At 58.6% G+C, this 57,671-nt stretch carries 46 protein-coding genes and 1 tRNA gene (1 of these 47 only partly in view); 25 read left to right on the plus strand and 22 right to left on the minus strand.

The annotated features are described in order from the left end of the window. Together HHJ06_RS01165 and HHJ06_RS01170 are read left to right on the plus strand one after the other, a co-directional pair. On the plus strand, positions 1–1,279 hold the 3' portion of the coding sequence (locus HHJ06_RS01165; RefSeq protein WP_215426975.1) for a hypothetical protein. The gene continues 311 nt to the left of window position 1, outside the view; the window shows 1,279 of its 1,590 coding nt (coding positions 312–1,590); its start codon lies off the left edge, out of view; the stop codon is at positions 1,277–1,279. Positions 1,280–2,264: 985 nt separating this feature from the next. Next, positions 2,265–2,600: a DMT family transporter gene (locus tag HHJ06_RS01170; RefSeq protein WP_215426976.1), complete on the plus strand. Its 336-nt coding sequence runs from the start codon at positions 2,265–2,267 to the stop codon at positions 2,598–2,600. Between the two features lie 77 nt (positions 2,601–2,677). Here HHJ06_RS01170 and HHJ06_RS01175 read toward each other — a convergent pair whose 3' ends face one another. Beyond that, positions 2,678–4,612, minus strand: coding sequence for an NAD(+) synthase (locus HHJ06_RS01175; RefSeq protein ID WP_215426977.1), 1,935 nt, complete (start codon positions 4,610–4,612; stop codon positions 2,678–2,680). Positions 4,613–4,924: 312 nt separating this feature from the next. Between HHJ06_RS01175 and HHJ06_RS01180 the strand changes: the two genes are divergently transcribed. From HHJ06_RS01180 to HHJ06_RS01200, 5 genes are all read left to right on the plus strand, one after another. Further along, the gene (locus HHJ06_RS01180) at positions 4,925–5,668 is read left to right on the plus strand and encodes a class I SAM-dependent methyltransferase (RefSeq protein WP_251841363.1); all 744 of its coding nucleotides are present in this window, start codon (positions 4,925–4,927) and stop codon (positions 5,666–5,668) included. A gap of 171 nt (positions 5,669–5,839) precedes the next feature. After that, the gene (locus HHJ06_RS01185) at positions 5,840–6,586 is read left to right on the plus strand and encodes a PP2C family protein-serine/threonine phosphatase (RefSeq protein ID WP_215426979.1); all 747 of its coding nucleotides are present in this window, start codon (positions 5,840–5,842) and stop codon (positions 6,584–6,586) included. A gap of 442 nt (positions 6,587–7,028) precedes the next feature. Then, positions 7,029–7,820: a LamG domain-containing protein gene (locus tag HHJ06_RS01190; protein WP_215426980.1), complete on the plus strand. Its 792-nt coding sequence runs from the start codon at positions 7,029–7,031 to the stop codon at positions 7,818–7,820. Between the two features lie 67 nt (positions 7,821–7,887). Next, the gene (locus tag HHJ06_RS01195) at positions 7,888–9,297 is read left to right on the plus strand and encodes a LamG domain-containing protein (protein WP_215426981.1); all 1,410 of its coding nucleotides are present in this window, start codon (positions 7,888–7,890) and stop codon (positions 9,295–9,297) included. Further along, a complete protein-coding gene (locus HHJ06_RS01200; RefSeq protein ID WP_215426982.1) occupies positions 9,272–11,572 on the plus strand; it encodes a BACON domain-containing protein in 2,301 nt (766 codons plus the stop codon). Before HHJ06_RS01195 ends, HHJ06_RS01200 begins: the two co-directional genes overlap by 26 nt. Before the next feature lie 78 nt (positions 11,573–11,650). Here the strand turns inward: HHJ06_RS01200 and carB are convergent, their stop codons facing one another. Then, positions 11,651–14,845, minus strand: a complete 3,195-nt coding sequence (carB, locus tag HHJ06_RS01205; protein WP_215426983.1) for a carbamoyl-phosphate synthase large subunit — start codon at positions 14,843–14,845, stop codon at positions 11,651–11,653. A 256-nt stretch (positions 14,846–15,101) separates the two neighbouring features. On the opposite strand from carB, the gene HHJ06_RS01210 reads away from it, so the two are divergent. Further along, positions 15,102–15,911, plus strand: a complete 810-nt coding sequence (locus tag HHJ06_RS01210) for a hypothetical protein (protein ID WP_215426984.1) — start codon at positions 15,102–15,104, stop codon at positions 15,909–15,911. Between the two features lie 12 nt (positions 15,912–15,923). Further along, the gene (locus HHJ06_RS01215) at positions 15,924–16,442 is read left to right on the plus strand and encodes a DNA-deoxyinosine glycosylase (RefSeq protein WP_215426985.1); all 519 of its coding nucleotides are present in this window, start codon (positions 15,924–15,926) and stop codon (positions 16,440–16,442) included. An 11-nt stretch (positions 16,443–16,453) separates the two neighbouring features. Here the strand turns inward: HHJ06_RS01215 and HHJ06_RS01220 are convergent, their stop codons facing one another. Together HHJ06_RS01220 and HHJ06_RS01225 are read right to left on the minus strand one after the other, a co-directional pair. Next, positions 16,454–17,545, minus strand: coding sequence for an ankyrin repeat domain-containing protein (locus HHJ06_RS01220; protein ID WP_215426986.1), 1,092 nt, complete (start codon positions 17,543–17,545; stop codon positions 16,454–16,456). A 29-nt stretch (positions 17,546–17,574) separates the two neighbouring features. Next, entirely contained in the window at positions 17,575–18,543 is a 969-nt protein-coding gene (locus HHJ06_RS01225) for a hypothetical protein (protein WP_215426987.1), read from the minus strand. A gap of 87 nt (positions 18,544–18,630) precedes the next feature. Between HHJ06_RS01225 and hisI the strand changes: the two genes are divergently transcribed. From hisI to rsmI, 4 genes are all read left to right on the plus strand, one after another. Further along, the gene (gene hisI, locus HHJ06_RS01230; protein WP_215426988.1) at positions 18,631–19,122 is read left to right on the plus strand and encodes a phosphoribosyl-AMP cyclohydrolase; all 492 of its coding nucleotides are present in this window, start codon (positions 18,631–18,633) and stop codon (positions 19,120–19,122) included. Between the two features lie 69 nt (positions 19,123–19,191). Then, the gene (locus tag HHJ06_RS01235) at positions 19,192–20,136 is read left to right on the plus strand and encodes an outer membrane protein assembly factor BamD (RefSeq protein WP_215426989.1); all 945 of its coding nucleotides are present in this window, start codon (positions 19,192–19,194) and stop codon (positions 20,134–20,136) included. 18 nt (positions 20,137–20,154) lie between these two features. After that, complete coding sequence (lptE, locus tag HHJ06_RS01240) at positions 20,155–20,670, plus strand: LPS assembly lipoprotein LptE (RefSeq protein WP_215426990.1); 516 nt, start codon at positions 20,155–20,157, stop codon at positions 20,668–20,670. A gap of 29 nt (positions 20,671–20,699) precedes the next feature. Continuing rightward, entirely contained in the window at positions 20,700–21,401 is a 702-nt protein-coding gene (rsmI, locus tag HHJ06_RS01245) for a 16S rRNA (cytidine(1402)-2'-O)-methyltransferase (RefSeq protein WP_215426991.1), read from the plus strand. A 13-nt stretch (positions 21,402–21,414) separates the two neighbouring features. Here rsmI and HHJ06_RS01250 read toward each other — a convergent pair whose 3' ends face one another. Then, positions 21,415–22,167: an endonuclease/exonuclease/phosphatase family protein gene (locus tag HHJ06_RS01250; RefSeq protein WP_215426992.1), complete on the minus strand. Its 753-nt coding sequence runs from the start codon at positions 22,165–22,167 to the stop codon at positions 21,415–21,417. A gap of 320 nt (positions 22,168–22,487) precedes the next feature. On the opposite strand from HHJ06_RS01250, the gene HHJ06_RS01255 reads away from it, so the two are divergent. Further along, positions 22,488–22,751, plus strand: coding sequence for a hypothetical protein (locus HHJ06_RS01255; RefSeq protein ID WP_215426993.1), 264 nt, complete (start codon positions 22,488–22,490; stop codon positions 22,749–22,751). A 70-nt stretch (positions 22,752–22,821) separates the two neighbouring features. Here HHJ06_RS01255 and HHJ06_RS01260 read toward each other — a convergent pair whose 3' ends face one another. Continuing rightward, a complete protein-coding gene (locus tag HHJ06_RS01260; protein ID WP_215426994.1) occupies positions 22,822–23,859 on the minus strand; it encodes a UvrB/UvrC motif-containing protein in 1,038 nt (345 codons plus the stop codon). A 438-nt stretch (positions 23,860–24,297) separates the two neighbouring features. Beyond that, positions 24,298–26,064, minus strand: coding sequence for a hypothetical protein (locus HHJ06_RS01265; protein WP_215426995.1), 1,767 nt, complete (start codon positions 26,062–26,064; stop codon positions 24,298–24,300). A gap of 581 nt (positions 26,065–26,645) precedes the next feature. On the opposite strand from HHJ06_RS01265, the gene HHJ06_RS01270 reads away from it, so the two are divergent. Further along, positions 26,646–27,692, plus strand: coding sequence for a tyrosine-type recombinase/integrase (locus HHJ06_RS01270; RefSeq protein WP_215426996.1), 1,047 nt, complete (start codon positions 26,646–26,648; stop codon positions 27,690–27,692). Between the two features lie 43 nt (positions 27,693–27,735). Here HHJ06_RS01270 and HHJ06_RS01275 read toward each other — a convergent pair whose 3' ends face one another. Together HHJ06_RS01275 and rnc are read right to left on the minus strand one after the other, a co-directional pair. Continuing rightward, complete coding sequence (locus HHJ06_RS01275) at positions 27,736–29,076, minus strand: porin (RefSeq protein WP_215426997.1); 1,341 nt, start codon at positions 29,074–29,076, stop codon at positions 27,736–27,738. A gap of 143 nt (positions 29,077–29,219) precedes the next feature. Next, positions 29,220–29,915, minus strand: coding sequence for a ribonuclease III (gene rnc, locus HHJ06_RS01280; RefSeq protein ID WP_215426998.1), 696 nt, complete (start codon positions 29,913–29,915; stop codon positions 29,220–29,222). A 162-nt stretch (positions 29,916–30,077) separates the two neighbouring features. Between rnc and HHJ06_RS01285 the strand changes: the two genes are divergently transcribed. Further along, positions 30,078–30,581 (plus strand): flavin reductase family protein, encoded by a 504-nt coding sequence (locus tag HHJ06_RS01285; RefSeq protein ID WP_215426999.1) that lies wholly within the window; start codon positions 30,078–30,080, stop codon positions 30,579–30,581. A gap of 36 nt (positions 30,582–30,617) precedes the next feature. Here the strand turns inward: HHJ06_RS01285 and recF are convergent, their stop codons facing one another. From recF to cmk, 3 genes are read right to left on the minus strand one after another with little or no spacing between them, the layout of a single operon-like run. Further along, positions 30,618–31,673, minus strand: coding sequence for a DNA replication/repair protein RecF (recF, locus tag HHJ06_RS01290; protein ID WP_215427000.1), 1,056 nt, complete (start codon positions 31,671–31,673; stop codon positions 30,618–30,620). A gap of 17 nt (positions 31,674–31,690) precedes the next feature. Further along, positions 31,691–32,302, minus strand: coding sequence for a lysophospholipid acyltransferase family protein (locus HHJ06_RS01295; protein WP_215427001.1), 612 nt, complete (start codon positions 32,300–32,302; stop codon positions 31,691–31,693). Beyond that, positions 32,299–32,940, minus strand: coding sequence for a (d)CMP kinase (cmk, locus tag HHJ06_RS01300; RefSeq protein WP_215427002.1), 642 nt, complete (start codon positions 32,938–32,940; stop codon positions 32,299–32,301). The genes HHJ06_RS01295 and cmk overlap by 4 nt, the downstream gene beginning before the upstream one ends. A gap of 138 nt (positions 32,941–33,078) precedes the next feature. On the opposite strand from cmk, the gene HHJ06_RS01305 reads away from it, so the two are divergent. Then, positions 33,079–34,920 (plus strand): lysophospholipid acyltransferase family protein, encoded by a 1,842-nt coding sequence (locus tag HHJ06_RS01305; protein ID WP_215427003.1) that lies wholly within the window; start codon positions 33,079–33,081, stop codon positions 34,918–34,920. Between the two features lie 49 nt (positions 34,921–34,969). Here the strand turns inward: HHJ06_RS01305 and thiL are convergent, their stop codons facing one another. Both thiL and HHJ06_RS01315 read right to left on the minus strand, forming a co-directional pair. Continuing rightward, entirely contained in the window at positions 34,970–35,866 is an 897-nt protein-coding gene (thiL, locus tag HHJ06_RS01310) for a thiamine-phosphate kinase (protein ID WP_215427004.1), read from the minus strand. Next, a complete protein-coding gene (locus HHJ06_RS01315) occupies positions 35,856–36,719 on the minus strand; it encodes a CPBP family intramembrane glutamic endopeptidase (RefSeq protein WP_215427005.1) in 864 nt (287 codons plus the stop codon). Before HHJ06_RS01315 ends, thiL begins: the two co-directional genes overlap by 11 nt. A gap of 201 nt (positions 36,720–36,920) precedes the next feature. Here HHJ06_RS01315 and HHJ06_RS01320 point away from each other — a divergent pair, with 201 nt between their 5' ends. From HHJ06_RS01320 to hflX, 5 genes are all read left to right on the plus strand, one after another. Further along, complete coding sequence (locus tag HHJ06_RS01320; RefSeq protein WP_215427006.1) at positions 36,921–38,303, plus strand: ROK family protein; 1,383 nt, start codon at positions 36,921–36,923, stop codon at positions 38,301–38,303. Between the two features lie 135 nt (positions 38,304–38,438). After that, positions 38,439–41,015, plus strand: coding sequence for a serine/threonine-protein kinase (locus tag HHJ06_RS01325; protein WP_215427007.1), 2,577 nt, complete (start codon positions 38,439–38,441; stop codon positions 41,013–41,015). A 223-nt stretch (positions 41,016–41,238) separates the two neighbouring features. Further along, positions 41,239–41,727 (plus strand): hypothetical protein, encoded by a 489-nt coding sequence (locus HHJ06_RS01330; protein ID WP_215427008.1) that lies wholly within the window; start codon positions 41,239–41,241, stop codon positions 41,725–41,727. A 42-nt stretch (positions 41,728–41,769) separates the two neighbouring features. Next, positions 41,770–41,901 (plus strand): hypothetical protein, encoded by a 132-nt coding sequence (locus tag HHJ06_RS11820; protein ID WP_286010576.1) that lies wholly within the window; start codon positions 41,770–41,772, stop codon positions 41,899–41,901. A 9-nt stretch (positions 41,902–41,910) separates the two neighbouring features. Then, positions 41,911–43,224, plus strand: a complete 1,314-nt coding sequence (gene hflX, locus HHJ06_RS01335) for a GTPase HflX (protein ID WP_215427009.1) — start codon at positions 41,911–41,913, stop codon at positions 43,222–43,224. Between the two features lie 68 nt (positions 43,225–43,292). On the opposite strand, the gene HHJ06_RS01340 is transcribed toward hflX, so the two are convergent. The 4 genes from HHJ06_RS01340 to HHJ06_RS01355 form a co-directional block, all read right to left on the minus strand. Then, a complete protein-coding gene (locus HHJ06_RS01340; RefSeq protein WP_215427010.1) occupies positions 43,293–43,856 on the minus strand; it encodes a Maf family protein in 564 nt (187 codons plus the stop codon). Positions 43,857–43,915: 59 nt separating this feature from the next. Then, the gene (locus tag HHJ06_RS01345) at positions 43,916–45,457 is read right to left on the minus strand and encodes a pyridoxal-phosphate dependent enzyme (protein WP_251841352.1); all 1,542 of its coding nucleotides are present in this window, start codon (positions 45,455–45,457) and stop codon (positions 43,916–43,918) included. Between the two features lie 141 nt (positions 45,458–45,598). Further along, positions 45,599–45,676: transfer RNA gene (locus HHJ06_RS01350), tRNA-Asp, on the minus strand. A 566-nt stretch (positions 45,677–46,242) separates the two neighbouring features. Continuing rightward, positions 46,243–46,599, minus strand: a complete 357-nt coding sequence (locus HHJ06_RS01355; RefSeq protein ID WP_215427012.1) for a hypothetical protein — start codon at positions 46,597–46,599, stop codon at positions 46,243–46,245. A gap of 549 nt (positions 46,600–47,148) precedes the next feature. On the opposite strand from HHJ06_RS01355, the gene HHJ06_RS01360 reads away from it, so the two are divergent. Further along, a complete protein-coding gene (locus HHJ06_RS01360) occupies positions 47,149–52,983 on the plus strand; it encodes an autotransporter domain-containing protein (protein WP_215427013.1) in 5,835 nt (1,944 codons plus the stop codon). 119 nt (positions 52,984–53,102) lie between these two features. Here HHJ06_RS01360 and HHJ06_RS01365 read toward each other — a convergent pair whose 3' ends face one another. After that, positions 53,103–53,672, minus strand: a complete 570-nt coding sequence (locus HHJ06_RS01365) for a YdeI/OmpD-associated family protein (RefSeq protein ID WP_215427014.1) — start codon at positions 53,670–53,672, stop codon at positions 53,103–53,105. A gap of 188 nt (positions 53,673–53,860) precedes the next feature. On the opposite strand from HHJ06_RS01365, the gene HHJ06_RS01370 reads away from it, so the two are divergent. After that, the gene (locus tag HHJ06_RS01370) at positions 53,861–54,595 is read left to right on the plus strand and encodes a L,D-transpeptidase family protein (protein ID WP_251841353.1); all 735 of its coding nucleotides are present in this window, start codon (positions 53,861–53,863) and stop codon (positions 54,593–54,595) included. Positions 54,596–54,692: 97 nt separating this feature from the next. Here the strand turns inward: HHJ06_RS01370 and HHJ06_RS01375 are convergent, their stop codons facing one another. Further along, positions 54,693–55,574, minus strand: a complete 882-nt coding sequence (locus HHJ06_RS01375; RefSeq protein WP_215427015.1) for a diaminopimelate dehydrogenase — start codon at positions 55,572–55,574, stop codon at positions 54,693–54,695. 204 nt (positions 55,575–55,778) lie between these two features. On the opposite strand from HHJ06_RS01375, the gene HHJ06_RS01380 reads away from it, so the two are divergent. Then, positions 55,779–55,922 (plus strand): entericidin, encoded by a 144-nt coding sequence (locus HHJ06_RS01380; RefSeq protein WP_102712425.1) that lies wholly within the window; start codon positions 55,779–55,781, stop codon positions 55,920–55,922. Between the two features lie 232 nt (positions 55,923–56,154). Here HHJ06_RS01380 and HHJ06_RS01385 read toward each other — a convergent pair whose 3' ends face one another. Together HHJ06_RS01385 and HHJ06_RS01390 are read right to left on the minus strand one after the other, a co-directional pair. Continuing rightward, the gene (locus tag HHJ06_RS01385) at positions 56,155–56,973 is read right to left on the minus strand and encodes a PEP-CTERM sorting domain-containing protein (RefSeq protein WP_215427016.1); all 819 of its coding nucleotides are present in this window, start codon (positions 56,971–56,973) and stop codon (positions 56,155–56,157) included. Between the two features lie 371 nt (positions 56,974–57,344). Beyond that, a complete protein-coding gene (locus HHJ06_RS01390) occupies positions 57,345–57,488 on the minus strand; it encodes an entericidin (protein ID WP_215427017.1) in 144 nt (47 codons plus the stop codon). Positions 57,489–57,671: the final 183 nt, after the last annotated feature.

A 57,671-nucleotide genomic window follows, 5' to 3' on the forward strand; every position in this document is an offset into this window, starting at 1 on the left:
GACTCTTACGGAAGCGGGCCGTTATATGATGAATTATCTTCCCAAGGGATATTCGGTGGTCCGGGAGAGAACTTCCAACGTCAGCCAGCCAGTCGCGTTTGAATCGGAGAATCCTTTGAATTTGACCTCTACCGGCGGATGGACAAGCAAGCCCGGCTGGTATTGCCTGGATTTTTCTAATGAACCTCCCAAAACAAAAACCGCTTCCCTGGAGTCCTTGTGGGCTCTGCGTGAAGAGGCTTCAGGAAACGCCGTGAAAAGGACGGAGGAGCAGATGGCCTCCTTACGCGAGAGGCCGCGTCTGGGAATGACGTTGGAGGAGTTGAAGGCCCTCTGGGGGGAAGGGAAGTTCCGTGATTTGAAGAGGTACCCCGGCACCCTGGATGGGAAGAACAGCAAAAATGACTGCGACTACGCTGTTTTCTCTTCCATTGTTTCCCGGTGCACCGCATGGCAATGGCTGTTTCCGGCCCCGCAGAATTTATCCATTACGGCGACGATGTGGAATGGGAGGTGCGTGGGGCTGGATCTTTGCCGCAAGGGAGGTTTTACGGTGGCGGAGGCCATTGAACTGGCGGAAGAAATTGTTCCCGGGATTTCCTTCGCCCTGCCGTCCGTCAAAGGAGTTGTTGACTGCACGCTGTATTCCCGGAATTTTGAGCAGGGATACAAGCTGCAGAACTGGAGAGACAAAGGCTACTTTGAGCTGAAATCTTCGCTTCTGGTAAAAAGGCTTCAGGCCCAGCGCATTCAGGACCAGCAGACGGCTGCCCGGACGCTTGCCGCGGCCATGAAGGATTTTTCCGTCAGGGCACGAAAGCCCCTGATGGGACAGACGCTGGAAGAGGTAAGAAAAGTGCTGGGAGGGCCGGGGCGGGAAATTCAGGAACGGTGGTGGGGAGAACGGACGTGGTTCTGGAGTTACCCGAACCACGATCTGGGCTTTCTGGGTTCTTTCAAAAATGATGGGGAAAAGCAGTTCTTGCATCACCTGGTGATCGTGGAGCGCATGAAGGAATTGAACTTGAGCGCCGCCTTGGCGCTGGGTTACGGCGCCACGTTCCCTTACGGCTGGTCCAAGCTTTCCCCCCAGCAGTTCAAGTCATGGTTTAACGTCAAAAGCCGCGACGGGCAGCAACGGTTTCTCCTGAAATGGTACAAGGACGCCCGTACGGGCCCGAGCCTGCACGTCATTGACGATCTGGCCGATCGAGTAGCCCGGCAGCGGAAACAGGAAAAAGAGGACCGGAAGCTGGATACGATTAAGAACCTACTATAGAAGTTGTTTAAGGATATAAATACTTGCAATGAGCCAGCAAGGAGTTGAAATACTGAAATAACGGGTAGTTGTTTGAAATACAATGATGATATTGAGTAGGTCTTTCATAAGAAGCCGAGGACTAAAATCTCAACATTCCATCGCATTGACATCAGTAGGAAACCTGTTAGCATATGGGTACGGACGCTAGGCTCTGGTGTCACTGCTTGGAATCAGAGATTAGGGTTAAAGGAGACATCAAGGAGGCTGCAACTTCCTTGATGTTTCTTTGTGTTTCGATAATTACCATGAATCTCTCAAAGAACCAAGAGCTTTTTAAGGCATATTAATAACCTTTACATGAAGGTTGACAAAAGGGAGGTCAGGGATTATTCTCACTTCCATCGAACCCTTCATGGATTCGTGGATTGAAATATGTATAGGTTTTTAATAATCAAAGATCTAAATTTATGGCACAAACTTTTGAGTTTGTGCCATTTTTCAATGTAAAAGTATTCTTCGAGTTATTTTCCGCAAAGGCTTGTTAGATACTTTTCGCAATGTCAAAGTTGTTTTCAGAATTTGTATGTTGTTAATTTTTTGATTTTAAGCCTCTTGCATTGCCTGCTTTGAATCTGAAAACAATGAAATTTTCTGATATGTTATTACAGAGCTTGAGAGTGTGTTCTTATCACAATTTTGTGATTTCTTTAGTGGCCGATTCTGATTCGTATTTTTTAGATTGTTCATTATCAAGCGATCAAGTTGATGATTTATGAGTGTAAAGAGTATCTCTTCACACATGTTTGAAGTTTGTAAATTTTATCGTTTTTTCGGTAGCGTGTGTAGCCCTTTTGATCTGGGATTCTCTGTATGACAGGGTGCGGATGGTTTGCCTGCTTGCTTCCGGGGCGGCCGCAGGTACCCTTCAGGGCATCCGTTGCCCTTGGAGCTTCTCCCAATTCGGGAAGGCCGGCGAACGGAAGAGGATACCCTATTTCAATATATGTCCTGGATTTATCTGGTGTTGGCCGGTCTCTGCGAGATCGGATGGCCTTTGGGTTTCAAGCTTTCCCAGGCCCCCGGTACGGGGAGCGGCAGGTTTGCCGCCTGCATTGCGTTCTCCGTGTTCAGCATGGCTCTAAGCGGTTTCCTGCTGTGGCTGGCGCAGCGGAGCATCCCCATAGGCACGGCTTATGCCGTGTGGACGGGCATCGGCGCTCTGGGCACGTTCATGGTGGGCATCCTGTGGTTTGGGGATTCCTCCAATGTCTGGCGCATGCTGGCGGCCACGTTTCTGCTGATAGGCATCATCGGCCTGAAGCTGGCTCCGGGCCATTAAAGGAATCCCGTGCCGTTGAACGGCACAGCCGGGAAAATGCCGCCGCTCCTTTAGCGTTCCTCCATGCCGCAGGCGCTTCAGCTATGGGAAAGTCCGTCTGACCAGACGGTTCCCCATGCGTCGGAGGGCATGCGCCAGTCTCCGCGCGGGGAGAGGGAGATGGTGCCCACCTTGGGGCCGTCCGGAATGCAGCTTCGCTTGAATTGCTGGCGGAAGAAGCGGCGGATGAAGATTCCCAGGCACCGGCGGATGAAGTCCGGCTGGAATTCATCCCGGAAGGCAGTTTCCGCCAGATACAGGATTTTGTCCGGCTGTGCGCCGTATTTGATGAAGTGGAAGAGGAAGAAGTCGTGCAGGTCGTAGGGCCCCAGGACGTCTTCCGTCCGCTGTTCAATAGTGCCGTCGTCCGACGGCGGCAGCAGTTCCGGGCTGACGGGGGTATTGTTGATGTCCAGGAGGGTGGCCGCCAGTTCCGGGGAGGATTGGGCGGCAATGTGTTCAATCAGGCAGCGGATCAGCGTTTTCGGGATGGAGCAGTTGACCGCATACATGGACATGTGGTCCCCGTTGTAGGTGCTCCACCCCAGGGCTATTTCAGACAGGTCTCCCGTGCCCACCACCAGGCCCCCCATCTTGTTGGCCAGGTCCATCAGGATTTGCGTGCGTTCGCGGGCCTGCACGTTTTCGTAAGTGGTGGTGCGCTCCGCCGGATCGTGCCCAATGTCGCGGAAGTGCTGGAGAGCGGCTTCAGAAATGGGTATTTCCCGGAGTTCCGCCCCCAGCAGGCGGCACATGTTCACCGCGTTCGTGTGTGTCCGGTCCGTGGTGCCGAAGCCCGGCATGGTCACGGCCAGAATGGCGGAAGCGGGCTTGTCCAGCGCCTGGCATGCTCGCGCGCAGATGAGCAGGGCCAGCGTGGAGTCCAGGCCGCCGGAGATGCCTATCACCAGCCTTTGGGCATGCGTGTGTTCCATCCTCTTGGCAAGCCCCGCCGTCTGGATGGCGATGATTTCTTCACAGCGTTCCCGGCGGTGCCGGGGCGGGGGCAGGAAGGGCCGCGCAGGATTGCAGGCGTGTTCCAGGCCGGGGGAGGGGGGAACTTCCTCCGGCAGGGTAAGATGAAGGGTGTTCCCGGAGGGGCATAACGCCTTGCTGTCGTTAAAGGAGCTTTCCGAGAGGCGCGCCGCCGCCAGCCGTTCAAAGTCCACGTCTGCCAGAATGAGGGAGCTTTCCCTGCGGAACCGTTCGCCTTCCGCCGCCAGCCTGCCGTTGTCCGCAATGAGGGAATGCCCGCCAAACACCACGTCCGTGGTGGATTCATGCACCCCGGCGGAGGCCAGGACATAGGCGCAGAGGCATCTGCCGCTTTGCTGTTTGACCAGTTCGCGACGGTAGGCGGCTTTGCCGGTGAGTTCCGTTCCGGCGGACGGGTTGAAGACGGCCCTGGCGCCTTGAAGAGCCAGCATGGAGCTGGGGGGGATGACGCTCCAAAGGTCTTCACAGATTTCTATGCCAAAGCTGAAGGAGGAGGCTGCATCATGAAAGATGATGTCCGTGCCGAACGGAACCAGCGCCCCATTGACCGTGGCCTCCCGGACGCCCGCGCCCAGCTCCCTGCCGGAAGTGAATTGCCGTTTTTCATAGAATTCCCGGTAGTTGGGGAGCATCGTTTTGGGAACCAGCGCCAGAACCCGGCCGCCCTGCACTACGGCGGCGGCATTATACAGGGCGTCCCCGTACAGGAACGGCAGCCCGGCCACGGCAATGGTCCTGGTCCCTTTCGTGGCTTCCGCAAAGCGGCACAGCCCATTCAGGGCCGTCTCCCTCAGGCGCGGCTGGAAGAAGAGGTCCCCGCAGGAATAGCCCGTGATGCACAGTTCCGGGAAGACGACTGCCGCCGCCTGCTGCGCCGCAGCCTGCCGGAATCCTGCAATGAGCTGGTCAGTGTTGTAGTCCACGTCAGCTACGCGGAGCTGGGGGACGGCGGAGGCAAGTCTGTAATATCCGAACATGGGCGGCACGGTCTGAAGATAAAGCCCGCCAACGCTTTGTTTCCCCGGAGCAGGGGGCAAGCCGGAAGGTGCGGGGGCCTGGTCCCGATACTAAAAGCTCCTGAAAGACTTGTAAAGCCGGGAGTGGGACCCGCCGCTACTCCTGCCAGGCTTATAATGCGGGCACGGGAAGCTGTGGAAAGGGGAGGCGGAAGATTCTGTTCAGGATGCCGGCGGAAAGATTTTTCTGCGGCGTAGAACGGGATTGGCGCTGGCAAGGCGGTACGGCGGCGTTTTACCTTTGACCCGGAAAAGACATTTTCCGCCAGAGTGATGGACAATACAGGCAAATTCACCGGAAAAGCCGCTTCCTACACCCAGGGCCGCCGCGGTTATCCGGAGGGGCTCCTTGACCTGCTGGCGCAGGAAGGAGGGCGCGAGCCCCTCCGCGCAGCGGATGCGGGTTCCGGCACGGGCATTCTGTCCCGCGCCATGCTGGAGCGCGGCTGGACCGTGTACGGCGTGGAACCCAATAATGACATGAGGGAAGAAGCGGAGAAGCTGTTGAGGGAGTTCCCGCTTTTCCATTCCGTGCCCGGCACGGCGGAACATACCCTGCTTCCGGATGCTTCCGTGGACCTGGTGACGGCGGCGCAGGCGTTCCACTGGTTTGACGCCGCCGCGTTCAAACGGGAATGCCGCCGCATCCTGGCTCCGGGAGGAAAGATTGCCCTGATCTGGAATTCCAGGGCAGAAGACTCTCCGGCGGTTCTGGAAGAAGGGCGCATCCATCGCCTGTATTGCCCGCGGTTTTACGGCTTCAGCGGGGGACTGGCGGATATCCAGGGGAGGATAGCCGATTTCTTTGACCATCATTTCCAGGTCTTCCGTTTCCCGAACGAGCTGTCCTATACGCGGGAACAGTACATCCGGCGCATGCTTTCCTCTTCCTATTCCCCCGGAGAGCTGGAAGAGGGCCATGCCGCGTGGCTGGAAGCGCTCAACCATCTGTTTGACCGCTTCCAGACGGGCGGAAAGCTCACGATTCCCCATGAAACCGTTGCCTATCTCGGGTAGTTCCCCGGTGGCTCCGGATGATGAATGGAAAGTTTTTCTTGTCTGGTTCGGAGAGGCGCGCCGGTGCGGCAACTGCTTCCTTCGCCATCTTCCCGCTTTCTTCAGGAAAAGGGGTATGTTAGAATAAACTTCCACATGATGCAGCAGCCTTCTTCTCAAGAACCTTTCCTGGTGTCCGGATTGCATGGGGACCAGATTCTGGGCGCACGGAGCAATCAGCAGGACTCCTTTTCCATCCTGGCGGCGGATGATGCGCTGGTGATTGTCCTGGCGGACGGCATGGGGGGCTATACCGGAGGGGAGCTGGCCAGCCGTGCCGCCGTGGAAGGATTTTCACGGACGTTTGAACGGGAGGGACGCGCCGCTCCCGGGAAGAGGCTGAAAAACGCCGTGCACGCGGCCAATGAACAGGTGCGGATTGTCCGGAAGAAGCGAGGCTCCGACGATGAAATGGGCACTACCCTGGTAGCCGCCTGGATTGGCGCAGATGGGCTGCGCTGGGCCAGCGTGGGGGATTCCCTTCTCCTACTGGTCCGGGAGGAGCAAATGTTTTTGCTCAATGCGCTGCATCAATATTCCGCGGAGCTGGAACAGATGGTGGCGGAAGGTTCCATCACCAGGGAAGAGGCTTTGTGCCATCCCGCCCGCCATTCCCTGACTTCCGCCCTGATGGGGAAGGAGGTGCCCCACGTGGATCTGCGGGTTGATTGTTTCCCCCTGTTGCCGGGAGACCGCCTGCTGGTGGCCAGTGACGGAGTGGGGCCTTACCTGGACTCCCTGGGCCCTGTCGGCATGCGTTACCTGTCCATGTTGTCTGCGGAGGAACTGGTGCGTTCCGTGCTGGACGGCATCACCAGGGACGGAGCTCCCAATCAGGACAACGCTACGCTTGTGTGCATGGAGATTACCGGAGCGTAATTTCCTGAGGAAATGCCGTAAGAGAAGCGCTGGAAACGGTTAGCGGCATGGGACGGATTTTTAATCCGGCGTCAAGGGTTGATTTTAAGGGAAAGGAGGTTGTGAAAAAACTTCCCGGACTATGGCGGGGAGAAAGACCGGGGGAAGGGGAAGGCTGGCAGGAGTTTGTTCATTCATTTATTCCGGGAGGTCCGTGTTCCCGACAGCGCGGTCATCAGAGGTTACGGTGGAAGGACTTTTTCCCACGGTTTGGAGGGAAAACAGCCAGTGGGGAATGAAAGGCCGATTCGTTCATCTTTCCGATTCACTCTCCCTGCGGGCTTCATGCTTCGCATTCCGTTCAACCGGACACGCCCGGTTTTCGAGCCTTCACAGTTGAATCTGAACAAGCGCCCCGGATTAAAAATCCGCTAAGAATTAGACCGCCATGAGAATATTATCCATGATTCTAGTAACATCCGGAATGTCTTCCATGGGAATTTCCCATGGCGCTTCCCTTGCGGTTTCTTCTCCTCTTCAGGAAGGACTGGCCATCCACATGGGATTTGATACTGCCGCGGCCGAATACGACAGCTACACCGGGTATACCGGGGGCATCAGTGCGTGGGGAGGAACGGGAATCGCGCCAAGCGGAGCTTTCGGCAGCGCGGGGCACTTGAATTTGGCCGGAGCTTCCGGCGCGCATCCGGGAACATCCGCGTTAAGTGCGGCCAATATCAGCGCGAACCATTTTTCCGTTAATTTTCAATTCAAGGACGTTTCCCTGAACGGCAATTATGTCCTGCGCATGACGACGGATACTGGCCGGACGTTTCAGTTTGAAACCATCGGCAATTCCATTCAACTGTTCGTGAGTTCCTCCCAGGGGAATTTTTATGCTGGGAATGTAGGCACATTGACCAGCAATACCTCCAACTGGCAGAATTTTACGATGACGACCGGGAACGGCGCCATTTCCCTGTATCTGGACGGCACGAGAACGGCGACTTACAATTTTGGAGACGCCGATCTCGGAACGCTTAATTTTTTCCAATTGGGCTGCGGGAATAACGGCGTGAATGCGGGTACGCTGAAAATGGATGATTTCAGCCTGTGGAACAGGGAACTGAGTGCGGAAGAGGTGCAATTCCTGGCAGAGCATCCCGCTTCGGACGCCATGGTTCCGGAAGCTTCTGCCGCCTCTCTGGAGCTGTTCGGCCTTCTTGGCCTCCTGATCCGGCGCAGACGGCGTTGAGCCGCCTCATTCTTTCCCGTTTATTTGCTCGCTCCGGGAGGCTTTTCATTTCAGAATCCGGTTGATCATGATGGCGAAACTACTCTACTTGGCGGCGGTCCTCTGCCTTTGTAATCAATTGCATGCGGATTTATCAACCAACCAGTTGATCTATCTTCTGGATTTTGACGCGGCAGGCACTCCGGAGAAGCTTACCGCCGGTACGGGCAACGTGCCGTTTACGAGAGGGACTCCGGTGATGATTACCCCGGGCGGCCTCGTGCATCATGAAACGGGCGGCGTGAACAATTCCGGTTATGTACGCGCTGCGGGCGGAACCGGGAACAGCCTGCAAATTTCCAATGGGAATGGGTTGCCCCTGTCCAGCAGGGATTTTTCCATTTCATTCAATGTCCGCCGTTATACGGGGGGAAGCGCTTTGTTTGCCATTGACGGGGCTACCGTCAACAGCGGCTGGACCATCTGGGGAGCAGGCGGTACGAGTTCCAGCTCCTGGAAAGATGAATCCGGCAATTCCAGCGCATCCCCTCCGGCGGTTCCCGCCGGGGACGAGTGGCATTCCGTGGTGTATTCCATCCGTAATACGTCCGTGAACCTCTTTATTGACGGCAGGCACAGGGGAACCTGCACCATTGCGGGGAATTTCCAGTTCGCGCCCCGAATTCGTTTGATAGGGCTGGGGTGCACGGGCAACAATGCCAATGAGGCCGCGGCGGCTGATTTTGACAATATCGCGTTGTGGGGGAAGGCCATTACGACGGAAGAGGAAGCCAGGGTGGTCATGGAGGCCGTCCGCCCCGATCTCCTGGACCCGGCGCACCCTTCCGCGCCTCCCGTTGACGTGCGGCACAGGACGTGGGATTTCAATGAGATGGAGGACTGGCAGCATATGAACCAGAATACCCCCCATGATCCTGACCCGAATCCCGAACCGAGGACCGTTACGGAAAACGGCCTCCTGGCCATTCATGTGCGCAAGGGAACGCAGGACCGCCGTAAAGTACTGACGAAGGACAAGATTTATACCACAGGGCGTTATAAATGGCGCCTTTACCTGCCCAAACTGGACAAGTGCGGAAGAACGAGCATAGGCGCCTGGATTTACTGCGACGACCAGCATGAACTGGATTTTGAAATAGGTTCCGGCACCCAGGCGGAGAGAACCAGGCTGGGCGCCGGAGATGACGACCTGGTCGTCGCGATGACTTCCCAGGCCAATCCCTACGTATCCGGAAGACAGCTTGTCAAGACGGGCTGGCATACCGTGGAGATGGATTTGACGCTGGTCAACGGCAATTATGAAGTAAAATGGCTGATAGACGGTGAAGTCCGGCAGACCCAGCGGGTGACGTTTGGAACAAGTTTCCCGTTCTTCATTTATTGCAGCGTGGAAAACCTGGTGTTCATGGGGGACCATCTCCCCACGCAGGACAATACCGCCTATTATGACCGTGTGGAGTATTATTACCATCCCTGATGCCATGCAGCGTCTCCTTTCCCTGTTTTTCTCCGGTGGGTTCCGCTCATCCCTTTTCCGTGCGGGGCTGTTCCTGATGGCCGCTCTTGCCGTTCCTCCGGTCTGCGGGGCGTCCAGTTTTGACGGCGGGGACGGCAGCCGGGAGGCCCCCTACCTGATTTCCAGTCCGGAGGGGCTGGCCGCGCTGGGCGGTTATTGCGGACCGGCGCACAGGGACAAGCACTTTATCCTGACCGGGGACATTGTTCTGAAAGGAGCCTGGACGCCCATCGGCTCCTCTTCCGCCGTGGAAGACGGGACCGGAGCCTTCCAGGGGAAGCTGGACGGTCGCGGGCATACCATTTCCAATGTCTCCGTGCAAACGGACGGTCTTGCCCATGCAGGGCTTTTTGCGGCATTGCATGAGGCGGATATCCGGGACATCCATCTCAGGAACGTTTCCGTCTCCCAGACTGTCAGGGCTGTTTCATCCGCCGGCGCCCTGGCGGCTTTTTCCAGGGGAACCCGGTTCCTGTATTGCACGGTGGAAGGGAGCGTCAGCTCCCTTTATGAAGCAGGCGGCCTGGTAGGGCGGGACGGCGGCGGTTCCACCTTTGTGCGGTGCGGCGCCGCGTGCTCCGTTTCCGCCTCCTTTTTTGCCGGGGGCTTCCTGGGCACGGGGCATGCCGGAAGTTCCCTGGAGGGCTGTTATTCCCAAGGCCGCGTGGTGGTGACGCGGGAAAGCGGCGTGGAATTTGACTCCTTTTTCCATGGCTACGGAGGCGGGATGGCGGCTTTTCTGCCGGAGGCGGATGACGGCGTATCCTCCACGTTCCGGAATTGTTTTTCCACCTGTACCGTGGAGGCCGATGATGAAGGCAAGACATTTACGCTGGGCGGTTTCATGGGGTTTGCCTCCTGCGCCGGGTTCATGAACTGCGCTGCCTCCGGCAGCGTGCGGATTCTTCATTCCGCCAAGGGCTGGGCCGGAGGATTCACCGGAGACAGCGTGCGCTGCCGGTACGTGAACTGCGCCGCCAGAGGGGCGGAAGTAAGTGTTTACTCTTCCCAGGATTATGCCTGTGCGGGCGGATTTTCAGGAAGGAACGGCCTGGGAAGCAGCGAGAATTGCCGCTCCGTCTCCAGGGTGGCGGCGCACGCCGCGGCAGCCTCCGGAGCCTGTACGGCCATGGCGGGCGGGTTCACCGGGTACAACCACCGGGGAGGCACGTTTTCACGCTGCTACGGGGCCGGGAACGTGGAAGGAACGGCGGGTTCCTATTATGCCATGGCGGGAGGGTTTTGCGGCTATGACATGGGAGGGAGCTATACCGGGTGCGCGGCTTCCGGGTCTGTCGCGGGCACGGCGGCCAGCGTTTATGCAGGGGGCATTCTGGGATACATGGCGGATTCCGTCCTGGAAAACAATGCCTTCAACAGCGCCTCCGCCATTTCCGCGCATGGGGAGGACATTTCCGCCGTCCACCGCGCCAACAACAGGAATGGCGCCTCCGCGTCCGTGGACGGTTCCGGAAATGTGTGGAACGGGCTGGGCTTTTCCTTTGGGGAGGATGACTCCTCTCCGTGGAAGATGGGGCAGGATTCCCTGCCGGAGCTGTACTTTGAATCTTCCCAGAAGGCGGTGACTGTTTTCCGCGTTTCTCCCGAACAGCTTTCCTTGGGCAGGGAAGGCGCCGGGGGCGTGCGGATAGACGTTGTTTGTGAGGGTGCATGGAACGTTGCTTCCCATGCGTCCTGGGCCGTGCCGGAAACCCTCTCCGGCCATGGAGACGGAAGTTTCACCGTGACGGCTGCTCCCAACAATTCTCCCGCTTCCAGAAGCGGCTCCATGGAGGTGGCCACGCCGGAAGGGCTGACCCGCCTGCTTTCCATCACCCAGGCCGGGAGCCCGTATGACCAATGGAAGAAAGACCGTTTTCCGGTCGGAACGCCGGAGGACCAAATGGCTCCGGACGCATGCCCGGTCGGGGACGGCATTTCCAACCTGATGAAGTACGCCACGGGACTTGACCCGCTCAAGCCATGCGGAAGCGTTACCCGGCTCACGGTCAGGGAAAAGGAGAACGGCGGCAAATGCCTTGTGCTTGAATGGCCCGTTAATCCGCAGGCCGTTGACGTGGAGCATTCCGTGGAGTGTTCCCCTGATCTGGAAACGTGGGCGCCCGTCCAAGTTATGGAGACAAAGGGAAAAACGGAAGCGGTTTTTGAAGACCCGGAGCCCGTGCACGGCGGGAACGCGCGCCGCTTCCTGCGCCTGAAAGTCACCCGGCAATAGGGTTTCCGGTTAAAAAATGCCCCGCATGCTTTTCCGGCATGCGGGGCATTCCTTTTAAACGGCTGGAGCTGTCCGCGTTCAGGAATGATATTCCTGGAGGGAGCGGGGGGATACCTTCACCTGCTGGGCGGAACGGATGCCCTCCACCGTGGCCCTGGCGGCGGCGATGGTAGTCATGTAGGGAATCTTCTTCTGAATGGACTGCATGCGGATGAAGGAGTCGTCAATCATGCTGGTGCGGTCCACCGGGGTATTGATAATCAGGTCAATCTGCTTGTTGGTGATCATGTCGCCCAGGTTCGGGCGGCCTTCATGCAGCTTGTTGACCACTTCCGTTTCCACGCCCTGGCCGCGCAGGTATTCCGCGGTGCCGCCGGTGGAGACGATCTTGAAGCCCAGGGAGATGAGGTCCCGGGCGATGGGTTCAATGAACTTCTTGTCGCGGTCGGAGACGGTGACGAGCACCTTGCCGGAAGTGGGCAGGATGCAGCCTGCGGCTTCCTGGGCCTTGTAATAGGCCATGCCGAAGTTGTCCGCAATGCCCATGACTTCGCCCGTGGCGCGCATTTCCGGTCCCAGCACGGGGTCCACTTCCGGGAACATGTTGAACGGGAAGACGGCTTCCTTCACGCCGATGAAGCGGCAGGCGCGCGGCTTCAGGCCCAGGTCCTTGAGCTTCTTGCCCAGCATGATTTCCGTGGCGTGGCGCGCCATGGAGATGCCCGTGACCTTGGAGACGATGGGCACCGTGCGGGAGGCGCGGGGGTTGGCTTCAATGATGTACACCTCGTCGTCGCAGATGGCGAACTGCACGTTCAGAATGCCTTTCACCTGGAAGTCCTTGGCGATCTTGGCGGCGTGTTCCTCAATGGTGCGGACGTGCTTGGGGGCGATGGTCACGGGGGGGATGGCGCAGGCGGAGTCCCCGGAGTGGATGCCGGCCAGCTCAATGTGTTCCATCACGGTAGCCACGAAGGTGTCCGTGCCGTCGGCCAGCGCGTCCACTTCCGCTTCAATGGCGTTGTCCAGGAAGCGGTCGATCAGCATGGGATATTCCGGGCTGACCTGAATGGCCTCCACGCCGTAGCGCTTCAGGTTTTCTTCATCGTAAATCACTTCCATGCCGCGGCCGCCCAGCACGAAGGAGGGGCGCACCATCACCGGGTAGCCGATCCGGCGACCCAGTTCCACGGCTTCCTCCAGGGAGCGGGCGGTGCCGCTTTCCGGCTGGAGGATGTTCAGGGCAATCATGCGTTCGCGGAAGTACTCGCGGTCTTCCGCCAGGCGGATGCCTTCCGGCTGGGTGCCCATGATCTTCACGCCGGCGTCCTTGAGGGCCTGGGCGATGTTGAGCGGGGTCTGGCCGCCGAACTGGACGATGACGCCTTCCGGTTTTTCCTTCTCGTAAATAGCCAGCACGTCTTCCACGGTCACGGGTTCAAAGTACAGCTTGTTGGCCGTGTCAAAGTCCGTGGAGACCGTTTCCGGGTTGCAGTTCACCATGATGGATTCATACCCGTTGTCCCGCAGGGTGAAGGCGGCGTGCACGCAGGTGTAGTCAAACTCAATGCCCTGGCCGATGCGGTTGGGACCGCCGCCCAGGATCATGATTTTCTTCTTGTCGTTCACGGGCACTTCATCCTCTGCGCCACTGTAGGTGGAATAGTAGTATTCCGCGTGTTCCACGCCGCTGACGGGCACGATGCGGTAGGTGGCCGTGATGCCGTTTTTCTGGCGGCGGGTGCGGACGGCCTTTTCAGGCACGTTGAAAATCTGGGCCAGATACTTGTCGGAGAAGCCCATTTCCTTGGCCTGGCGCAGGGTTTCCACGGGCAGGGAGTCCCAGTCCTGGCTGTCCAGGGAGAAGTCAAAGTCCGCCAGTTCCTTCATCTGCTCAATGAAGAACGGGGTGATGCGGGTCAGCTTCACGATTTCCTCCACGGTCACGCCGCGGCGCAGGAGCTCGTAAATCTGGAAAAAGCGTTCGCTGTTGCCGTACGTGATCTTTTCACGCAGTTCCGGCGTGGTCAGGGCTTCCAGCTTCTTCACGCGGCCCAGCCCGGCGCGGCCGATTTCCAGGGAGCGCACGGCCTTCTGGAAGGCTTCCTTGAAGTTCTGTCCAATGCTCATCACTTCCCCCACGGCCTTCATCTGGGTGCCAAGCTTGTCGGCTGCCTTGGGGAACTTTTCAAAGGCCCAGCGGGCGAACTTGACGACGACGTAGTCGCCGTAAGGCTCGTACTTTTCCAGGGAGCCCTTGCGCCAGTAGGGCAGCTCGTCCATCGTGATGCCGGAGGCCAGCTTGGTGGAGACGGAGGCGATGGGGAAGCCGGTGGCCTTGGAGGCCAGGGCGGAGGACCGGGAGGTGCGGGGGTTGATCTCAATGACGATGATGCGGTTGTCCTCACGGTTGTGGGCAAACTGCACGTTCGTGCCGCCCGTGACGCCGATGGCGTCCAGAATGCGGTAGGAGTAATCCTGAAGCCTGTCCTGCACGTCCTGCGGAACGGTCAGCATGGGAGCTACGCAGAAGCTGTCTCCGGTGTGCACGCCCATGGGGTCCACGTTTTCAATAAAGCAGACGGTGATCTTCTCGCCCTTGGCGTCGCGCACGACTTCCAGTTCCAGTTCTTCCCAGCCCAGCACGCATTCTTCCACCAGCACCTGGTTGATCAGTGAGGCGGCCAGGCCGCGGGGGACGATCTGGCGCAGTTCCTCCACGTTGTACACGATACCGCCGCCCGTGCCGCCCATGGTGTAGGCGGGGCGGAGCACGACGGGGTAGCCCAGCTCGGCGGCCACCTTCTCCGCTTCCTCCACGGTATAGACGGGTTCGGACTTGGCCACCGGCACGCCGATCTTGTCCATGGTTTCCTTGAAAATGATGCGGTCTTCGCCGCGGGCGATGGCTTCCAGGTCCACGCCGATGACTTCCACGTTGTACTGCTTCAGGATGCCTTCCTCATTCAGCTTGGAGGCCAGGTTCAGGGCCGTCTGGCCGCCGAGGTTGGGCAGCAGGGCATCCGGGCGTTCCTTCTCAATCACGGCCGTGATGCGGTCCACGGTCAGAGGCTCAATGTAGGTGTGGTCCGCCATGCCCGGGTCCGTCATGATGGTGGCGGGGTTGGAGTTCACCAGAACGACGTCGTAACCTTCAGCGCGCAGGGCCTTGCAGGCCTGGGTGCCGGAGTAGTCGAACTCGCAGGCCTGGCCGATGATGATGGGGCCTGAGCCGATGATGAGGATTTTGCGGATGTCTTCGCGTTTTGCCATGGTATGATGCCTCTATGTGGTCCGTGGTGGTTAAAAATAAATACCGGAAACAAGGTCCGCCCAAGGTGCGTTGCCTCTCCGCTCCGCATACCCGGCGCGTGACCTGACGCACAGTAAGGGACGTTGTGCGATAAGTCCAGACAAAACAACAGGAATTCCGGGGAAAAGGCTATGGCCTTCTTCCCTTTCCGTACAGCGCTGCGCGCGCAATCCGCCCTTGATATTTTCCGCCGCCCGTATACCCTGTGGGGCAAGGATGAGGAACGCCCTGACATTGATTTGCTGCCTCGGGCTGCTGTGTTCCGCAGCCGTTACGGCTGCGGAACACGCCCCCGCGCGGCGCGGCGCGGCTATGACTCCCGGAGAGGCCGCATGGTACCAGTCCCTGCGCGCCGGGCTTTCCCAATTCCGGACCGGCGGCGGATACAAGACCAACAGGCAGGCCATGGAAGCCCTGGCGGAGAAAACCTGCCGCTGGGACCCCCGCACGCGCCGTCCCGTCTTCCTCCTCCGGGAGGCCACGCCCTCCTTCTGTTCCTCCGCCTGCTACCTGCTCCTTTTAAAATCCCTGCAGCTATGGGACGCCGCCCAGCCGCAGCCCGTTATTTCCGAGCGCGCATGGCTGGCCCTCATTCCCCGCCTGGGCCAGCATGACGGCGAAGGGCCGTGGGGCTGGGCGAATGCCAACGGTCCCGGCCTGGCCGTGCTGGTGCACAGGCTGGGGGCCGGCGTCAACTTTGAAGACTGGCGGAAGGCCCGCCCCGGAGACTTCATGAAAATATTCTGGACGGACCACATCGGGCGCCGGGAATCCGGCCACCTGACCGTTCTGGTGAAGGACGGCGGGGACACGGTCACCTTCTGGTCCTCCAACATGCCGGACGGCTACGGAGCCAAAACGGTGCCCAAATCCCAGATCAGGCGCGTCATCTTCACGCGCATCACCAGGCCGGAGCGGTTCAACCTGGCCCCGGCGGTGGGAAGCCACCCGTGGCTCTCCTCACTGCTCCGGCAGGAGGTGGGCATCAAGGAAGTGCGCAGGTACTCCGGCATGCAGAACCCCTGACTATTTCCTGCTGTGAAGAAATGCTCCTTCCCTCCCTCCGTCACGCCGGAATGCTCCGTGCTGGTGCTCGGCTCCCTGCCGGGAGACGAATCCCTGCGGCAGGCGCAATATTACGCCCACCCCCGCAACGCCTTCTGGAAAATCATGGGAACCCTGCTGGGCTTTGACCCTTCCCTGCCGTATGGGGAACGCCTGTCTCTCCTCAACCGGGGCGGGGTGGGGCTGTGGGACGTGGTGGCCTCCGGCGTCAGGCCCGGCAGCCTGGACCAGCACATCTCCCAGGAACAGCCCAATGACATTGCCGCCCTGCTGGAATGCTTTCCCGGCATCGGCACCGTCTGCTGCAACGGCACCGCCTCCCATAAATACCTCAAACGGTATTTTCCGGAACTATTTCTCCGGGAAACCCCTGCCATCATCCAGATGCCCTCCACCAGCCCGGCGGCGGCGCGGCTGACGTATGAGCAGAAATTCCGCGCTTATGAGGAAATTCTTCTCCCCCGCCTCTGGCAGGGAAGGGAAAAAGGCTGAGCTTCCGCGCCTTATTTGCCGTCTAATTCCCTGGAGGTTTTGGCCCCCGCTTCTTTCAGGAGGCGCGCCAGGCTGCTCTTTCCGGTGGCGATGGCGCGGTCCAGGGGAGTGGCCCCGCCCCTGGCGCGGAAATTTACGTCCGCCTTGTGCTCAATCAACAATTTGGCGGCGGCGTTTATGGAATTTTCCTGAAGGCCGGAAACGTCCGCGAGCACCCACAGGGCCGTTTCCGAATGGGCCGGCTTGTAATGGCCTAGCCGCGGCTTGCCGTTGGGTTTATTGGGGTCCGCGCCGTTTTCCAGCAGGACCCTGACGCTCTCCTCATTCCCGTACCTGGCGGCGGAAATCAGCAGCGTTCTGCCGTCATTGCACACGTAATCCGGGTCCGCCCCATGTTCCAGCAGATAGGCCGCCTGCGGAGCCCTGGGATTGAAATAATGCCTGGAAAGAAGGGAGGAAGAGGCGTTTTTATACTCGTCAGACCGGCCAATTTCCAGATTGACGTCCGCCCCATTGGCAATCAGGAGGTCCGCCAATTCAAAAAACTGCATGTCCAGCGCCAGGGCCAGCGCGCAGGAATTATCCCCCCTGATGCCCTCCCCCTGGTAATTCACATCCGCTCCGGCGCGGATGAAGGCGCTCACTTTGGAAAGGTCCGGCTTTGTCCCCTGTTCCGGCAGCTTGTCATACTTTTTCTTGCCGTTAATGGTGACGGAGGAGGTTGTGCTTTCCCGCGCGGGCCTGTAATCCTTCAGCTTGTACAGGTACTCATACAATTCCAGCCCTTTCTTCTCCCGGGTGGCCCGGTCGGCGGAAGGGTCCACGGGCAGGGGGGCCTTTTGGGGAACCAGGCGCAGGGAGCGTTCCGCCGTGCGGTGCCCCTGCCTGGCCGCCTTGGAAAACCAGAATTTGGCCTGGGAGAGGCTGCGCTTCACGCCGTCTCCCTTCAGGAAGCACAGGCCCAGGCGGTACTGGGATTCCGCGTTTCCTTCCTTCGCTTCCAGGTAAATGCGCCTTCCTTCTTCCGGGGTGACGGCGCGGACGGCGGACGAACAGCCGAGGAAGAGGGCGGCTGACAACAGCAGGCAGGGGTAGCAGGTCATAGTGGGGTAGGGGGTGAGGGAGTCTTCATTCAGGAAGACCCGACGGCAGCCAGCAGGTGGACGTCCAGCGCCAGGGCTTCATGAATGTTGAAATTCAAATCGTCGCGAAGCCTGTTGAGGGCTTCCATGCGCTTCAGCAATTCGTTCACGGGCATCTGTGCGGCCAGCGTGCGCACCTCCGGATGAATCGGCGTGACCTCCGGGGCTCCGGAGGCGATCAGGGCCGCCTGGCCGAACCAGCTGATGAGCAGTTCCAGGGCCTGGTTGCGCTGTTCCAGGTACTCCGTCTCTATCTGGGCGGCATTCGCGTCCTTGTTGCGGGACTCCCAGTCGGAGGTGTCCGTGCCCTGGGCGGCTTCCTTAGCCTCATCCTTCAGGGCCTGGTTCAGGTTTTTGGTGATGGCGGCCTTGGCCTCCGTCATGACGTCCACGAACTTGCTGCGGAAGGCCAGCGCGGCCAGGTCATTGTCCAGGTTGCGGCAGGTCTCCAGCCAGTGGGGCAGCAGGGCCTCCTGGATGGGGGTGAGCCTGAATTCCGCGGATTGCAGCAGGTTGACGCGCACGCAGCGGGAAATGATGGTCTGGAGAAGCTGGTCCGGCTGGGAGGTGGCCAGAATCAGCAGGCACTGGCTGGGCGGCTCCTCCAGGGTTTTCAGGAAGGCGTTGGCGGCCTCGTCATTCATGCGCTCCGCATCCATGAACACGGCGATCTTCCATTTCCCCTCCGCCGCGCGCTGCTGGAGGAAAGGCTCCACCGCGCGGATGTCGTCCCGCAGGATGCGGCGCGACTTGGACTTGGGGCGCACCAGGCGGCAGTACTCGTCCCGCACGCCGTCCAGGTGGTCTGCCCGGATGCCGTTCATCAGCTCCAGCAGTTGAAGAATCAGGCGGGAGGCTCCCTGGTGTTCGTCTCCCACAATGAGCAGGGCGTGGGGAAGCCGGTTGCGGGAGAAGGCGGTGCGGAGCAGGTCGAACGCTTGGGATGCCGTGAATGCCATACGCTCCCTATGAAACCATTTCGTTGCGTCAGGGCAACAGAAAAGATTGGTATATGTCGGATATTTCATGTACTAAAGGGGCCGGTTATGGAACAAAATGACATCTCATCCCGGATTGTCTTTGCCGACCGCGGCAAGGTGAATGTGGAAAAAGGCGTGGAATTCGCCCCCAAATTTGACCAGAACGGCCTCATTCCGGCCCTCGCCATGGACTACGTTACCCATGAACCGCTGATGCTGGCCTACATGAATGCGGAATCTCTGCGCATGACCATGGAGCTGGGAGAAGCCGTTTACTACTCCCGCAGCCGCCAGGAAATCTGGCACAAGGGCGCGACCAGCGGCCACGTGCAGAAAGTAAAGCAAATCCTGATTGACTGTGACCAGGACGCCCTGATCGTGCTGGTGGACCAGTGCGGCGCCGGAGCCTGCCACACCGGGCACCACTCCTGCTTCTACCGTTCCGTGCCCTTTGGCGAGGAACTGAAGGCGCAGCCGCAGGGGGAACCCGTCACGCTGCGCGAAGCGGACGGAGGCGTTGTTTTTGACGCTGAGGCCGTATACGGCAAGGGCCATTAACTCTTTTTGCGCGTCAATCTGCGTTCACCGGGTTGACGCGCCCTCTTTTTCTGCTGTAAAGTCATGAATGTGAAAAAGCTGCTTGTCATGATGGCCGCCGTCTCCGGAACGCTGGTGCTGTGCCAGTGCTCTTCGGAAGCGCCCCCGCCCCCCGGAACCGTCCGCATGGTGGACCAGCAGGCGATTGCCCTGATGCAGGAAGCCAAGGCGAAGGAAGCGAAAAACGACCTGTCCGGCGCCATCAAGAAATACAAGCGCGTGGTGGAAAAGCACCCCCTTTCCAAGGAAGCGCCGCAGGCCCGGTTCAGAATGGCGGAACTCTATGAAGCCCGCAAGGAACCCGCGGATGCCTTTGACCAGTACCAGAAGCTCATTGACCGGCACCCGGACAGCCCGCTGTACAAGCAGGCCATGGAGCGGCAGAAGGAAATGGCCTTCGGCGCCGCGAGCGGCGCGCTGACCAACCGCGTGCTATGGATGTTTGACGTCAGGATGGACCCCAAGAACGTCACGGAATGGCTGAACCACGTGCGCGACAACGCCCCGTACGCACCCACCGCCCCGCAGGCCATGAATGTGCTGGGCAGCTACCTGGCCGCCCGCGGCCGGATGAAGGAGGCCATTGAAGCGTACCAGAACCTGGTGGACAACCACCCGCATTCTCCGCTGGCCCCCACGGCCCAGCTCCAGATAGCCACCCTTTACCGCCAGGCCGCCGCTGACGGGGACCGCAACCACGTCAATGTGGCCCGCGCCCAGGAAGCGTATGAAGACTATCTCCAGCGCTACCCCAACAGCTCCCGCGCCGGGGCCGCCCGTTCCGACCTGGCCGCCATGAAGCGTGAACTGGTATCCCAGCAGCTGGAAGTGGCGGAATACTACCTTACCAAGATGAAGGACACCAATGCGGCCATCTTCTGCTACCAGGAAGTGGCCTCCAAGGGCAACATCAATCCCGCCGCCGCCGCTACGGCGAAGGCGCGCCTGAAAAAACTGGGCGTCACCAGCAAATAACAGGAACCCTCCCTCCGCATGAACCGCCTCCGGCACCTGTTTAAACTTCTTCTGCCCGCGCTGTGCCTGCTGGCCGGCTCCTGCGGCTACCAGCTGGGGGGCACCAAGCCGCCCAAGCTGGAATTTGCGAAAACCGTCCAGGTCTGCCTCTTTGCCAACAACTCCCTGGAACCCCGCGCCGCCACGCTGGTGACCGGCGCTCTGGCGGATGAACTCCAGCGGGACGGCACCTACAAGCTGAGCTCCCGCTCCGGGGCGGACATCCGGGTGGAGGGGGAAGTGTACTCCATCACCTTTGACCAGTTGCGTTCCAGCCGGGAAGACACCTATAAAAGTACGGAACTGGGCCTGCGCCTGGCCGTCAAATACCGTGTGGTGGACGGCAGGACGAACGAGGTTCTGTATGCCAGCTCTGCCGAGGAAGTGGGCCAGTTCTTTGATCTGGGCAACATCCAGACGGCCCGGACCAACGCCCTCTCCTATGCGGCGCGGCTGGTAGCCACCTCCATAGCGGAAACCCTTACCAACGGATAGGCCTTTACTGTTCCGGAGAATCCTTGCTTATGGCGGAAGTGGAATACAGCGTTTACTTTGTCCCGGTACCGATCGGCAACCGGGCGGACATCACCCTGCGGGCGCTGGACGTGCTGCGCAAGGTAGACGTCATAGCGTGTGAAGACACCCGCCATTCCGGCCTGCTGCTCTCCCATTATGAAATCCGGAAGCCGCTGATGAGCATGCATGACCACAACGAGCAGTCCCGCGCCGGGGAAATTGCCGCCCGTGCCGCCGGAGGGGAAAGCTTCGCCGTGATCAGTGATGCGGGAATGCCGGGCGTGAGTGATCCGGGGTACCGCCTCATCCAGACGCTCAAGGAAAAGGAAGTCAGCTTCACCGTGCTGCCCGGACCGTCCGCCGTGGTGACGGCGCTGGTGGGTTCCGGACTGCCTACGGACGCCTTCTTCTTTGGCGGCTTTCTTCCTGTCAAATCCGGCAGGAAAGGGGCCATGCTCCAGGCGGCGGTGGAAGCCAGCCACACGAGCATCTTTTATGAATCCCCCCACCGCATCGTCAAAACCGTGCAGGCGCTGGCGGCGCTGGATCCGGACGTACCCGTCTGCGTAGCCAGGGAACTCACTAAAACCTTTGAAACCTACCACCGCGGCCCCGCTGCACGCCTGGCGGCGGAATTTGCGGAACGCGCCCCCAAAGGGGAAATCGTGCTGCTGGTGGGCGGCGTGAACGCGCCAAGAACCGCCCATTGACGGGCCGAAGGCATTAATAGCGGACCACTACTTTAACCGGGCGGTGGTCGGAAGTGGCAGGTTCTTCAATCACCCTGCGTTCCGCCACCTTGAACGCCTCCGCCTTTCTCCCCCTGTACATCCAGATGTAATCAATACATTCCGCCGGATGGTCGGCAGGGAACGTCTTTTGGGAAGAATCGCTCAGCAGGATGAAGTGCTTCTTCATCCTGGCCACCGGTTCCGAGTCCGGCGTCAAATTGAAATCTCCCGCAATGAAAAAGGGCTTCCTGCATTCCGCGGCCAGGGCGGCAATTATGTCAATGGAGGCGTTGCTGTCCTCCTGTGTCAGGGACAAATGCGTGACGCAAAAACAATAATCCTTGAACTCGGCCATCAGCAGCACGCGCGCCTCCTCCCTGCCGGGCAAAGGAATTCGCCGGACGCTCAAAGGCTTCTCCCGGGACAAAAGGCCCACTCCATAGGAACCGCCCGAATAATCAATGGCCTTGGCGTACGTCCCCGTCAACTTTGTCCTTACGGCCAATTCCTGCAAAGTGTCCTTGCCGCCGCTCCTTTTTGTCTTGCTGTCCAGTTCCTGAAGGGCCGCGACGTCCGGTTTCGCCGCCATGATTACCCGCGCCGTGCGGTCATCATCCCGCCTGCCGTCCATGCCGGTGCCGTTCTTCACATTGTAGGTCATGAATACGGCTTCCCCGGCCCACAGGGAAAAAGGGGCCAGAAAAACCGCGGCGGCTATGCATGGACAGAAAATGAACGGGTTCATCACTTCTCCGCTGTAAAAATGAAATTCCGGGGCTGTTATTCCGAATGGCCCGGATTACAGGTAATACGTATCCCTTTTCCCCGCTTCTTGCAGAATATCTTTCCGGTGAATCCCGCGGATGGGGAAATAAGCGCATCTTCGGCCCCAGGGAAATTCCTTATCCGTTTCCGGATGTTCGCCTCTCATGCTCTTCCTGTCCCGCGCCGGGGGAAAATGACGCAAGTCTTATCAACTTGACGCCTGGAAGTGTGTCATGATAGTATCCTATCATCATGCTGGAGGATAGGAGATCACGTTCCTCGCGCAAGACACCGGATTTGGTGACTGATGAGCTTATTGTCATTCTTCATGAGGCGGGCATGCTGGAATTCAACGATATCTTCCAGCGTACCGTTATCGTGATGAAGGAGAAGCACATGTCCCTGGGCGGCGAGGAAATCCTGAGGCTGCGCATTTATGAAAAGCTCCAGTCCCTGGTGAGCGCCGGAGGCCTGGTAAAAAAAGGCCGTGAATACACCGCCCAGCCCAAGCTGATGACCTTAAGATCATCAGCAAGCGATGGCAAGTTTGGATTACCCCGATAAAAGGGAAATATTGGTTTGCGTTTCTTCTGGAACTGCGTCCTGAAGGAGAGAGGGCGTTTTTGTGAAAAAATCAGGGCTTCAAGGTCCCTTCCTGGAATGGTCCGCGGCAGTCGTAAGGAATAATGAGAAGCAGGTTGTTAACCCGGGCCACTATTTTCTGTTGTTTGATTTCCTGGATATTGAACAAGTGAACACTACCGTTCAAGGAACGTATATACTCGAAAGTTATGTTTTCCTTATCCACTAGGAATTTTTTCGGATCCTTGATTCGGATAGTGCCTGAAGGGAAATCCCATGTTCCGATAATGTCCTGGAGCTGTTGTTTCTCCTTGTTATTTCCCTTTTGCAATCCTTGGGCGCGTTTGCGTGCCCAGATAGCCGCTTCCAGATGGCCGGAAACACCCCATTCCTTACTTTTTTTTTGCAGGGCTTGCACGTATTGCCGGGCCAGTTTTTCCTTTCCGGCTTCCATATCGGCATGAATTTTTTCAGAAAGAAGGTCGAATTTCGGGAAAGATGAGGTGTTGGCGGGGTGATCCGCTTCTTTCTCGCTTCCTCCCTTCCGCTTCAAAAGGGAAACCAGTTTGGTAGCATGGTTTACCTGGAAAATACGATCGTCGCGGTCCGTTCTGAGCCAGTAGAACCATACCGTCCGGGTTTCATTAAGCCTGATGATGTCGGAGGATGAAAAATCCTTGTCCACTCCGCCCTTATCCAGCCATGCGGTATTGCCGGACTTTTGCTGAGCCTGCTTTCCATTGAAGCGGCTTAAATAAACGTAGCCGCCGGCAACTTCTTCCCATTGCCCGATGAAGTGTGAGTAATCATCTTCTTTCTCTTCCTGAATGCCGAGAAGGATCTTTTGCTCAAGAATATCTTTGATATGCTTGGCCTGTTCAAAATCCTCGTTTCTGACACATTCATTCATAAGCCTGGTCAGCTCCGGCTTGTATTTGGTAAAAGCTGCATCGTTTATTTTCCTTTCTTGTTCCCGAAAGGTTAATTCCAGCATTTTTACTTCCGGGGGAATTTGCGCTGATGCCGGTAAGGAAAGAAAAACGAATGCGGTAGCTCGAATAATATTGATGGATGCCTTTGTGATATTCATATGCATCTAATATGGTAGTAGTTGATAATTTTCGTCCGGTTAAAAGCCGTTCATCTTGATAGTGTCCAGCAGTTCTTTCAGGGTGCGGCAATACCACTCGGTGGCATCGCAGTTCAGGCGCCCCATGTTAAACTCAAATCATTGGCTGTTTTGTTCTTTTTAATCCTCCTACGTCAGGCATGCGGCATATGCCCCCCTCCAGGGAATCCAGGAAGCTTGCCCAGCCGCTTTGTGCCGTCTTTAGTTTTTGCGCTATGGCAGGAACATTGGAATACTGTTCTATGAGGGACGAATACGCTTTATTGAGCCGTTCCCGCATTTCAGAGAAGAAGTTTAGAGAACTCATTTGGGGGATTACGGCAGGACGATCATAATACTAAGAAGTTTTTCTTTGTTCCCAATAAACCAAGAATTCTTCCCTGATTTTATTGGCTTGTCTTACTTGTTGCCCAGATAATTTCTGAAAAAGCTGCAAATATTGTTAAGCATGAACAGGAACGGAGAGAGTACGAGTACAAAACAGGCAATAATTGCGCCAAGCAGACATCCCGTACCATCATCTCTTTCTTTATACAGATTTCCGTAAGAGTCGCGGTAAACACGGCCATATTCGTTGGCTGCTATGGAGGCGGCCACGGCCAGAGAACCTAACCCAGTCAATTTCAGAATGAATACAAAGATTTTCTGATAAACCGGTTCCGGATTAGCCAACTTGTATGCAGGGCATAACGTGGACAAGTAGTAAATAATCGCAAAGCCGAACCATGTAATCGCCCCTAAGATAGAGTTACCGACGGTGTACATCATGAAGCCTATAAAGCAGAAGACGACGACTGCGCCAATCAGCGTCCAAATGCTGCCGCTGCGGTAACGGTGCTGGGCTTCATTCAGATTAGCACCGAGTTCATTAATCAGCTCAATCTGTTCGGCAGTTTTGTGCGGCAGAGCAATCAGTCTGGCAAGAAGCTCATAGCCCTTATTTACTTCCGTGCGTTTGGTGTAGAAGGCAATCGATTCCCCGTCAACATCTCTGCACACCAGAGTGTTCAAGAAGTTGCCCGTTTCTTCGAAAAGCTTGTCGGCATTCTCCATGTTCGGCGCTACATTGCCGATGCTACTATTGCTTTCCGATGAGGTTAAAGGAACAAAACGACGCTTTGATTCCTGATACAGAACCCAAATCATATAGGGTAACGATAACCAAACAAGGACGACAATAGTCAAAGCGAGGTATGTCCAGAAGCCGGGTTGACTGTCTTCATAGGCTCTTTGCTTATCCTCCGCTTTTTGGCGAGCTTGAATATTTTGAGGTTCTTCCCACTTGAGGTCAAACTTCACGTTGCCGCCGGCAGGCTTGGAGTAAAGGAAGAAACGATCAAACAGCACGGAACGAGTCAGGTAAATATCTCCGTTTCTGGCATAATCCACGCCAAAACCGTGAAAGATGATATTGCTGTCGTTCGTGTGCATGAAAGGCCCGATTCCGACGGTTTTTTCTAGTTCGCCGACATGACCGCCTTGCGCGTTTTTAATACCCAGGACCAACTTGCCGTAGGAAGATGGCGGATTAACCACAAAGCCTTTATAAGCCTCAGGGATGGTAAAAATCGTCACCTCGCAACGAACGGACTGCCCATCCTTCAGATTGGCAAAAGCGGTTTCCTGCGTGCGAATCAAAATAACCTTGCATCCACGCCCGGTCAGCAACGGTTCGACGGCATCGGCAATACCCAGCGTCATGCCGTTGGACTTTTCCTCTAAATTATCTTTTTTTTCTCTGACCTTGGCGCTCACCGTTGAGGTTTTAGAATCGGTAGCTATCTTGCCAAAAAATTTAACGGCTTCAGGATAAACTACTCTATTATAGTAATTAACCGATTCTTCGTTAATGCATATGTGAATGCGCGTCGCCCCATACCAGTATTGGGCTTTTTTAGCATCAGCGGCGGAGAGCTGCTCAAAGGGAATCTCCGCAGGCGGCGTGAACGAACCCGGCGTAAAGTGGCGGTATTCCGAAATGAGATGCCATTTCTTCAGGTTTTCGATATGGGCGTTTTGGGAGCTTGAAGAACTTAATTTAATCAACACCGGATCACGACCTTCAACCTGAGCATCCGCAGTTTGGGGCATCACCCCCAAAGCCATGACGGCCATGCCTAAATACAATAATGAGCGTTTTACGGTCGATTGTAATCGGATAAACATATTTTTGCGAATTGTTTGATTTAGTTTTTTATTTATATCCTCTGTTTTTTATCTGAGAAATTTGATGAATATCAATAGTCGGGATATTTTGAAAATCTTGCGGCGAAATTATTCTACTGAATTTTTACTTTAATCTTCTTTCGCTTCAGTTGTTTGATTTGTCTCCATCCGGTCATTGGATAAGAGAGCACGATGATGTGTTTAATATTCCAATCTCATCACCTGATGGATGATAATCAATGCTACAAGACTATTCTATATAGTTTCATTATTTCATATAACTCCGATTAATTATTTTGACAGGTCTTCTTTTGATGGGAGGTTTCATGCGGCGTCATGCAACCGCGGATGCCCAAAAGAGAAGGCCTGTGTTGACAGATAGCGAATTCGGAATCCGTATAGAAATTCCTGCGTCCTCTTTGTCATTAAACGGTTTGAAAAAGAATTACCGGGATAGCGGTGCGGTGAAGGGTAATAGGATGGAATCACTGAACCTTTTGATTAATAAAGTACTATTTTTACTTGACTGCGGATTCCGAACCCGCGGCAAAATAGATGGAATGAAAGAGGAAATATCAGCAATGGACCATGCGGCTCTGGCCATTTTAAGAAAAACAGGGCTGGATGTGGTAGAAGCCGCCCAGCTGGCGCATGAATTGCTACAGGCCAGCAGGGGGCGCGGCGGCCGCCGGAAGAGAGCGAGGGAATGCATCCGGCTGGGAGAGGAGGCTTTAATTGCCAGAAGAAAAACCGTGGCGTTCAGGAGAGCCGTGGATGAGGCCATGGAGGCCCGGCATGACCGGAGGAAAAGAACCAGGGATGATTTCCGTTATATCAGCCGGCGTCTGTTAAGGTGCTGTCCGGAAATGGCCCGGAGGCCTGTACGCTTCATCACGCCCCAGGAATGCCGTGGCTGGCTGGAAAAATCATTTGGAACCCTCAGGCAGAGGCATAAGGCCCGGTTGGTGCTTAGCGGTGTTTTCGGAACAGCTGTGAAACGCGGCTGGTGCCGGGAAAACCCGGTGGCGTATGTAGACCTTCCAAGGCTGAAGGAGAACCCTATTCCCGTGCTGTCTCTGGAAGAAATGCACCGGTTGCTAACGGCGGCGGAGGAGTATGCCAACGGGGCGTGCCTGGCCGCGATTGGGCTTATGCTGTATGCCGGTATTCGTCCGGAGGAGGTGAGGCGCCTGGATTGGGCACAGATTAATTTACGGGAGGGCATGGTTTCCTTGAAGGCGAGGCACAGCAAAACGGGAGGAGCTCGCATCGTGACGATCCGGCCGGTTTTGAGAAACCTGCTGGAGCGAGCTGCGGCTATGGGATTCGGGACAGGAAGCGTGTGCCCGCATAACTGGCCGGCGAAGTGGAGGGCGTTGAGACGTCTGGCCGGGTGGGACGGGAAGGAGAAGAAATGGACTGCGGATATTTTAAGGCATACGTTCGCCAGTTATTTTGCCAGGCATTTCAAGAATCTGCATGTATTGCAGATGGAAATGGGGCATGCTTCTTCCGATTTGTTAAGGACCAGGTATTTGAATATGGAAGGCATTACGGAAGTGACGGCCGCCGTCTTCTGGGGGAACTGCCACGTGGGTTTTTCCTCCGTCAAAAATGGCCGCCCCTGAATAGAGGCGGCCATATATTGACGGGATGATGCTGTTCGGCAGATTAGAAATTGGTGCGGAACGCGATGTTATAGCTCCAGCCGGTGAAGCCTTTCTGCTTGCTGGCGTCCGTGCCGTTGGAATGGGCGTATTCGATGCCCGCCATGATCTTGGCCATGTTCGGATTGCATTCGAAAATGTAATAGTTGACGCCCAGGTACAGGGCCTGCATGCAGTCGGACGTGCCGGAATAGGTGGAGTTCTGCGTGTAGCGTTTTTCCCACTTCACGGCGTTGCTGCCCGCTGCCATCTGGTAGCGGAGGACGCCTTCCCAGTGGGGCGTGAATTGGTAGGACGGCATGATGGTCACGCCGAACACGTTTTCAGCCCCGGCCTTCATGCCGATGACGTTGAACCCGGCCATCACTTCCGTCATCAGGGAAAAATCCCCCTGGGAGCCTTCCCAGGTCAGGGCCACCACGTCCTTGGCTCCGGTGCCCTGGTACTTGGACTTGAAGCTGTAGTCATGCAGCTTGTCGTACGCCTTGTTCCGGGCGTCGTCTCCCCATTTGGTGAAGTTATGTGCGTAATCCAGCCACAGGCGGCTCTTCTTCAGGAAAACGTCGTTGGACGTGTCATAGCTCAGCGTGCCGGTGACAAAGCAGTTGTCCTGGGAATTGAAGGCGGGCTCAATGCGGTTGTTGAACGTTCCGGTGCCCGTGCCTCCGTTGCCGTTCATCCAGATGCCCGCGGCCCAGCCCAGCGTATCCTTCTTGTCGGAATTGTTCACCTGGAACCCGTAGTTGGTCTCCGGGCGGAGCTGGTTGACCAGCATGGAGCGTTCAATGGTCAGGATGGCGGAGGAGGAGGTGCGGTATTCTCCGGTGATGCGCGGCTTCATTTTGCCGATAGCGTAGGTGACAGGGCCGCCCTTGTATTCCAGATTCAGTTCATACAGGGAATAAGTCAGGTCGGAGGTGTCCCAGGTGTTGGTCTTTGCGTTATAGCTTTCCAGACCGTCCATGCCGCCGATGTTCCAGACGTTGTTGAATTTGAAGTTCTTCAGGAACTTCATGTTGAATCCGGCGCGGAAACGGCGCCACTCGTCGTTAAAGCGGCGTCCGTTGCCTTCCTTTTCACCCATCACGCGTCCTTCGCCGTTCGGGTCAATCCAGTCCATGCCGTACTGCATGCGCAGGGAAACGTTGAACTCCTGGATGTAGGGATTCTTGTGATCCCGTTCCGCATTGAACCACTTGAACCGGTCGCCGAGCCATTTGCAGGCGGAAAAACTGTCGCGGGCCGGCAGGACGCCTCCGGTGGATGCCGTGGAAGGCGTGGCGGCGGCAAAGGCGGCGGCTCCGAGAGTCATGATGCCGATGACGGGGAGAGTATAGGTCTTCATTTGTTTTCTATGGTTGGTATGTGTCTGTGAGAAGATCTTCCGGGGAAGGTTCTTCCTCACGGAGACGGCTTCTGTCTATCAAACCAGCCACAGGGCTGTCCAAGGCTTAAGGGTGACAAAATAGCCACCCGGACCGTTAAAAGTTACAGGGTAATGCGGAGCCATTCCTTGGCGGAAAGGGCAACCGCGGCGGCTTCCACTTCCGCCTTCCGCTTGCTGGCTCCATGGCCATGGCCGATCACGTGCCCGTGCCAGAGTACGCGTGATTCAAAGCGGTCCTCCGCTTCCCGCTGTCCCCGTTCCTCCGTTTCATAGGAGGGCGTCTCCGGCAGGATGGCCTGGAGGATGGCCTGGAGTTCCCCTTTGGGGTTGATCTCCTTGGGGTGGCTGGCCGCGGAGTCCAGCGCCTCATGCAGAACGCGCAGGGCCACGGCCTTGGCCGTTTCATAATCGGAATCCAGGGACATGGCCCCGAAGACGGATTCAAACGTGTTGGCAATGATGGAATTCTTTCCCCGGCCTCCGGCTCTTTCTTCCCCCTTTCCCAGGGAAATGTACTTGTCCAGCCCCAGGATGTAGCCGTATTTGCCCAGGTTGGCGCGGCTGACGGTGCGTGCGCGCAGCTGGGTCAGCTCCCCTTCCGGAGACTTGGGCATCTGGTGGTAAAGGTACTGGGTGACGGCCAGCTGTAAAATGGCGTCTCCCAGGAATTCAAGGCGTTCATACGTCCGGCGCGTTTCCGGCTTGCTGTCCGTGCTGGGGTGGGTCAGGGCCTGCACGAGCAGGTCCGGGTTCTTGAAGCGGTAACCCAGCTTGTCTTCCAGCGCGGTATAGTTCATCCCGGAAATGCTAGGGCCGCCAATTCGGAAATGCAACTCCAAAGGAAGGGTGTTTCCGGAAGGGCGGGGGGCGCCTTTTCCGCGTCATCCCAGCCGCGGCGCGGCTTTGACATATGGGCGCGGAGGTGTAGGATGATAGGCGAACGAACGTTAGAAACCACGATGAAAAAGATTGATCCAAAGGAGATTCGGGATAATGCCATGCAGTTGATCGGGCACGACTGGATGCTGGTGACGGCTGGAACGCCGGAGCATTTCAATATGATGACGGCCAGCTGGGGAGGCCTGGGCTTCATGTGGAAAAAGCCCGTGGCGTTCGTGGTCATCCGGCCCCAGCGCCATACCTTCCGCTTCATTGAAGCCGGGGAGGAGTTCACGCTTTCCTTCTTCAGTCATGAGTACCATAAGGCCCTGACCGTTTGCGGCACCACCAGTGGGCGGGATACGGACAAGGTGGCCGCCTCCAGGCTGACTCCGCATGTAACGGAGAACGGCAACGTGAGCTTTGCGGAAGCGCGCCTGGTGCTGGAATGCCGCAAGCTGTACGCGGAGGCTCTGAATCCGGAAGCTTTTCTGGACAAGACCATTGTGCCGGAATGGTATGCGGCCGGGGATTTCCACAAGATGTACATTGTGGAGATACTGAACGTATGGGTGAAGGAATAGGGAGCCCGGGCGGTTCCTTTTTCAGCCAGGCCGTGTTCAGACCGGCTTGAGGGTGGAGTCCTCCAGCCGGAAGGCCGGCAGCGGGCACGGGGCGTCATGCAGCCAGTCCAGATGGGTGGTGGTGATGAGGCTCTGGGCGTCCGCCGGGAGTGATTGGAGAAAGGCCACGCGCCGCGTGGGGTCCAGCTCTCCGAAGACGTCGTCAATCAGGTGAATGGGCGTGTGGCCCGTTTCCTCCGTAAGCAGGGAGGACTGCGCCAGCTTCATGGAGATGGCGATGGTGCGCTGCTGCCCTTCCGAGGCGAATTGGGCGGCGCTTCTGCCGTTCAGCGTGATGTCCAGGTCGTCCCGGTGCGGGCCGTTCTGGGTCTGTCCGTACCGGATGTCCCGGTCCACCCCGGCGCACAGCCGTTCGTACAGGTCCCCTTCCTCGGCGGCGCGGTAGGTGACGGCGGCCTGTTCCTCCCTTCCTCCGATGTTGCGGTAGGCCAGGGCGATATGGGGAGCCAGAAGCGCCAGCAGGCTGGCGCGCAGGTTCCTCAGTTCCGTGCCGTACAGGGCAAGCTGCTGGGTGTACGCGTCCAGTTGGAGCCTGTCCTTATGCCTGTGTTTAAGCAGGTAGTTGCGCGTTTTCAGAGCTTTCCGGTAGCTGAACAGGGCCAGCCTGTAGCCAGGGTGCCACTGGCTGCCCAGAAAGTCCATGTATTTTCTGCGGGCGTCCGCTCCGGCCTGGACCAGGGAAAGATCGTCATTGCCCAGCCAGACCACGGGGTAGCTGTCCGCCAGGTAGCTGCGCTGGTCCTTGCGCGGTTCGCCGTTCACACGGAGGTCCGGAGCTTCAGGGGCCCACAGGATGCGCCTGATCTGCCCCGACAGTTCCCCGCGAATGCCGAAGGATTGTTTGCCGTGGGCCGCCAGAGGACCGGGCCGGGCGGTGCGGGGGGATTGCAGGCGGAGCAGGAAGCAGACGGCCTCCAGCAGGCTGGTTTTCCCCTGCGCGTTGTTTCCCAGGATGATGGCCCCCTGCTGCGGAATCTGCCAGGAGAAGCTCCCGTAGCAGCGGAAGTCCATTAATTTCAGCCTGGAAATCATGGGGCCGGGAAAGGGGATTATTCCGCAGGAAGGGCGCGGATGGCGTCCATGATCCTGTCCGTCAGATGCTGGTACGCCTCTTTTCCTTTGGCGTTGAGTTCCGCCGGAGTGAAGGGGATGGGGTCCCCCACCGTGACCGTGACGGGATGGATTCTGGGGAAGTGGGAGCCGATGGGAAAGGCTTCATACGCCCCGCTGATGCGCAGGGGCTGCACGGGTACTTTCGTCTTGCTCAGGATGAGGCCGATGCCTCCCATGCCGTCATGTATTTCACCGTCCGGCGTGCGGGAGCCTTCCGGGAAGACGAGCACGCGCTTGCCGGATTTCAGCAGGCGTATCACGTGCTTGAGGCTGGCGGCGTCCGGGTTTTCCTGGTCGATGGGGATGGCCTGGCAAAGCGGAAGAGCCCACTTGAAGATGCCCTGGAACAGGGTCTTGCGGGCGAAGAAATAGATGCCCTCCTCATAGGAGATGCCCAGCATGGGAGGGTCCAGAAAGCTCTGGTGATTGCTGACAATGAGCACGGGGCCGTCTTCAATCAGCTTTTCCCGGTTGACGACCTTCCAGGAGAAGAAGGCTTTGGAGATGCTTTTGAAAAGCGTGTAGAAAACCCAGTAGAAGGAGTTCATCTGGCGGCGAGTTTTTGTTGAATGTTATCCGTAATGAAGTGGACGACCTGGTCAATCGTCATGTCTGATGTATCCACCAGCAGGGCGTCCGGCGCCTGCGCCAGCGGGGCCGTGGCGCGGGAGGAGTCCTTGCGGTCACGTTCCGCGATGGAGTCCGTCAGGCCTTCTGCGGCGCGGCGGGCGGCCCTCACTTCCTCGGAGGCGGTGACGAAGTACTTGAACGGCGTATCCGGAAAGACCACGGTGCCTATGTCCCTGCCTTCCATGACCACGGGTTCCCGGCGGTTGTATTCCCGCTGCCGTTCCACCAGCAGGGAGCGCACTTCCGGAATGGCCGCAATGGTGGAGACGTGGTCGTTGACCTGCTGCCGCGTGAGTTCTTCACCCAGCACATGTTCCCCGCACAGTACCACGGAGCGGCTGCCGTCCTTGCCGAAGGAGAGGGGGACGGAGGGCAGGGCGGCCAGCACGGCGACCGTATCCGCCGGGTTAATGCCCTGTTCCAGCATGTACCAGGTGACGGCCCGGTACATGGCTCCGGTGTTGATGAACGTGTAGCCGAGGCGGTCCGCAATGAGCTTGGCGACGGTGGATTTTCCGGATGCGGCGGGGCCGTCAATGGCGATGGCTGGGTGCATGAGTGTCTTCTATGTTGGAAATGGGGGCTAAAGCCGCTTGGATTGTAACTTTGCGCCCTGTGGAAATCAAGACCGCGTTCCGGACGGCAGTGCAAAAAGAGTTTCACTTTTTCCTGTAAATTCGTTATACAGCGGGGCATGGCCCAGCTCAAACACCCGAAGATGGTGGACATCCGAGATATTTTGGACGAAAACACGCGTCTGCCTTCGCTGGTGGCGGCGTCTGCTGAAAAGCTGCTGGGCCTGGAACGCCTGAACAAGGCGTACGACAAGATTGTGCGCGACAAGGAGTCCGGCTCCCCGGAGAATTTCTTCCAGCTTGCCTCCAGGCACTTGAACCTGAAATTGCAGCTCCGTCCTGGGGACCTGGAAAATATCCCCAAGAAGGGCCCGGTGGTCGTGGTCGCCAACCATCCCCACGGCCTGTCGGACGGCATCATGTTCGGGGAGCTGCTCACGCGCGTGCGGGAGGATGTCCGCATCCTGGCCAACGAGCAGCTTTCCCTGTGCCAGGAGCTGGAGCCCTGGCTCATCAAGGTGGACGTTTACGAGGATGAAAACGCCAAGCGCAAGAACCTTTCCGGCATGCGCCAGATGATCTCCTGGCTGCGGAAGGGCGGCGTGCTGGGCATTTTCCCCGCCGGCACGGCCTCCAGCTTTTCGCTGGCCCACAAGAGGGTGACGGACGATCCCTGGAACACGAACATCGCCGCCATTATCCGCATGACGAAGGCGACGGTGGTGCCCGTGTATTTCCCGGGGCGCAACAGCCTGCTGTTCCAGGGCGTTTCCCTGATCAACCGCAAGGCGCGCGTGGCCTTCCTTCCCCGTGAGGTGGGGCGTGACGGCCGCCGTACGCACCGCATTGTGGTGGGCAAGCCCATTCCGTTCAGCCAGCTTGGGCAGTATGATTCTGATGAAGCCATGGTCTCCCATCTGCGCCTGCGCACCTACCTGCTGGGCAAGAGTTATGAAAAAAGCCGCCGTCCCCATGTGCACAAGAAGGACCGGAAGGCGAAGATGGCCACGCTGATTTCCCCCGTTTCCGTGCAGGACATGCAGGCGGAGATTGACGCGCTGCCCCCGGAATGCCTGCATGCCCGCCAGGAGAACGGAGACTGGGACGTGTACGTGGCGGACGCCCTGCAAATCCCCAATATCCTGATTGAAATAGGGCGTCTGCGGGAATACACCTTCCGCCAGGTGGGGGAGGGTTCCGGCAAGGCGTGCGACCTGGACACGTATGACAATCATTACAAGCACCTGTTTCTGTGGGACCGCACCCACCGGAAGATTGTGGGCGCCTACCGCATGGGGGAGACGGACAAGATCATTGCCCGCTACGGCGTGAAAGGGCTGTATAACGGGGAATACTTCTCCTTTTCCCCCGCCGCCCTGAAGGTGCTGGACCGCTCCCTGGAAATGGGGCGCGCCTTCATCGTGCCGGAATACCAGAAAAGGCCGCTGGCCCTCGGCTTCATCTGGGAGGGCATCGGCCAGTTCATGGCCCGCAACCATCATTACCGCTACCTGTTCGGCACGGTAAGCATTTCCCGTGATTACACCAACCTTTCCCGCGCCCTCATCGTTTCCTACCTGAAGGCGCATGAAATGGAACCCGTGCTGGTGCATGAGGTGAAGGCCTACAATCCGCCCCGCAAGGCGGACCTGAAGAGGTCGGAATCCTGCATCCTCCCCATCGGCCTGACGGATGCGCAGGGGCTTTCCCAGCTGGTGGCGGACATTGAAGAGGACGGCAAGGGAATTCCCGTGCTGCTGCGCCAGTACCTGAAGCTGAACGGAAAAATCCTGTCCTTCAGCGTGGACAAGCACTTCGGCGACGTGCTGGACTGCCTGATCCTGGTGGATATTTTCAAAACGCCGGAGCGTTCCATCAAGCGTTACCTGGGCCGGGACACGTATGAACAGCTCCTGCCCTACATGCAGCAGGAGAAGGAGGAAGAAAAGGCGGCGGAATAGTTCCGCAGGCGTCTTGCATTGGCTTCCCCACGGTTTTTCCTTAATGCCGTTAGTGGAAATGCCTGTAGCCCGCCGGAAGTGCGGAGCAGGGTTCCGCGGTCATTTCCCCGATGACGGTGAAGGGCGTTTCAGGAAAATGCTCCGCTGCCAGCCGGACGGCCCGCTCGCGGTCGCCGGGGCGCAACGTCACCAGCAGCTCATAATCCTCCCCGTCACCTATGGCCTGGGCCGCCGTAAATCCCGGGCGCACGGGCAGGAGTTCTTCATGAATGCGGAAGCCCAGTCCGGAAGCCTTCGCCAGCCGGGGGAGGTCGGTTCCCAGCCCGTCGGAAAGGTCCATCATGGCGGTGGCCACGCCGGAGGCGGCCAGAATGGCGCCCTCCCTGACCCGCGGCATGAAGGAAAGATGGTGCCCCGTGGGGAAACTGCCGCCTAGCACGCCCGTCACGGCAATCAGGTCGCCCGGCTGTGCCGTGCTGCGCAGGACGGCCTTTCCTTCCGGAACCTCCCCGGTCAGCGCCACGCTGATGATCAGGCCGTCTGTGGGCAGGCCGGAGCTTTCCCCTCCGGCAATGCTGATGCCGAACTGTTTCGCCATCCGTCCCATTCCCCGGTAAATCCCTTCTACCTGGGAGACGGGGCGGTCCGCATGCACAAACAGGGTTACCAGGGCGTGAAGGGGCGTGCCGCCCATGGCTCCAACGTCTGAGACGGCCCGTGCCAGGGCTTTTCTGCCGATCAGTTCGGGATCCGTGCCGGGCAGGAAGTGCATGCCCTCCACCACGCAATCCGTTTTCAGGAGCAGCTGGCGTTCGCCGGAACTCCGCGTCACGGCGCAATCGTCCCCCGGTCCCGTCACCAGGGCGGAGTTGGAAGGCATCAGGGGCAGAAGCCGGGCCACCAGCGCGTCCTCCCCCGTCTGCCGGATGGTGGGATCAGGTGCCATAGGGCAGGAGGACGCCGGGGTAAAGAATGTTGATCAGGGTGGCGGTATTGAAAATGCAGTGCGCGATGATGGGCGTCCAGAGGGTGCCCGTGTATTCATACAGCAGCACCAGCATGGCGCCGAAGATAGCCAGGGGGATGAACGGCACCAGGCTGACGTGGATGATGCCGAAGAGCAGGGACGTGGTGACCAGGGCGAACCAGGCGCCTGTGTACTTCTTCATGATCGGATACAGGTAGCCGCGGAAGATAAGCTCTTCCACCAGCGGGGCCGCGATGGCCGCGCTGAAGCAGATGACCGTAATCAGGGGAATGTCGCTGGAATTCCTCAGCACGGAGACGATGGATTGTTCCGCCGGAGCGTGCGTAACCTGTTCAATCCACAGGAACAGGCCTGCCCGGTCCAGCAGGAAGTGGATGACCAGCACCAGCAGGTAGCCCGCCACGGGGGCGTAAACCAGGGCTTTCAGGGAATGTTTTTTCAGCCCCAGAGCCTCCATTCTGCCCGTGTGGAACATGCGCACCAGCAGGACGAAGGCCAGGATGAGGTTCAGGCATGTGCCGTTGAAAATCTTGTACCCGTCCAGCTCCATGTTTGTGGTGGTGGGCGGTGCGGACGCGCCGGGAGGCGTGGCCGCCGCCATCAGCGCCCCCATGCTGAAATACAGGACGATGATGCCGCACATGGCGATGTCCAGCATGTCCAGATGGTCCACGGGGACGCGCCATTTCAGGGGGCGCCGGATATTCGGCTCCTGGGCCTGGCGGAACACTCCCACGGCCAGAGTGATGAACATGACGGCGATCAGGGCGGAGGAAAACAGGGTAATAAGCTGGTCCGTTAATTCATTCATGGAACATGTGTGCGTGGAGTGGGCCGGTCCTCCGGAGAGCCACGCCGGAAAAAAGGGCTCCTGCTTCTTTAGTGAAAACACGGCAATTTTCCAGCAGAAAGTGAGCTATCCGCCTGCACGGGCCAAAAAAAATCACAGGGAAAGGGAATGAATACTTTTCAACGAAAAGCGGGTATGCTACGTTTCCAACGGATTATTGCCATGAACATTCAACCCAAAATCACGCCTGTGCTGGACCCCGGCTTCGTGCCGGCCATCCTTTGGAATCAAGCTTTTGAAGCCAAAGCTGCCGCCGATCCTGCTTCTCATCAAGTGGACATCGCGCTGACCCGCAATGACGGAACCTGCTTCCGCTGGTCCGGCAAGCTGCTTCCCCACACCGGGGAAAACGTTGCCCTGAATGAGAAATATGTGGAACGCATCGTGAAATTCCTGCTGTGGCAGAAGGGCGGCAATATCATCCTCGTCGCCGGGGATGACGCCATTGCGGACATGCTGGCCTCCCGCTACTGCAAGGGCGGCGCCCGCGAATTTGACTGGGATTTCATCGGCAAGAAAATTTACGGCTCCCCGATTGAAGTGAAGAAGGTGGCCGTGGAAGACCTCCCTGCGGAATACTCCGGCTCCATGACCCTGGGCCGCAACCTGGACGGCTACCGCATCGGCTTTGACCTGGGCGGTTCCGACCGCAAGTGCGCCGCCGTGGTCAACGGCGAGGTGGTCTACTCTGAAGAAGTGGTCTGGGACCCCTACTTCCAGAAAGACCCTCAGTACCACATTGAAGGCATCCAGGACTCCCTGGAACGTGCCGCCGCCCATCTTCCCCGCGTGGACGCCATTGGCGGTTCCTCCGCCGGCGTGATCATCAACAGCGAAGTGCGCACCTCCTCCCTCTTCCGCGGCGTCAGCCAGGAAGACATTGAAAAGACCCTCGGCAAGGTGTTCCGCACCCTCCAGAAGGAAAAATGGAACAACATCCCCTTTGAAGTGGTGAATGACGGTGAAGTCACCGCCCTCGCCGGAGCCATGGGCATGAATGACAACGCCGTTCTGGGCGTGGCCATGGGCACCTCCGAGGCCGCCGGCTACGTGGACCCGGAAGGCCACATCAAGCCCTGGCTGAATGAACTGGCCTTCGCCCCCGTGGATTACTCTGAAGAAGGCGGCGTGGACGAATGGTCCAAGGACATGGGCGTAGGCGCCCTTTACTTCTCCCAGCAGGCCGTGGCCCGTCTGGCTCCCCGTGCGGGCTTCCAGTTTGACGGCATGCCCTTCCCGGAACAGCTCAAGAAGGTTCAGGCCGCCATGGCGGAAGGCGACGAACGCGCCCGCAAGATCTATGAAACCATCGGCGTGCACTTTGGCTATGCCATCGCCCACTACGCCCGGTTCTATGACCTCCGCAACCTGCTCTTCCTGGGCCGTGTGGCTTCCGGAGACGGCGGCCAGATCATCATTGACAAGGCGGAAGAAGTGCTGCGCACGGAGTTCCCCGAGCTGAAAATCCAGCTTCGCGTGCCGGATGAAAAGACCAAGCGCCACGGCCAGGCCGTAGCGGCTGCCTCCCTGCCGGCCCTGGCCTGACAGGAGAACTGAAAATTTGCGGGAGGGGCTCTGTACGGGGTCCCTCCCTGCTCTTGTTCGGAGGGGAGCTTTTTCCGGATAGGCGGAAACAACTCCGCGCCGCCGATTTTCCCCTTCCTTTTTCCTCCCGCATTCATGAACCCCCAGCAAGACAACATCATTGAGTGTCCGGAATGCGGGCAGGCCATGGACGTCTCCCAGCTCCCGCCGTATGCCAATGCCATCTGCCCGGGCTGCCAGGCGCTGACGCGCGTGAAAACGCGCATGGGGCCCTACCGGATTACCGGAAAGCTGGGGAAGGGCGGCATGAGCGTGGTGTACCGTGCGCAGGACTCCGTGCTGGGGCGCGAGGTGGCCCTGAAGGTGCTGAATGATACCTATGCCGGGGATGCCCTGCGCAGTGAGCGCTTTGAGCGGGAGGCCCAGATCATGGCGCGGGTCTCTCATGAAAACCTGGTGCAGATTTATGCCGTGGGGCATGACCAGGGGCTTTTTTACATTGCCATGGAACTGGTGGAGGGCAGCGGCCTAGACTCCCTGATTACCGCGGAGGAACGCGTGCCGGAGGACAAGGTGCTGCGCCTGACGCTGGACATGGTGCGCGGGCTGGATGCCGCCTGGAATGCGGGCCTCATGCACCGGGACATTAAGCCGGCCAACGTCCTCCAGTCTCCGGACGGAGTTGCCAAAATCGTGGACTTCGGCCTGTCCCTCCTTCACAGTGAGTCCGACGTGGAACGTGAAATATGGGTTACCCCGTATTACGCCGCCCCGGAAACGCTGCTGCGGGGTGAGGAAGACTTCCGGACGGACATGTACGCGCTGGGAGCCACCATGTACCATATGCTGGTGGGCGCTCCTCCGCGCGTGGATGCCTCTCAGTCTTCCGATGTTCTTCTGGAGACCAAAAAAAACCTTCCCCGCCTGGACCAGGTGGTCAATGACATCTCCCCGATGACCTGCTTCATCGTGGACAAGCTGATGTCCTTTAATAAGGAGGACCGGTTCTCCTCCTATCCGGAATTGATGGATGCCGTGGAGCAGGCCCTGGGGGAATATGACAGGGCCATGCAGGAATCCGGCCTCACCTGGGCAGAGCGGCGTGCGGCGGAGAACCGCCGCGCCCGGCGCAGGAAATGCCGTATCATCGCCGTCTCCTCCGTTGCCGCCGTCGTGGCGCTGGGCCTCGGCATCTGGGGGTGGGCCGCATGGCAGCAGGGGCGGACCGCATCCCGCGCCTCATCCCCTCCGGCGCTTCCCCCCACCGCCGGGAAAGGAACGGCTCCGGAGGACTGGGCAGGGGCGGAATCCCGGCTGGAACGCAGCATCCGCTTCGGCAACCTGTTCAATGAAGCCCAGGAATCCCTCAACCGGGGAGATATAGTGAAAGCCGCCGCCATGTTCGGTGACCTGGCGGACCAGCCGGACTGTCCCCTTTCCACCTCCCTCTGGGCCGGATTGAACCAGGTTCTGTGCCTGTGGGCGCGCGGCCAGTTCCCGGAAGGGGTGGAACGGCTGGAGGAACTGTCCAGAAAAGTGGAGGCCTGCAAGGACCCGGCGGAGCTGGAACGCGCACGGGACGTGGGCAACCTGGTCATGTACCTGGGCTCCGGGGACTGGTCTTCCAGAATGCCGGGGCTGCGGTCCAGCTCTGACCTGGCCGTGCATTACTACGCGGGCATGGCATTGAAATCCTGGTACTTGGCCGGTAAATGGCCGGAATACGGCTCCTTTCTGGACCGGGTGGCTGCTGAGGCCGCGGATGACCGGGAGAAAAATATCCGTGAACTGGCTTCCGCATGGCTCAGCAACCTGAAGCCGTATACCGCGCAGTACGACCGCCTGAAACGCCTCCAGGACATGCCGGAAAAGACGGTGGCGGAGGTGGAGGCCAAACAGGCCGCCGCGGACTTTCTGCGGGAACAGATGATGAATGGGGAAGTAGCCTCCATGCCTCCGGCCTATGCCGCGCTGGAGGGGATCCTGGACCATCTGAGAATGCAGTACCAGACGGCGCGGGATTGGGAGGCGGCGGAAGCCGTGAGAATGGCCAAACTGAAAGAGGAGGAGGAAAGGAAAAAAGCGCAGGAGGAGGAAAAGAGGAGGGAAGCCCTGCTGGCCGCGCAGTCCAGAAGCTATGAGGACGTCTGCCGGGAAGCGGCTGGCATCATGAAGAAAACGGGTGATTATGAAAAGGTCTCCGCCGCCTATCTTGCGGCGGAGGGCGTGGTGTCTTCTCCGGCGGTGAAGGCCAGGCTGGCTGCGCGCCGGGAAATGACGGACCAGATGCGGCCTCTGTTTACCCGCATGGAGAAAATCTTGCCCGGCCTGCTGGAAAAGAAGCCCGGGAAAAACCTTGTGCTGAAAGACGGCTCCAAAGTGCGGCTGACAGGGATCAAGGGCCACCTGCTGACCGTGGAACCGCAGGACAGCCGGGAAGGTAGTGACGCGTACCAGGTGAGCTGGAATGAACTTCCGTTCAATTCCCTGTACGCCCTGGCACGGGAATGCCGCCAGAAGCAGCCTGCGGAATTTGCTTCCCTGGCGGATACGTATTCCAAGCCGCTTCTTATCTTCGGCAGCCTGACGGAAACCATTTCCCCCACCCAGCAGGAAAACGCCCTGCTCCAGATGGACCGCTCCTTCATTGAAAAATGGAATCTGTGGATGAGCAGCCTGGATGAGGAGGAAGAACCCCCGGATGAGGAGTAAATAATTGTATTGAAAAAACTTGCCGTCCGGCGGGGGGAGTGGTACAGGGAAAATGAGTGCCATGCTGGTTATGAAAAAATCTCTTATTCTTGCCGCGCTTTTCCTGCCGCTTTTCCCTTTAGGCCCGTCCGCTGATGCTGCCGTTCCCGCCAGTCCCTACTATTCCGGTGTTTTGCCCGGAGGCTGGAGCGTTTCTTTCTTTGGCCCCCAACTGGGGGATTCCATGGATAAGGTCGTCTTTCTCCGGGAGGGGCGGGAGGCGGCCTCTTTCAAGCTGCCTTCCGGGAATTCCCTCAACAAGATCATTGTGGATGAACCTTCCGGACGGGTCGTGATCGGCATTCAGACGGACAACGCCACTTTTGTCCTGAAGATGTGTGACCTGAAAACCGGCAAGGCCGCGGACATTGACATGTCCATCCTCCTGTGCAGGCTGGCTGAAGACTTTCCGGAGGCCGCCCCGGACGATTACGTGGGGCATTCCGTGGTGCAGTGCGGCGCCCTGAAGCTGGAAGATGGAAAAGTCATGGGGACGGCTGTGAAATCCGGAACCGTGGGCGATCTCCGCTATGACCTGACTGTTCCTTTCTCCATTAACATCGCGCAGCCCTGGCCGGAAGCCGGGAGGAAAGCCGTGATGACCCTGGAGGAATCATCCATGGAAAGGACTCCGGACCCCGATCCTGTGGGGAAAACGCCGCGCATGCAGTAAAATTTGCTTGCCTAGGGTACTCTGTGCGGCTCTCATAGCCGCATGAGACTGATCAGCTTTCTGACGCTGGCATGTACTGCCTGCTTCCTCTCTTCATGCGGTTGTGATTGTCACAAGCATGCGGACTTCGCGCTGAAGGACTACACGCCCACCTCCAGCAAGCAATTCCGTTAACCGGCCGCCATGTTTGAAATCCGCGAAAAACCGGAAATGGTGGAACGGGCCATGCTCGTTTCCATCTACTTTGACCCCTCCGAGGCCGGGGAGAAACAGGCCATGCTTGACGAGCTGGAAGACCTTGTCTCCAACCTCGGCATAGGCATTGTAGGCAAGCACCTGGTTAAATCCCGTGACGTGCACGCCAAATTCCTGTGCGGCACCGGCAAGGCGGAGGAAGTAAGGCAGCTGGCCCTGGACTGCCGGGCGGACTGCGTGGTGTTTGACAACATGCTCTCCCCCTCCCAGCAGCGGGAATGGGAACGGCTGATCGACGAATGCGTGATTGACCGTGAAGAGGTCATTCTGGACATCTTTGCACGGCGCGCCCGCACGCGGGAGGCCACCCTCCAGGTGGAACTGGCGCGCATGCAGTACTCGCTCCCCCGCATGGCCCGCATGTGGAACCACCTGGACCGCCAGGGCGGCGGTTCCGGGGGCGGGAAGGGCGGCGGCGGAGCCGCCAGGGGCGAAGGCGAAAAGCAGATTGAAGTGGACCGCCGCCTGGCGCGCGCCAGGATTGAGGCCATTCAGAAGGAACTGGCCCTGGTCATCAGGCAGCGCGCCACGCAACGCAAGGAACGGGAACGCCAGGCGATCGCCACGGCTGCCATCGTGGGGTACACCAACGCCGGAAAATCCTCCCTGCTGTCCCTGGTATCCGGCTCGGAGGTCATGGCGAAGGACATGCTCTTTGCCACATTGGACACCACGACGCGGAAAATAGAACTTCCGCACGGCCAGCCCCTGCTGCTGACGGATACCGTGGGCTTCATCCGCAACCTCCCCCACCGTCTGGTGGAGGCCTTCAAGTCTACGCTGGAGGAAGCCGTGCTGGCGGATTTCCTGGTGCAGGTGGTGGACGCCTCCGACCCGGAAGCCGTGCGCCATTATGAAACCACGCTGGAAGTGCTCAGCGAGCTGGGCGCGGGGGACAAGCCCATGATCGTGGTTCTGAACAAGGTGGACCTTGTCCCGGAAGAGAAGCGCCACACGCTGGAAGCCCTGTTGAAACCCCACTTCAACGGCAGGGTGATACCCATGTCCGTGCAGGAGGAACAGGGCGCGGAAGACCTGCTGGACGCCTGCGTGGAAATGCTGGAAAGCCGCGTCCGGCGCGCCAGCTTCCTGATTCCCTACACCCGGAGCGACCTGGTGGCCGCCATGCACAGTGAAGGCAAGGTTCTCTCCACGGAATATGTGGAGGAAGGCACCCTGCTGGAAGCCGTGCTCCCCGTGGCGTTCTATAACAAGCTCAGTTCATTCCGGGCGGAAAAATGATTCCCCTTTGATGGCGGGGAACCCGCAGAATGGATCCCTGATGAAGGAGGCCGGCGCAAGCTGGATGCTCAATAGCCCCAGGTGCGCAGGCACTTCATGACGTCCCCGACAGGCAGGCCGATCACGTTGTCCGTATCACCGCGCACGGAGGAAATAATCATCTCCCCATGTTCCTGGAAGGCGTAGGACCCGGCCTTGTCCATCACGTCCACCAGTTCCATGTAACGGCGGATATCTTCCTCCGCCAGTGTCCGGAAGGTGACTTCCGTCAGAACGGCCATATCCTTCATTCCCAGGGGGGATTGGATGGAGACCGCCGTGCACACGTGGTGCGTGCGCCCGGAGAGCATCCGGAGCATGGTGCGGGCTTCCTCCGCATCCTGCGGTTTGCCGAGGGGAAGGCCGTCCAGAAAAACGAGCGTATCCGCGCCGATGATGGTGGAATCCGGATGTTCCCGGAACACCGCTTCCGCTTTGGCTCTGGCGTTGTACAGGCAGAGTTCCCGCGGAGGCAGGGCGGCATCTTTCAACTCCTCCGTATCCCGGATGACGATGGAGAAAGGCACGCTGGCCTTCGCCAGCAAATCGCGCCGCCGCGGTGACTGGGAGGCTAGGATAACGGGGGGAAGCATGGAAGGAGAAACACCAGGTAATAGTTAATGAATATTAACTATTACCTGTTAATTATTAACTATTTACTTCCCATGATCCGGTTGAACGCCTCCGGAGAAATCTCCCGGATGGACCGGATGATATTCTTGGAAAAGGCGCCCATGCGTTCCCTGATGGTCTCCCGGTCTTCCGCGGAATCAAACTCCATGCCCACCAGGGCGCGGCCCACGCGTTCCCCGGTATAAGTATAGTTAAAGTAGCAGAGGGAGGCCAGGTCCGCGATGCGCTCCATGAAGTCAAGAAAGGCCCCGGCGCGTTCCGGAAATTCAATGTGGACGAACAGGGGGTGCTGGCACAGCTCCGCCTGGTAGTGAATCATGCGGAAGCGCACGTCGTCATCCTCACTGATGTCCTCAAACTGAATTCCCTTCTTCTTCAGCGTCGTGCGGATGGTGTCCAGATCCTCGTCGGAAGCGGCAATGCCGAACACGGGATACTGGGCGGCCCCTTCCGTCTTGCCGTACTGCACGTCCACCAGCGTGGTATCCTGCGGAATGTGGCGCAGGTACTTGAGCACCTGCCCGCGCTTGGAGTCCATGGAAATGCGCAGGTAGCGCGTTTCATGGTTGCCGATGCCCGCCTGGCGGGCAATCTGGGTGAGGTGGGTGAAATCCATGTTGGCGCCGGAGATGACCACGAAGCTCTTTTCATCCGGCTTCACTTCACCCTGGTTCCATTGTTTCAGGAATCCGGCCAGGCTCATGGCTCCGGAGGGTTCCGGCACCACGCGGGAGGACTCCCACATGGCCCTGATGGCCTGGCATACCTCGTTGTTGGTGACGGTTACGAACTCGTCAATCAGCTCCCGGCAGAGGGGATAGGTCAGTTCTCCGGGAATGTGGACGGCGGTGCCGTCACAAAACACGTCCACGTAATCCAGATTCACCCGGTGGTTTTGCTCCATGGAGGTCTTCATGGAGGCCTGGTCCACGCCTTCCACGCCAATCACCTTGATGTCCGGCCAGAATTTTTTCAGCCAGCAGGCTACGGCTGCGGCCAGTCCGCCCCCGCCGATGGCTACATAAGCGCGGTCAAACGGTCCTTCCCCGCTCATAATCACTTCATCCGCCAGCGTTCCCTGGCCCCCCATGGTCACCAGGTCGTCATAAGGGTGCACGAAGGTGCTTCCGTGGGTTTCCGCGTACTCATGGGCGGCGGCCGCCGTCTCGTCATAACAGTCCCCGTGGAGCATGATCTTCACGTGTTTCCCGCCATGGCGGCGCACTTCCGTCTGCTTCACTTCCGGCGTGGAACGGGGCATGAAAATGGTGGCATGGCAGTTCAGGACGCTGGCCGCCAGGGCCACGCCCTGGGCGTGGTTGCCGGCGGAGGCCGCCACAATGCCCTTGTCCCGCGCTTCCTGGCTCAGTGCGGCCATGCAGTTGAACGCTCCGCGCCATTTATAGGCCCGGATGGGTCCCAGGTCCTCCCTCTTGGCGTACACCGGGGCCTTGATGCCCGGCAGATTCAATCGTTGAAGAGGAGTTGGTTCGCCAACGGTGTAAACACGCTGGCGGGCTTGCAGTATTTCCTCGGAAAGGCGGTCCGAAAGTATGCTCATGATTGTAATGCTGGCTCCTATTCTACCGGGTTGCGGCCTCCTTTTCCAGTAAAACATTCCCGCTGGGCTGCCTGTTTTCAGGTCCCGGGCTTTCCGGGAACAAAAAAGCCGCCCGGAGGCGGCTGTTTCTTCTGGACAAGGTGGCGAAGCGGACGGGGCTCGAACCCGCGACCTCCAGCGTGACAGGCTGGCGCTCTAACCGAACTGAGCTACCGCTCCCTGACCTTGAATGCTGTGTTCCTGCCTTGCAGGCGGGGACGTGGAGGCTTATACAGGCACTTCCATGGGAATGCAAGACAAGAAATCACTTTTTCCTGCATGCAGTCCCCGATGGATGGAAGAAGTGGGGCAATGTTTGGGCGGATTTAAAATCCGGAAATGTTCATGAATGAGGCCAGATAATGGTTAAAATACTGATAATGCCCGTACTTGAAACGGACGCTGCCTCTCCTCTCCTGCTTCATCCCTCCAGCCATTCATCTGCCCTAAAGCGCTTGGCCTTAAAAATTGTCATTGACTCCGGATTTTAAATCCGTTAATTATTACTAACAATATAGTCTGGTAAATAATTAATATTCATTATCAACACGTTATAGTTTATGCGACCGCACCTGCCCCTGACTCTCCTGTCCGCTCTTCTGGCCTGTTTCATTTCTCCGTCATGGTCCGCCTATACATTAACGGGCAATGGGGAAACGACCATTTCCTTTGCCGATGACCAGTATACGATTACGCCTCCGGCAGGGGACCCTGTGACTCAGGCTGAATCGCCCGGCACCATCTATTTAACGGATATTACGGCTCCAGGCACTTACGAAGGCGGCTATGAACGTACATTGAATTTGGAGGGGGGGACTTACACCGGAATTCAGGTGTATAATGTAGCCGGAAATGCCGGAGAAGGCATTACCATTGAAAATCCATGCAATTTTACGATCAACATCGGTGCGGGGACATCCTTTCTTAATGGCACCCCCAATCAAAATTTCATGATATGGTCCAATAATGCCCGGATAATTCCCGGGGATTTTACAGTGAATGTGGATCAGAATGCAGACACGATTAACGGGTTTTCCATCATAGGGGACGGGAATGACTTGAATGCTTTCCAGACAACTGGAACCTACAGGGTCAATATTCATGGGGGAAACTGGAGCGGCGTTTCAGTTAGCAACCCAAACAGCAGCTGGTGCATAGGATTGGGGCAGGAGTCATTTCTGCATACGGGAGATGTGATTTTTACAATTGACGGCGGCACTTTTGCCCAGATGGTGACGGCCGGATCAACGCGCGGGGGTGGAGCTCAATCAGTGAAAGCAAACATTGTCGGCAATGTTTCCCTGAACCTGGACGGAGGAACGTTTAACGGCATTGTTGCCTTATTGGGGAGGGGTTACGTTCAGTTCGGAAATGGAACTGATGCTTATACAGCCAAGTTGATCATTACCGGAGGCCAGTTTAATGCCAATGTCTATGGCTTGTCTGATGGGGTGACCGGAGCAGCTGGCCCCAGTATTGCCGCTAATTCGTCTGCTTCTATTAAGATTACAGGCGGAACCTTTGCAGAGAGCATCTTTGCCCAGGGATCTGGAACCGTTATTTCAGGGGGGACTTTTTCCGGAGACTCTACCAAGAAGATTTTTGCAGGAACCCGGGTAAATACGTCTACTTGGAATTTGAGTGATACCAATATGACATTGGATCTTGGGGAGGGTTCCGTAACGCACACAATCGCGGGAGGAAGCTGGGTGGAAACCGGAGCGAGCACAGCCAATATTACCGGCTCCACCAACCTGACGATTAAATCCGGAACATACACGGGCCAGATATGGGGCGGTTCCTTCATTAACGGAACGGGGACCGCAACCATTGCGGCCAACATCGGCACCACCAATGTCATTCTGGAGGGAGGCACGTTTAACGGAGCCCAGATATCCGCAGGAACGTATGTGGAGCGCGGCCTGGCCTCCGCCAAGGTTACCATCGGAGAAGCCAACCTGACCATCAAGGGAGGTTCTTTTACGGATACCTCGATTTATGCGGGCGGCCAGAAAGTCAACGGTACCGGGCATGAAACGACGCTGGCCAATGTGACCATTGAAGGGAATACGGCCACCTTCGCAGGAACCACGTCCATTTCCGGACAGGGCCGGGGGGATACCGTTACCAAAAGCGTGCTGAACCTGAACGGCGTGACGCGCGCGGACATGTTCGCGAATGCCACAGTCTCCGGGTTTGACGAGATTTCCGCCGGGGAAGGAACGGACGCCGCTATTGCCAACGCAACGGTGCTGGATGGCCGGGGCGCCTTTACCAAGAGCGGCACGGGCAAGCTGACGCTGAGTTCCGCCGCCGGCTTTGCGAATGCGCTGACGGTCTCCGGCGGAGAGCTCAGCTTCGGGCTGGCCGGGGGCGTCACCTTCGGCAACTCCATTACCCTGGGCGCCGGAGCACGGCTTACCTCCGCGGGCAACATGACCTTGTCCCAGGCTTCCGGGCTGACCATGGACCTGACGGGGATGAATTCCGCCAGCGCTTCCGTCATTCAGTCGGGCGGCACACTCTCCTTCAATTCGGAGGGAACGCTGACCCTGACCATCAGCGGGGTGGACCAGACCATGGAGAATGACTACAGGCTGATCACCGCGGACAGCTTCGGCACGCTCACGGCAAACAACTTTACCTTTGATTCCGCCGGGCTTTCCGGTGATTACAGTTATGTTCTGGAACTGATGGGAAACACGCTTTACCTGCGCGTGAAGGCGCTGGGGGAAGCCCTTAACTGGAACGGCGGCGCGGCGGGAACCTGGACCGTGTCCGGCGGGGAAGCCATCTGGCTGGACAAGGACGGAACGGCTGTGGCCTATGACGCCACGAAGTCCGCCAACTTTGAAGACCTGGCGGGGGTGGCCGCTTCCTCCGTTACGCTGGACGGCGACGTTTCAGCCGCCCGCGTTACCGTCAATAATACGGATACGGCTTATACCTTCACGGGCACGGGTGCCCTTGTGGACGGGGCCTCTCCGGTGGCGCTCGTCAAACGGGGGGAAGGGGAGCTGACCATTGAAAACACGGGAACCAACACCTTCTCCGGCGGTACGACTATCTCCGCCGGCACCCTCAACCTGAACGCCGTCCAGGGCCTGGGCACGGGAACGGTAACCCTGGCCGGGGGCACGCTGGTGCTTAACACGGCGGGGACCACGGACGGCACGACGGGCCTGGTGGCAACCAACAAGCTTATTTTTGCCGGAGGCACGTTCATGTACGGAACGGGAGCCGCACAGGACATTTCCGGCCTCATTGACGCCGCGGCCAGTACGGCCGCCGTCCGGGTGGACACCAATGGCAACGACGTTGCCTGGACCACCTATACCCAGGATCTGGGCAACAGGGAAATCGTGAAGCTCGGCGGAGGCATGCTGACCATCAGCACGACGCTGGACGGCACCTTCACTGGAGCCATCACCGTCAGCGGAGGAACCCTGTTCTATGACATCGGCGCCAACAGCGCCACCCGTACCTGGAGCGGCAATATCTCCATCGCAGAAAATGCAACACTTCAAATCCGGGATAACCGGGCCCATAACACCGTCAACACGGATACCCTTTCAGGCCGCATCACCGGAGCCGGCACCCTCGTTCTGGGCCATAAGGAAGGGGGAGCCAACCCCGGGGGCGGCCGCTATTCCGTCACCGGTGACAACAGCGGCTTTACCGGCACCATGAGACTGGTGGGCGCCGGGACCAATGCCGCGTGGAATGAAGTGGGCTTTGCCAATGCCGCCGCAATCGGCGGGGCCAGCCTGGAACTGGACGGCCGCGGCTTTTTTGTCAGTGATTCCGCCAATCCGGTGAATGCAGACATCCATGTAGCGGCCGGCGGCGGCTGGCTGAACGGGAACTCCAACCAGACGCTTACCCTGGCGGGTGACCTGACGGGCGAGGCCGGGGCCAATCTGGGCATGACGCTGGCGGGGAATCCTACGCTGACGGTCCTCTTCACCGGCAACCTTACGGGCTTCACGGGTACCCTGAATTCCGGACAGGGGAACGGAGTCATGTCCTTCGGCAGCGGCGGCGCGGCGGCCACGCTGGGGACGGGAGAATTCCTGAAGGCCGCCTCCCTGGGCGGCGCGGGCACCTTCCGGGTCAATTACAGCGGCACGGGGAAGGACCTTCTTTATGCCGGCAATGTCATTGACACCGCCAGTCTGAACGTGCGGGGCACGGACAAGCTCATTCTGACCGGTGCGAATACCAGCACGGGGGCCATGAGCATTGAGCAGAACGCCACGGTCCAGCTGGGCGACGGCACGGGGGACAATGCCGCATGGGCCGGAACCGTCACGGGTGCGGGCAGCCTGATGGTAAACACCACCGGAGCCTTTGCCGTGGGAGACCGCGCCAACGGACTGACGGGCACGCTGACGCTGGCCCGGGGAACGCTGGACCTCTCTGATGCAGCCGCCACAACCAACATCCTTATCCAATCCGGCGGCCTGGCAAATGCCGGGAACTACGCCGGAACGGCCACAAACCGGGTGAATGTCAATGCCATTGCCAATTCCGGCAATATCTCCATGGGCGGCCTGGACGCTTCCAGGCTGGGAATGGTAGCCACCACCACGGCAGGCACGCAAATCACCGGCCTCAAGAACGGTTCCACCTGGACCGTCAGCGGGACGGGCAGCAGCCTGGCCCTGAGCGCTGACAACATCTCCGGCGACCCGTTCACGGGGGCGGACGCCCTCATCCAGTTCAACGGAACCGGGGACAATCTGGGGAGCATTTCCTTCGGAGACGGCTCCACGCTCACACTGGACCTCACCAGCGTCATGGATGCCATGAAAACGGCGGGCGGCAATCTGGAAATCCTGCTCACCAACGGCGGCTTTGCGCAGGACCTTGAAACCCTCAAGAGCCACATCACGGCCAATCCCCTCTTTGCCGCCCTGGGCTTCGGCATTGTGGACGTCAACGGAGGCAGCATCGTCCTGTCCGGTGATACGAATCTCGTTTACGTGTCCTCCGTGGACGGCACGGGCAGTGCGGACAATCCGGTCACGAACCAGTCCCTCAACTTCTACCAGGCGGTGATCGTGGACCAGGATCTTTACGTCCAGTCGGACGGTTCCATGGTAATCAAGAACCTGACCGCTCCGGGAACCAATCCGGGCCAGACGGGCACGGGCAACCTCATCGTCACCAACACGGCGGACAACAAGGGAAGCATTGAGCTGCAAAACAACCTTTTCCATGACGGCACGGGGGTAGATACCGTCTTTGCCGGAAACATCAGCGGCGTGGACGGCGCGGCAGCCAACACGGACCTCGTTAAGACGGGAGCCAACAAGCTCACCCTGTCCGGGAACGTGACGCTGGCGGGGGATGCCATTGCGCAGGAGGGAACTCTCCAGCTCAACGGCACGGCCAATGTGGAAGCCCTGCGCCTTGACTCGGCGGATGCGGGTTCCCTTGCGGTAATCGGCGTTGGAGGCCATGCTACGGCGCAGACGCTGGAAACTGGCGCCAACGGGGGCAAGCTGGACATCGGCTCCGGCGGAACGCTCACGCTTACAGGCGTTATGGACAATCTTTCCCATGCGGAAATCAGCGGAACGGGCACGCTCCATCTTGCGGAAGGCGCTTCCCTGGGGCTGGCCGCGGACAGTACGCTTTCCGGCGTGGTGCTGGACCTGGGCGGTTCCCTGAGCCTGGGAGCGGACAGCGGTGCGGGCGGCCTGAAAGGCTCCGGTGCCCTGACGCTGAACGGACAGACTCTGAATATCCAGGCGGCTTCCGGCCAGACGTACACCTTTGACGGAACACTGGGCGCCGGAACGCTGGACGTCTCCGGCGCGGGCACGCAGGTTCTGCGCAGCTCCGGGGCGGATACGGACCTGACGGTCAGCGGCGGGAACCTGGTCCTCCAGGGGAAGGCGGATGTGGATGGGGCCCACCTTTCCTATGGCAAGCTGGTGAACAACGGCAATCTGACCGTCCAGGCCAGTGACAACGCGCTGACGGCGCTCAATACCACCCTGACCGTGGACGGCGCCACCTTTGGCAGCGGTTCCACCACCACCTTTGCGGTGAACACGGACGCGGACCTGGTCTCCACCTTCATCCAGTCCTCTGGCGACATCGTCATTGAAAACGGCGCTTCCTTCCATGTGACCAGCCTTCCGGGAATCAACATCACCTGGAAGTCCGGCAATCCGATGGAACTCACCCTGATGGAACTCACCGGGGGCGGAACCATTCAACTGGGAGAAAATACGCTGACGGTAGGCGGCCTGTTCCTCACGTACTACAAGAATGCGCATCTGGTGCAGGAAGGGGATAAAGTCGTCCTCAAGGCGGAAGAACAAACGGACAATATTTACGCCGGCGTGGCGGATACGGCCAACTCCACGGCGGGCGCCAACCTGGTATGGGAAGCCGCCCGGCACGGAACCGTGGACCAGGCGCTTACGGACTTCCTGAGCTCCCTCAATAATGACATGACGAACAACCCCTCCGCCGCCAGGCATGCCATGGCTGCGGCGGCGGGCAGCACGGTGACGAGCCTGGGCATCGCCCAGCGGGACGCCCTGCGCGACCAGATGACCTGGATACGTAACCGTACCAACCAGATGGGCGTCAACCCTGCCTACATCAACGAAGACCTCCCCTACTTCCACATGTGGGTGCAGGGAACGGGCTCCTACGCCAAGCTGGACACCAAGGGGGATGAAAGCGGCTACCAGCTCACCACCTGGGGCGGAACCGTCGGCATGGACGTGGACCTCAGCGACCACTTCACGATGGGGGCGGCCTTCACGGCTAACTACGGAGACCTGACGGCCAGCGCGGCGGACACGGCGGACGGCCACCTGGACAGCTACTACGTCAACCTCTTCGGACGCTACCAGAGCAAGAGATGGGCCCACACGCTCATCCTGACGGGCGGCTGGAACGACGCCAAGCTCAACCGCAACGTCAATTATGGAGCGGGCAGCTACGGCACGCACGGAGACACCAACGGGTGGGGCTTTGGAGCGATGTACGAACTCACCTACGACGTCTATCTGAATGAAGACAAGAGCAGCATCCTGCAGCCTCTGGCCAACGTCTCGGTGGTAACCACCCGTATGGACGGTTACACGGAAACGGGAGCCGGAAACATGGGCCTGAACGTTGCCAAACAGGATTTGACCACGGGAACGGTAGCATTGGGCGGCCGCTGGATGGGGCTGGTAGGCAGCAACATCTTTGGACGTGAGGCGCTGGCCGAGTTCCGAGTGAACGCGGCCCAGGACATGGGAGACCGCCGCGGACAGGCCAATGTGGGCCTGCTGGCCAACCCCGGCTACATGCAGACGGTGAGGGGGGCCAAGGTAGGAACGACCGCGCTTCAAATCGGAGCGGGGCTCAGCGTGCCTGTGGGAACGCAGGGAACGGTCTTTGTGGACGGCAACGCGGACTTCCGGGACGGAGCCAGCTCCGTGAACGGAAGCGTGGGCTACCGCTACGACTTTTAAGGAGAGTTGAGGTTTGAGAGTGGAGCGGAGAGGCACCGCTTTCCATCCCTTCAGGGCCGTTCCGTACAAGAACCGGAACGGCCCTGCTGCGTGATGCAGGGAAGCGAAAGGGCCATTGATCATTCTTCCAGAAGCCGGCCTCCGTCATGCCATTCTCCGTACATCCTGTTCTCCCGGGTATTCTTGATGAATTTCTCCAGGCGGCTGTTGAACAGCTCCGGCTGGTTTTTCTTGATTTGGATGGTGTCGAGGCGCACATGACGGTACAGGCGGGGAAAGGCCAGAAAGTTGGCGTAGGTCTGCGGCTCCCGTTGAAGGGCTTCCAGAATGCCGGGATCAATCCGGAAAGCTTCCGGGTCCATCTCCGGCAGGCATTGCCTCCCGTGGGGCGTCATCAGTCCCAGCCTGTCCAGGCGGCGCACGCGTTCCTTGTTCAGTTCCGACCACTTGCTCCCCCTGGAGCGCGGGGTGAGGCGCTGGGCCAGGATGCCGGAAGCCGTTTTTTTGCGGGTGCTGTCAATCCAGCCGAAGCACAGGGCTTCCTCCACGGCGTCCAGGTAAAGGATGGCATGGGGGGAAGGCTTCCGCGTGGTGGGAACCCAGCAGCAGGGGGAGGAACGGTGGTTCTCTTCCAGCCACGTTCTTAATTGCCACCGTGTGGTGATGGGGAGAAGATGGTCTATTTCCATGATGGTTCAGTGCAGCTCTGCGCCTGCTGCGGTTTTACGGACGGATGATACCTCCCCGGCGCCTGCGTTTCCAGCACAGGTGCAATTTCTGCTGCCGCGCCATTCTCCTGCGCGGGCTTCCCTCCACCGCCGGACAAGGAAAGCGGTTTTCTCCTTGTCAAAACGGATGCCGCCATTATACATGATTTATGAAGAAAAGCGTGTTGCTGGCAGCGCTGGGGCTGGTTCTGCTGGCCTCCGTAGTTGTGACTCTTAAAATGGCGTGTGCCGATGATTCCGCCAACCGGGCGGACGCTGCCCGGGAACGGGTGACGCCCGTGCTGAATTCCTTCCTGGGCCTGTGCGGCGCCAAGGTGGGTGACCCCGTCTTTTTACGGGCCGTCAAGGAGGATTCCATGCTGGAACTGTGGGTGAAGCCGGGCAATGCGGAACGCTATGTGCTTGCCAAGCGCTACCCCATTGCCGCATGGTCCGGAGAACTGGGACCCAAGGAAAAGGAAGGGGACAAGCAGACGCCGGAAGGCTTTTATGAAGTGGAGCCCTCCGGGCTGAACCCGCGCAGCAACTACCATCTGGCCTTCAACATCGGTTATCCGAATGCCTATGACCGGTCCCTGAACCGGACGGGAAGTTTTATCATGGTGCATGGCAGGGATGTTTCCATCGGCTGCCTGGCGATGACCGATCCGGGGATTGAGGAAATCTACACCATGGTGGAACAGGCCCTGGTTCACGGGCAGAAAAGCGTTCCCGTGCAGATTTACCCCTTTGTGCCCACTCCGGCGCGTTTGCTGAAGGAGAAGAATTCCCCCCATGCTGCTTTCTGGACGGACATGGCCCGCGCATGGGACTGGACGGAACGGACCCACACTCCGGCCCGGATGAATGCCGTGGATGGCAGGCTGGTGGTTGATGAACAATAAAAAATCCTCCGGCACAGGCCGGAGGATGGAGAAATTAAGGAACGCGGCGGCTGGGGCAGGGCCTGCTGCCGCGCGTCCGGAAAAGACGCGGAAGGAATTATACCAGTTGGGCAATCAGCTCTTCGCGGTCGCCCGGCAGGAAGTCCATGGGGGCGATTTCCGGCAGGGTGTAGCAGCCGGCGGCCAGTTTCATGCTGGCGCGTGCGGAAGCCACCATCACCTGGGCCGTGAGGGCTGGGTTGTTGATGCGCATCTCAAACGTGAACAGCTGGTTCTGCGTGGCGCCGGAAACGCCCTTGCGCTCCATCAGCACGCCGTGGCCCATGTCCTTCAGCGCGTCGATGTCCGGCACCTGCTGCACGCGGGTATCGTCATGGCTGAAATAGGAATCGGACTTGATGGCAAACTCCACGTCGGAGAACTTGGCGCCTTCCTTCAGCACCACGTAAACCATGCGGCGGTGTACGCCGGACCCGGTGGGGATGGTGAGGGAAAGGGCGTCCGCCACGCCTTCCTTGGAGCGGGCCACCACGCTGTGGCCCATGCTCATGCCGGGGCCGAAGTTGGTGTACGTGATCCCCTTGGGGGCCATGGCCAGCATCATGGTGCGGATGACGGAGTCCGTGCCGGGGTCCCAGCCCGCGGAGATGATGGAGACGGCGTCATGCTTGATGGCCTGGGCTCCCAGGGAGCGGCGCAGGTTCACGATGTCCCCGTGAATGTCAAAGCTGTCCACCGTGTTGATGCCGCGGGCAAGCAGGGGCAGGGCCGTTTCCTCCACGCTGCGGGTGGGGGTGCAGAGCAGGGCCACATTCACGTGGCCCAGTTCCTCCATGCTGCTTACGGTCTTGATGCCGTGCACGGGTTCGCTGCCGGGGCGGCGCACGATGCCCGCCAGTTCCATATCGGGCGCGGCGCGCAAGGCGTCCACGGCGTATTTCCCGATGTTGCCGTATCCTACGATGGCTACTTTGATCATCTTGGTAGTAAATAGTAATGGTTCCGGGAGCGGCGGCGGAATATCCGCCGGAGGTTTCCTCCCGTTGACGCATGTTTTTTAAGTGTTGCGGGTACTCATGGCAAGACCGGAGAATGACAGGGGGCAGTGTGGCATGATCATGGGTTCTTTGAACGGGGGCTGGAGGAATGGAGTCTGATTATTCGGAACTCTTCCAATAAAACGATGAAAACCAAATTGATTATTCTGAGTATCGCCACCCTTCTCGGGTGTGTTTCCTGCCATACGATTGGCGGAGTGGGCAAGGACGTGGAAGCCGTCGGCAGCGACATTAATTCTGCCGCCCGTTCCACCAGCCGGTCCATGTAAAAAGACTGTGTGTGTGACCATGGACGAAAACCGCTTCATCCACCCGGGTGAAGCGGTTTTCCTTGATGGGCATGTCCCTTTCTTTCCCTTCCCCGGTTTTCCGATTCCGGGGAACGCTCCCACCCCCGCGGGGAATGGGGCTTTTCCCCTTTTCCGATGCGGGACGGGAGCATTAAAAAAGACATGCCGCGTGTCCGGCATGCCTTTTGAAAAGAAGTTGAACCTTCCGTTTTTAACGGCGGCGGCGCAGCATCAGGGCCGCCAGGCCCAGCAGGCTCAGGGAAACGGTGGCCGGTTCCGGCACGCCATTGATGTAGGAGACGTAAATCTTGCCGTCCTTCGTAAACACCTGGTACTTGCCCACGTTTTCAGCGGTCAGGTCCTCGGCGGTGATGTCGTCGCTCTGGGTTCCGCCCGTGATTGTCGTGTTGCTGGTGGCGGCGCTTCCCACGCCGTTGACAAGTTCGCGCGTCACGAGCTGGAACGTGGTCCCTTCCGTAATCAGGTCCCCCAGGGAGGCGGAGAAGGTAAAACGTCCCAGATCAGTCTGGTTCGTAAGATTCAGCGTGCCGGTTGCGCCCAGGTCCACGGATAAATTGTTGTTATTGGCGTTCCAGGTAAGTGCGGCGGTGATGTTCAGCGTGCCGTATACCGTCCAGTTCATGTTCTGGTCACAGTTGGCTACGATGGTACCGCTCGTTTTGCCCACGGTCAGCGTGGAGCCTTCTCCCACGGAGACGGTCGTACGCTGGAATTTGGTGAAATTCTGAAGGGAAACGCTGGCTCCGTTGGAAACGTTGATGGTGGAGGTCCACCCTTCCACGGTAGTGCCGGGACCGCATACCACGGTGTGGTTGCCGGATACGTTGATCGTGCCCCAGTTGGGATTAACCAGCGGAACATGGTCACTGGTGCCGCTTTCTGTCTGCCAGTTGGACGCCTGGTTCCAATCGGTAGAACCGTCAATGGGTGCCCACGTATAAATAGCGGCCTGGACCGTCATGCAGGAAAAGACCAGCAGAAAGGAAAACAGGATGAGAGTTTTTTTCATATGAATGCGATGTAAGGTAGGCTTGAAAAGGAAATTTCCAAGGGCGGCGGAGTATGCTGAATTACAAATCCGGGGTCAAGGGCTGATTTTTATATCAAGGAACTTATGCTGCCTGCCCCGTTTCACCATGGGAGACCGTTTTTCTGACGGAATCCTTGCGGAACTGTGCAGCCGGAATCCGGAGAGCCGCAAGCCTTTGCGTTCATTGGAATAAACGCGTCCCGTCAGGAGACACTGACTTTCAGAGGAAAGTGTTTACAGCCGCTCAGGTTATCCTCCGGATGCCGCAAGGACTTGCGGCGCTCCATGGGAGAAACCGACGGCCATGAAAAGGAGGGGCCGGGCCGGTGTCCGGGTGCTTCCTTCCCCCCTTATTGCATGGATTGGCTGGTGGCCTGGGAGGCGCTGTCAATCTTGCTGCCCATGGCCTCCACGTCTTTTCCGATTCCGCTGATGGTGTTGCAGGAGGCAAGGCCGAGGGCGGCGAGCGTCAAAAGGGCGAGTTTGATATTCATGGTAAGGAGAGGTTGAAAGCCGCATCCTACCCTGCTTCCGGTTCCTTGTCAATGAGGCGGGCGTTTTCCGGGAGGTCTGTTTCTGCGGTAGTAGAAGATTGGAAAAGGGGCAGGAAGGAATGATGCAGAGCTGGGGGATTGGTAATAATGCCTCCGCTGCGTTCCGGTGGTAATTCAGCGGTG

The sequence above is a fragment of the Akkermansia muciniphila genome, assembly GCF_018709685.1.
GTDB lineage: Bacteria > Verrucomicrobiota > Verrucomicrobiia > Verrucomicrobiales > Akkermansiaceae > Akkermansia > Akkermansia muciniphila_E.

Coding starts and splice junctions, on each gene's coding strand:
- HHJ06_RS01250 (WP_215426992.1), bottom strand. CDS start 22,167: ATGAACCCGTTCATTTTCTGTCCATGCATAGCCGCCGCGGTTTTTCTG.
- HHJ06_RS01285 (WP_215426999.1), top strand. CDS start 30,078: ATGAAAAAGATTGATCCAAAGGAGATTCGGGATAATGCCATGCAGTTG.
- HHJ06_RS01210 (WP_215426984.1), top strand. CDS start 15,102: ATGAGGAACGCCCTGACATTGATTTGCTGCCTCGGGCTGCTGTGTTCC.
- recF (WP_215427000.1), bottom strand. CDS start 31,673: ATGATTTCCAGGCTGAAATTAATGGACTTCCGCTGCTACGGGAGCTTC.
- cmk (WP_215427002.1), bottom strand. CDS start 32,940: ATGCACCCAGCCATCGCCATTGACGGCCCCGCCGCATCCGGAAAATCC.
- HHJ06_RS01380 (WP_102712425.1), top strand. CDS start 55,779: ATGAAAACCAAATTGATTATTCTGAGTATCGCCACCCTTCTCGGGTGT.
- HHJ06_RS01345 (WP_251841352.1), bottom strand. CDS start 45,457: ATGAGCATACTTTCGGACCGCCTTTCCGAGGAAATACTGCAAGCCCGC.
- HHJ06_RS01375 (WP_215427015.1), bottom strand. CDS start 55,574: ATGATCAAAGTAGCCATCGTAGGATACGGCAACATCGGGAAATACGCC.
- HHJ06_RS01170 (WP_215426976.1), top strand. CDS start 2,265: ATGTCCTGGATTTATCTGGTGTTGGCCGGTCTCTGCGAGATCGGATGG.
- HHJ06_RS01330 (WP_215427008.1), top strand. CDS start 41,239: ATGGATAAGGTCGTCTTTCTCCGGGAGGGGCGGGAGGCGGCCTCTTTC.
- HHJ06_RS01260 (WP_215426994.1), bottom strand. CDS start 23,859: ATGAATATCACAAAGGCATCCATCAATATTATTCGAGCTACCGCATTC.
- HHJ06_RS01195 (WP_215426981.1), top strand. CDS start 7,888: ATGATGGCGAAACTACTCTACTTGGCGGCGGTCCTCTGCCTTTGTAAT.
- HHJ06_RS01180 (WP_251841363.1), top strand. CDS start 4,925: ATGGACAATACAGGCAAATTCACCGGAAAAGCCGCTTCCTACACCCAG.
- rnc (WP_215426998.1), bottom strand. CDS start 29,915: ATGAACTATACCGCGCTGGAAGACAAGCTGGGTTACCGCTTCAAGAAC.
- HHJ06_RS01305 (WP_215427003.1), top strand. CDS start 33,079: ATGGCCCAGCTCAAACACCCGAAGATGGTGGACATCCGAGATATTTTG.
- HHJ06_RS11820 (WP_286010576.1), top strand. CDS start 41,770: ATGAGACTGATCAGCTTTCTGACGCTGGCATGTACTGCCTGCTTCCTC.
- HHJ06_RS01275 (WP_215426997.1), bottom strand. CDS start 29,076: ATGAAGACCTATACTCTCCCCGTCATCGGCATCATGACTCTCGGAGCC.
- HHJ06_RS01340 (WP_215427010.1), bottom strand. CDS start 43,856: ATGCTTCCCCCCGTTATCCTAGCCTCCCAGTCACCGCGGCGGCGCGAT.
- hflX (WP_215427009.1), top strand. CDS start 41,911: ATGTTTGAAATCCGCGAAAAACCGGAAATGGTGGAACGGGCCATGCTC.
- HHJ06_RS01220 (WP_215426986.1), bottom strand. CDS start 17,545: ATGACCTGCTACCCCTGCCTGCTGTTGTCAGCCGCCCTCTTCCTCGGC.
- rsmI (WP_215426991.1), top strand. CDS start 20,700: ATGGCGGAAGTGGAATACAGCGTTTACTTTGTCCCGGTACCGATCGGC.
- HHJ06_RS01295 (WP_215427001.1), bottom strand. CDS start 32,302: ATGAACTCCTTCTACTGGGTTTTCTACACGCTTTTCAAAAGCATCTCC.
- HHJ06_RS01325 (WP_215427007.1), top strand. CDS start 38,439: ATGAACCCCCAGCAAGACAACATCATTGAGTGTCCGGAATGCGGGCAG.
- hisI (WP_215426988.1), top strand. CDS start 18,631: ATGGAACAAAATGACATCTCATCCCGGATTGTCTTTGCCGACCGCGGC.
- HHJ06_RS01365 (WP_215427014.1), bottom strand. CDS start 53,672: ATGGAAATAGACCATCTTCTCCCCATCACCACACGGTGGCAATTAAGA.
- HHJ06_RS01315 (WP_215427005.1), bottom strand. CDS start 36,719: ATGAATGAATTAACGGACCAGCTTATTACCCTGTTTTCCTCCGCCCTG.
- HHJ06_RS01270 (WP_215426996.1), top strand. CDS start 26,646: ATGGACCATGCGGCTCTGGCCATTTTAAGAAAAACAGGGCTGGATGTG.
- lptE (WP_215426990.1), top strand. CDS start 20,155: ATGAACCGCCTCCGGCACCTGTTTAAACTTCTTCTGCCCGCGCTGTGC.
- thiL (WP_215427004.1), bottom strand. CDS start 35,866: ATGGCACCTGATCCCACCATCCGGCAGACGGGGGAGGACGCGCTGGTG.
- HHJ06_RS01175 (WP_215426977.1), bottom strand. CDS start 4,612: ATGTTCGGATATTACAGACTTGCCTCCGCCGTCCCCCAGCTCCGCGTA.
- HHJ06_RS01355 (WP_215427012.1), bottom strand. CDS start 46,599: ATGAATATTGACCCTGTAGGTTCCAGTTGTCTGGAAAGCATTCAAGTC.
- HHJ06_RS01360 (WP_215427013.1), top strand. CDS start 47,149: ATGACATTGGATCTTGGGGAGGGTTCCGTAACGCACACAATCGCGGGA.
- HHJ06_RS01190 (WP_215426980.1), top strand. CDS start 7,029: ATGATTCTAGTAACATCCGGAATGTCTTCCATGGGAATTTCCCATGGC.
- HHJ06_RS01225 (WP_215426987.1), bottom strand. CDS start 18,543: ATGGCATTCACGGCATCCCAAGCGTTCGACCTGCTCCGCACCGCCTTC.
- HHJ06_RS01385 (WP_215427016.1), bottom strand. CDS start 56,973: ATGAAAAAAACTCTCATCCTGTTTTCCTTTCTGCTGGTCTTTTCCTGC.
- HHJ06_RS01320 (WP_215427006.1), top strand. CDS start 36,921: ATGAACATTCAACCCAAAATCACGCCTGTGCTGGACCCCGGCTTCGTG.
- carB (WP_215426983.1), bottom strand. CDS start 14,845: ATGGCAAAACGCGAAGACATCCGCAAAATCCTCATCATCGGCTCAGGC.
- HHJ06_RS01390 (WP_215427017.1), bottom strand. CDS start 57,488: ATGAATATCAAACTCGCCCTTTTGACGCTCGCCGCCCTCGGCCTTGCC.
- HHJ06_RS01265 (WP_215426995.1), bottom strand. CDS start 26,064: ATGTTTATCCGATTACAATCGACCGTAAAACGCTCATTATTGTATTTA.
- HHJ06_RS01370 (WP_251841353.1), top strand. CDS start 53,861: ATGAAGAAAAGCGTGTTGCTGGCAGCGCTGGGGCTGGTTCTGCTGGCC.